Origin of the sequence: Streptococcus sp. VTCC 12886, from assembly GCF_049893425.1 — a bacterium.
Lineage (GTDB): Bacteria > Bacillota > Bacilli > Lactobacillales > Streptococcaceae > Streptococcus > Streptococcus suis_AA.
Genome location: NZ_JBMVJB010000003.1, coordinates 57,457 through 115,127, shown reverse-complemented (window position 1 = coordinate 115,127; position 57,671 = coordinate 57,457). Strand labels below are relative to the sequence as shown.

Genomic DNA, 57,671 nt, shown 5'->3' with positions numbered 1-57,671 from the left:
GGCATTGTCTAAGAAGAGATTGAATGAAATCGCCCGAGAAATAGGCGTCAGCAGCAAGGAAGTTGTTGCTAAGGCTCAAGAATTGGGATTTGATGTAAAAAGCCACGCTTCTAGTGTGGATGATGCAAGTGCAAAACGTCTGGCGGAAAGTTTTGGAGCGAAGCAACCAGTCCAAGCTAATTCTGTAGAAGCAGTTACTCGAGTTGCGGAAGTACCAAAAGTAGAAACTGCAAAAGTAGAAAAAGTCGCTACTTCAGAGCCAGTATCAAAAGAAGTGCCTAAAGTAACAGGTACACAAACTACTGCGCACCGACCACAGAGTCGCAACTTTAAAGCTGAGCGTGAAGCACGTGCCAAAGAACAGGCAGCTAAACGAGCTCAAGGCCAACAAGGAAAAGCTGGTCAACAAGCTAAGAATGGTCAAGAACGTCGTGATAACCGTCAACAGGGTCAAGGACGACCAAATAATGATCGAAATGAACGAAATGATCCCCGCGAACCACGTCACGACAAGCGAACAGAAGATCGGAAGGAAAATCGTTTTGCTGACCGACGTGAAGGACGAGATAACCGTCGTCAGGACAACCGGTCCGGTCAACAGAATGGGTTCGGCCGTAAACAAGAAGTCAAAAAGGTTGAGAAACCTAAGATTGATTTCAAAGCCCGTGCAGCTGCTCTAAAAGCAGAGCAGAATGCAGATTTTGCTCGTACAAGTGAAGAACGATTCCGTCAGGCTCAAGAAGCTAAGAAGCAACCTAAGAAGCCAAAAGAAGTTAAGTTCGAAGAACCGGTTGTAGAAAGCAAACCATTTGTGAAACCTACACCAGTTGCAACAGTATCAGAGCAAGTGGCAGAAACTACTGTAGATACCCGTCCTAAAAAACATGCTCGACCAAATAAAAAACGTGACTTCATTGGTGACGAAGAAGATGGTCCTAGAAAACAACAAAGAAATCGAAATAGTCAAAATCAAGTGAGAAATCAAAGAACAAGTAACTGGAATAACAACAAGAAAAACAAAAAAGGCAAGACAAATCAGCCTATTAAGCCTGTCACAGAACGCAAGTTCCATGAATTGCCAACGGAGTTTGAATATACAGCTGGCATGACCGTTGCTGAGATTGCTAAACGGATCAAACGTGAGCCTGCTGAAATCGTGAAAAAGCTCTTCCTTATGGGCGTAATGGCAACTCAGAACCAATCTCTTGATGGAGATACTATCGAGCTCCTCATGGTTAATTATGGTATTGAACCGAAAGAAAAGGTTGAGGTCGATAACGCAGATATCGAGCGTTTCTTCGTAGAAGAAGGCTATCTTAATGAGGACGCAATGACAGAACGTCCACCGGTTGTGACCATTATGGGACACGTTGACCATGGTAAAACAACCTTGTTGGATACCCTACGTAATTCTCGTGTGGCTACAGGGGAAGCTGGTGGCATCACACAGCATATCGGTGCCTACCAAATTGAGGAAGCTGGTAAGAAAATCACCTTCTTAGATACTCCAGGACACGCGGCCTTTACTTCTATGCGTGCGCGTGGAGCATCTGTTACAGACTTGACTATTCTAGTCGTTGCTGCAGATGATGGTGTTATGCCACAAACGATTGAAGCAATCAATCACTCAAAAGCTGCGAATGTTCCAATTATTGTTGCCATCAACAAGATTGATAAACCAGGTGCTAATCCTGAGCGTGTGATTGGTGAATTGGCAGAACATGGAGTTATCTCAACTGCATGGGGTGGTGAATCTGAATTTGTAGAAATCTCTGCCAAATTCAATCAAAATATTGATGAGTTGTTGGAAACAGTTCTGTTAGTTGCTGAAATTCAAGAACTGAAGGCAGATGCAACTGTACGCGCAATCGGTACAGTTATTGAAGCTCACTTGGATAAAGGAAAAGGTGCGGTTGCTACCCTACTAGTCCAACAAGGAACATTGAATGTGCAGGATCCAATTGTTGCAGGGAATACCTTTGGTCGTGTTCGTGCCATGACCAATGACCTTGGACGTCGTGTGAAGGTTGCTGGTCCATCTACACCTGTCTCTATCACAGGATTGAATGAAGCACCAATGGCTGGTGATCATTTTGCAGTCTATGAAGATGAGAAATCTGCTCGTGCAGCTGGTGAAGAACGTGCAAAACGTGCCCTTCTCAAGCAACGTCAAGCAACACAACGTGTTAGTCTTGAAAACCTTTTTGATACACTTAAAGCAGGTGAAGTTAAGTCTGTTAATGTTATCATTAAAGCTGACGTACAGGGTTCTGTAGAAGCACTCGCATCATCACTTCAAAAAATTGAAGTAGAAGGTGTCAAAGTGAATATCGTCCATTCAGCAGTTGGTGCCATTAATGAATCAGATGTCACTTTGGCTGCGGCATCCAATGCATTAATTATTGGTTTCAACGTTCGTCCAACTGCAGAAGCGCGCAGTCAAGCCGAAACTGACGATGTTGAAGTACGCCTTCATAGCATTATCTACAAGGTCATCGAAGAGATGGAAGATGCGATGAAAGGGATGCTTGATCCTGAATACGAAGAAAAAATCATTGGTGAAGCGATCGTACGTGAAACCTTTAAGGTATCTAAAGTTGGAACAATCGGTGGTTTCATGGTCATTCGTGGTAAAATTACCCGTGATTCAAGTGTTCGTGTTATTCGTGATGGAGTTGTTGTATTCGATGGTCAATTAGCAAGCTTGAAGCATTATAAAGATGATGTGAAAGAAGTCGGTAATGCTCAAGAAGGTGGATTGATGATTGAAAATTACAATGACTTGAGAGTTGATGATACGATTGAAGCCTATATCATGGAAGAAATCAAAAAATAAGATCATTGAAGAACAGTTCATGATTTATTCATCTTGATTTTTGTAAGACTGAGCTTCTGCCTAGTCTCGTCTTACTTGGATTATTCAAGCTGAGGCAACTCAGATTTTCTATCCTGTTAGAAAGGAAAAGAATATGTCAAACCATTTTCGTACAGACCGTGTTGGGATGGAAATCAAGCGTGAAGTCAATGAGATTTTACAAAAGAAAGTCCGTGATCCCCGTGTGCAAGGTGTAACCATCACTGATGTTCAGATGGTTGGTGATTTATCGATGGCCAAAGTGTACTACACAATAATGAGTGATTTGGCTTCCGACAATCAAAAAGCACAGATTGGTTTGGAAAAAGCAACAGGAACGATTAAAAGGGAACTTGGTCGTAAGTTGACACTTTATAAGATTCCTGATTTGGTCTTTGAAAAAGATCAATCAATAGAGTATGGAAACAAAATTGATCAAATGCTCCGTGCTCTCGAACAGAAAGATTAAGAAAGTCGAATGGAAACATTCGACTTTTTTGGGCTCTATTGAAATGATTTCAACGACCTAAAATATTTGAAGAAAATTAAAATAGTTTGCCGACAACCATTTATACTCAATGAATTATACTCAATGAAAATCAAAATATGACTTGCTCCAAAGGTTCGGGGAACCTTCGGAGGTTGGAAATAGGCGAACGTAGTTCGTTTCGGTCTGATGCAGATAGAACCCTGTTACTATTTTGTTTCAAGGTAATAGGCTGAGGCTGGGCAGAAAGTCCAGCCTCGCTTCTCAGAGTTTGTGTCAACATCTCAGCGCAGTGGTTGATTGGCTTTAACAGTCTGGGAGACTGTTAAAGGTAGGAGATAAGATTTGCACAGTAAATCTCAGCAGTTCGTGTTTCACACTCCAAATCTGACCACTACGGCTGATGCGAACGAGTTCGCTTCATTTCCAACCTCCAACAGTCACTACTCTGACTGTTGGAGCTGTGCGGGGGTGGGAGTTTAAAAGGTCTGGGAGACCTTTTAAAGTGGGAGATACAAGCTGACGGCAGTCAGCTCACATAAATTGATGTCTGGGGATTGACTGTTTCAGCTCAACAACTTAAAACGAAAAAATGTTGACAAACTCTTTTTAGACTGGTCGAGTTCTTTCCCACTCTCACTCATCAAATCAAGTCAACAACGCCTGATTTTGATTCTCGAAGGGTATTAGTCGAATTTTATCCACTCTCCTCTCATTCATCAAGGTTTTGTACATTCGGTTTTTTTCGAAGAGTTAAAAATAGTTTATTCGTACAATGGCATCCAACACTTGTTCTAAAAGTTGTCGTTCTAGTTTCTTTATGATTAAGTTATACTAGTAGCAATCAATAAAGGAGGACAACATCATGTCACTAATAGAAGCAAATGAATAAATAGCAGAGAAGGTTGTCGGTACCCATAAAGTGATTGAAAAAGCAGTTATGAATGGGTATAAGGCAACGGAAGATGCTGTGGTTTCTGGTTTTAATAAAGTATCAGATAAAATTATTGAGACCTCTTTTACCAAAGATAATGAAACGATTGAAGAAGCTAAAGCTCGTTTATCTGCCGCAGCTAGTTCAAAAAAATTTTCCTTATCTAAGAGTGATGAAGAATAAACAGAGCACGATGATTGCGATAAAATTCACATCGAAAAATGAATTGTAGAAAGAGGATACAAGATGAAAAAAAGAGATTTTATGAGTCTGATTGCCTATACCGTTAGTTTATTAGTCTTGGCATTAGGAATGTATTTTTATACCTTGCCAGATTGGGGGATGGCTTCTATTGAGATGCCACTGGCTATAGTTGGACTTGTGCTTGTTTCTGCTATCATGGGTTTTGCAAAGACGGTTAGCTGGTAAAGGAGCACCAAATATTGATTTTCGGTTCGTTGCAAAAGTTGTATATAGTGTCGTTGCCTTATTAGTCTTTGGTGGGGGCTTTGCCCTTGTTACAGCTGGAAACTTTGTACTTGGTCTGGCATTGGGGCTAATAGGACTTGTTTTGATAATTGGGATTATTCCAGTAACTGTGGCCTTGAAAAATCAAAAAAGCTGAGGGAGACTCAGTTTTTCTGCGATTTATATCAATGAAAATCAAAAGTAACTTAGCTTCGACTATCTAGGAGATAGGTGAAGGCTGGAAATATAGAGGGCTGTGTTCGAGACATTAGACCAAAGATAGAACTCTGTCACTTTCTCAGTTCAAGGTATCAGGCTGAAATCTTCATTTGATCTTTTCACTCATCAAGGCTGAGACAAGAGATAATTTTAATTTTCCAAGAGTATTATAGTCGAATAAATTAGCTTTCAGACAAGGAACTGAGGTGCAGGTAGCTAGAACAGCTTAGAGGCTGCTCTAGGTTGGAAATAAGACTTGCGAAACAAGTCACTTCGTAGAGTACGGTATGCCGAAAGTGACGATGTATCAAAGCTAATTTAAATGACTATATTTTTTAGTGATACAGGTTTGTATAATATCGGCTATTTCTTCAATGGACTTATCACAATCATTTCTCAACCATTTGGAAATTACTTGCGTGATTCCTACTAAGAAGAAACTAGACATATAGGCAATGCGGGTTTCATCTTGGATACCCTGTGCCTGGTAACGCGGTGTGAAAATCCTACTCACTAAGCTGTCAAAGCGTTCCTGATGATGAAATTCCAATTCATGACTCAGATAAATCTTGTAAATTTTTTGATAATCTTTAACAAATAGCAAGTAAGGAATGAGGTGAGCATTACTCAGCAAATTGCTCTCAAGATACGCAGAAGAATTTTCATGATAAAGTTGAAATTCTGTGAAAAACAGTTGGGTCAGGTATTGATAGGCATCTTCTAATAAATCAAATTGATTATCGTAATAACTATAGAAAGTCGAGCGGTGAACGCTGGCTTCTTTACAAATTTTACTGACAGAAATGCGGTCGAATTCCTCTTCGTCTAAAAGGAGAATCAATGCTTATTGTAGTTTTGTTTTGGCAGAATCATTCATGGGTCAGCTCCTTACTCTTTTCATTATATATTACCTAAAAACGCATTACTTTTTTAGTATCAATATAGTTTTAATTGTACACTTGATAGAGCCTGGTTTCGGCTGATCGAGATGGGATAAAAATGGTGAGCGTTTACAAGCTTTTCTAAAGATGGTATACTAATATAAAAGAGATTGCTTAGGAGGAAGTTATGAAAAAGCTTATTAGTCGTATAATGTTGGTATCCACGGTTGTGTTATTAGCAGCATGTCAATCCACTCAGACCAAGGAAGACGAAACTTCCCATACTAGTTCATCGAGCCAAGTTTCAACTAGCTCGGAACAACAATCTACCTCGGAGTCTTCCTCAGAGCCTACATCTAGTTCAGACTCACAAACAGAAGCCTCTTCTTCAAATACGCAGACGGTACCGACTGTGTACCAGTCCGTTATCGATCGTTACCAAGCCAATTCAGGTCAGGTTTCTGAAGCGATTAATCAGGACGAGGTTAGTAGTTATCTAAGTTTACTGACGAGTCAAGGCCAAGAATACAGCGGAGCATTCTATAGCCTATACGATATTGATCAAGATGGAACAGAGGAATTGCTCTTAGCCTTGAATAAATCTGGTGACTATATCCTCATTGATCTTTACACGCAGCTATCTGGGGAGAGTTTCCGTTTAGTAGATAATTTCCGAAATATTGGTTTTGAAATTGGCCCGGATGCCATTCTTCGTCCTTTACAGGATGGAACCTATTTATTTGAAGGGGGTGGAGTATACCGGATTTATCAGTACAATGCAATGATTCCAGGATTGAAACGGATTTCTGAATCGGATACTAATCCTGAAACATCCCCTTTACTTGATTTATCAAGTTTGAATTGGGTAAAATTATAGTGTAAAATAAGAATGAATTAAAGCTGGAGGTTCCAGCTTTTTTTATTTAAGTAGTACTTTAAGTTTTCTTTTGGTAATCTTTAATCTTTCTTTTAGGTAGGGAAGGTAAACTAGGGGCATATCAGGAAGCCATCCCAAAACTTCCTAAGAAAGAAAAGGAATCTATTTATGAAAACAAATTTTAAAAAACTACTTTATTCAGGTGTCACGTTGATGAGTATCGGTGTCTTGGCGGCATGTTCATCAATTTCTAGTTCAACGACAACTTCAAGTTCTGCAGCTACGAGTCAATCAAGTGCAACAACTACTTCTAGCGATAGCACATCATCTGACTCAAGTTCATCATCATCTTCCATTGACTGGTCAGCCCTTCCTACTACAGAAGTAACACTTTCAAATGACGGATTGAAAATTACGGAAGGTGGAACCTATATTCTAACAGGTTCAACAACTGCAGGTGTGACTGTTGAAACAGATGCCAATGTTCGAATTATTTTAGCAGGTGCCGAGATTTCAAGCTCAGATACTGCCGCAATCAATGTTATTAGTGCGGATAATGTTGAATTGGAACTTCAAGATGGAACGACAAACACTGTGAAAGATACGAGCAATCACACTGATACAAATATTGAAGGTGCCATTCATGTTGAGGCAAATTTAACCATTACGGGGAATGGTAGCCTGACAGTAGAAGGAAACTTCCAAGATGGTATTGTATCAACTGATGATTTGATTATTGATGCAGGAAGTATCACTGTTACAGCAGTAGATGATGGTATCCGTGGTAAGGATTCATTGACAATCAATGGTGGTACAATCAATGTAACAGCGGGTGGTGATGGTATCAAGTCTACAAATGATACAGATACTACCAAAGGTTATACAACTATCACAGGCAGTGAGATTACTGTAAAAGCAGGTGATGATGGTATTAAAGCGGAGACGGCTTTGACAATTGACGGAGGTACCATTACAGTATCAGAATCTGCTGAGGCACTTGAAGGTACCAACATCACGATTAATGGTGGTACATTAGATGTTTACTGTTCAGATGATGCTATTAATGCGGCAAGTACAACGTCATCAGATATCTTTATCAAGGTAACTGGCGGTGACTTGAAAGTCGCTGTAGGTAGTGGGGATACGGATGCCTTTGATGCTAATGGAGATATCTATATCTCCGGAGGTACAATTGATGTAACAGCTCAATCTGCTTTTGACTTCGATGGAACTGCTGAATTGACAGGAGGTACTGTGACAGTTAACGGTGAGCAGATTACTCAAATCACAGCAACAGGACCAGGTGCAGGTGGCCACGGTGGCCGGTAATTGATCGTCAAATTATAATAAAAAGGTCTGAGTTTTGAAAAACTCAGACCTTTCGTTTTGTTTCCATGTTCGGAAGGTTAATTTTATATTTAATGACCAAAAGTCGAATGAGCAAAGCAAGGCTGAAGATGGTAATGAATACGGGAATTTGTGGTAATTTCCAATCCACAACACAGAGATGGTATAAGATACCAGAAAAGAGTGCTAACACAGCGTAGACATCTTCCTTTAGGACAATCGGTGTCTCATTGACTAATAAATCACGAGCAATTCCGCCACCAACTCCTGTTAGTGCTGCTAAAATACCACTCGTTACGGCATTTAGTTGAAGTTCAACTCCTGTACTTGCTCCAATAAGGGCGAAGATGGCTAGACCGATTGCATCAAAGATAAGGTTTGTCTGGGAAAGGAAATGAATCATCTTCTTATCAAGAGGTTTGTCCTGCTTTAGATTGATAACAATCAAGTACATCACAATAGCCACAACAAGAGATAAGTAGATTGCAGTCGGGTCGGTCAAGGCAGTCGGAATCCTATTTGCCATTGTATCACGAATGATGCCACCACCAACAGCAGTAATGATGCTGAGGAGACTAATTCCAAAAATATCTAACTTTTTCTTGAAACCTTTTACTGCACCCGACACAGCAAAGGCAATTGTGCCAATATAGTTGCACATCATAAGAAACAAATCGAATTCCATAAGCACCTCCTTTTCTATATTAACAGAAAGGAAAATGACTGACAAGACTCTTTTTAAGTTTGTGAGAAAAGTTTCAAACGAGACGGTTTGTCATTTCTTGAAATTTGTGAAAAAACGCACGAAATAAAGGTTTTTCACGAAAATTTCTGCAAAAAGAAAACGGTTCAAATACTTGCCATTTGTGAAATATTGGTCTATCATAATACAGAAAGAGAAAAACCTTTGGAGGAAATTATGGTATCTATCTCAAAAGAACAACACTTGGATATGTTCTTGAAAATGCAACTGATTCGTGATGTTGATATGAAATTAAATAAATTGGTGCGTCGTGGCTTTGTACAAGGAATGACCCACTTCTCAGTTGGTGAAGAAGCAGCTGCTGTTGGACCAATCGTTGGTTTGACTGATCAAGATATTATCTTTTCACATCACCGTGGTCATGGTCATGTTATTGCAAAAGGTATTGACATCAACGGTATGATGGCTGAACTTGCTGGTAAGGCAACTGGTACATCCAAAGGCCGTGGTGGCTCCATGCACTTGGCTAATGTTGAAAAAGGAAACTTTGGTTCAAACGGTATCGTCGGTGGTGGTTATGCCCTTGCAGTAGGAGCGGCTCTTACACAACAATACCTTGGGACAGATAATATCGTTATCGCCTTCTCAGGTGACTCAGCAACAAATGAAGGCTCATTCCATGAGTCAATGAACCTGGCGGCTGTCTGGAATTTACCAGTTATTTTCTTTATTACAAATAACCGATATGGTATCTCAACAGACATTTCTTATTCAACAAAAATTCCTCACCTCTACCAACGTGCGGCAGCATACGGTATTCCAGGTCACTATGTTGAAGATGGTAATGACGTCATTGCTGTTTATGAAAAAATGCAAGAAGTAATTGAGTATGTTCGTGCAGGAAATGGCCCAGCGATGGTGGAGGTTGAATCTTATCGCTGGTTTGGACATTCGACAGCTGATGCCGGAGCCTACCGTACAAAAGAAGAAGTTGCAGCTTGGAAAGCAAAGGATCCACTTAAGAAATACCGTACATATTTGACTGAAAACAAGATTGCAACAGATGAAGAATTAGATGCAATTGAAACACAAGTCGCTGAACAAGTTGAGGCTGCTGTGAAATTTGCACAAGAAAGTCCAGATCCAGATATTTCAATCGCATACGAAGACGTGTTTGTGGACTAGGGTGTGAAGACGTTAAAGAGGCACAGAAAAATTAGGGAGTCAGCTAGTGATGCGGACGTCGCTAATGGCTCATCTATTTTTCCAAGCCTCTAGTCTGAACCCAACTATTAACGTCAGAAGTTTGACTGTGCTCTTTAGAGTTTGGTCAAACTAGGCAGGTATGATGATTGATTACAATGTGGTAATTGATTGATTTTCCTTAGTACAGTAAAAGTAAATTGATATAAGTAGGAGAAATTGTAAAAATGGCTGAAACAAAAGTAATGGCCTTGCGTGAAGCGATTAACTTGGCTCAGAGCGAAGAAATGCGTAAGGATGAAAAAGTATTCTTAATGGGGGAAGACGTCGGTATCTACGGCGGTGACTTCGGTACATCGGTTGGTATGTTGGACGAATTCGGGCCAAAACGTGTTCGCGATACGCCTATCTCTGAGGCTGCAATCGCTGGTTCTGCGGTTGGTGCGGCTCAAACAGGTCTTCGTCCAATCGTAGACTTGACTTTCATGGACTTCATCACAATTGCCCTTGATGCGATTGTTAACCAAGCGGCCAAAACCAACTATATGTTTGGTGGTGGTTTGAAAACACCTGTAACCTTCCGTGTGGCATCTGGTTCAGGTATCGGTTCAGCAGCACAGCACTCACAATCTCTTGAAGCTTGGTTGACTCACATTCCAGGTATCAAAGTTGTTGCACCTGGTACTGCTAACGATGCAAAAGGTCTTTTGAAATCATCTATCCTTGACAACAACCCAGTTATCTTCTTGGAACCAAAAGCTCTTTACGGTAAAAAAGAAGAAGTGAACTTGGATCCTGATTTCTACATTCCACTTGGTAAAGGCGAAATCAAACGTGAAGGTACTGATGTAACTATCATTTCATACGGTCGTATGTTGGAACGTGTTTTGAAAGCGGCTGAAGAAGTGGCTGCAGAAGGCATCAGCGTAGAAGTGGTAGATCCACGTACCCTTATCCCATTGGATAAAGAATTAATCATCGAATCTGTGAAGAAAACTGGTAAGGTTATCTTGGTCAACGATGCTTACAAAACAGGTGGATTCATCGGTGAAATCGCATCAATCATCACAGAAAGCGAAGCTTTTGACTACTTGGATGCACCAATCATCCGTATCGCTTCAGACGATGTACCAGTTCCTTACGCTAACATTCTTGAAAATGCAGTATTGCCAAACGTAGAGAAAATCAAAGCGGCAATTTATAAGCAAGTAAACAAGGGCTAAAGAAAAAATGGAAGGACGGGCAACCGTCCTAACCCTGTTTGAAGGAATGTATGAAAAGAATTGACCTGGTTCAATGAATATCATTGGAGTCGGTTCTTTGATAACGTAAGAAATTGAGAGAAAGGAATTGAACCCGTTCGGAAAACTTAAAAATGTATGAATCGATTGAAAATCAATATTTTCTACGATTTCCTATATTCAATTGTTTTCTGTTCGGACTTGGTATCTAAAAAATGGCAGTAGAAATTATTATGCCTAAACTTGGTGTGGACATGCAAGAAGGTGAAATCATCGAGTGGAAAAAACAAGAGGGCGATGTCGTCAACGAAGGCGATGTTCTCTTGGAAATGATGTCTGACAAGACCAGCATGGAGCTGGAAGCAGAAGAGTCAGGCGTCCTATTGAAAATTGTTCATGGCAACGGTGCAACTGTTCCTGTGACAGAGGTCATTGCCTATATCGGTGCAGAAGGTGAAACAGTTGAAGCAGGTAGTGCTCCTGCTGTTGAGCCAGCTGCAGCTATTGAAGAAGTACCAGCAGGTCGCACGTCTGTTATCGTTGTTCCTGCAGTGGCAGCTAAGCCACAAGGTGGCGGCAAGGTGCGTGCAACTCCAGCGGCACGTAAGTTGGCTAGGGAATTGGGCATTGATTTGGGTCTTGTTCCAGGAACTGGTGCAAATGGCCGCGTCCACAAGGTTGACGTAGAAGACTTCAAGGTTGCAGCACCTAAGGCGACACCGCTCGCAGCCCGTATTGCAGCTGACCATGGTGTTGATCTGTCAACAATCACTGGAACTGGTGTCAATGGTAAAATTGTTAAGGAAGATGTACTTGCTGTTCTTGCTCCCGTAGAACCAGAAGTTGTGGCTCCAGCTCCTAAAGTGGAAGAGAAACCAGCTAAAGAATTGCCAGAAGGCGTTGAAATCATTAAGATGAGCCCAATGCGTAAGGCGATTTCAAAAGGTATGGTCAACTCTTACTTGACTGCTCCAACTTTTACGCTTAATTACGATATCGACATGACCAACCTCATGGCGCTTCGTAAGCAAATCCTTGAGCCAATTATGAACAAGACTGGTCTGAAAGTGACCTTTACAGACTTGATTGGTCTCGCGGTTGTTCGTACTTTGATGAAAGAAGAACACCGTTACATGAACGCTTCTTTGATTAACGATGCACAAGAAATCGAATTACACAAGTTTGTCAACCTTGGTATCGCAGTAGGTCTAGATGATGGCTTGGTGGTGCCAGTTGTTCATGGCGCAGATAAGATGAGCTTGTCTGAATTTGTTGTGGCATCAAAAGATGTTATCAAGAAAGCTCAATCTGGTAAGTTGAAGGGAGCTGAAATGTCAGGCTCTACCTTCTCTATCACCAATTTGGGTATGTTTGGTACCAAAACCTTTAACCCAATTATCAACCAACCAAACTCAGCAATCCTTGGTGTAGCAGCAACTGTTCAAACTCCAGTAGTTATTGATGGTGAAATCAAAATCCGTCCAATTATGGCACTTTGCTTGACCATTGACCACCGTATCATTGATGGTATGAATGGTGCTAAGTTCATGGTTGACTTGAAGAACTTGCTGGAAAACCCATTGGAATTGTTGATTTGATAATGATTTTATCGTTGGTTAAAAAATAAAAGAATTAGATTTCTGAATAGAAAATAAAGAAAGGATGTAGAACGAGTTCGTGACATTTGAACACGAACTAAATGCTTCGGAATTTAGATAGTCCGCCTTGGATGTAAGCATCCTGCGTTGGACTCCTAAAATTCTGTCGCATTTGACGTTCTTTGTATCATAACTATGGCAATTGAAATTATTATGCCGAAACTTGGTGTAGACATGCAAGAAGGTGAAATCATCGAATGGAAAAAACAAGAGGGTGATTTTGTCAATGAAGGTGATGTTATCTTAGAGATGATGTCAGATAAAACAAGCATGGAGTTGGAAGCGGAAGAATCAGGTGTTCTTTTGAAAATCGTTCACGGTAACGGTGCAACAGTTCCTGTAACAGAAGTTATTGCTTACCTTGGTGCAGAAGGTGAAACAGTTGAAACTGGTGCTACACCGGCTCCAGCAGAAGTTGCACAAGCAACTGCAGACTTGAAAGCAGCTGGTTTGGAAGTGCCTGCAGCTCCTGCAGTAGCTCCACAAGCTCCTAAGGCTGAATTGGCAGCAGACGAGTACGATATGATTGTTGTCGGTGGTGGTCCTGCTGGCTACTATGCAGCGATTCGTGGTGCCCAACTAGGTGGTAAAATCGCAATCGTTGAAAAATCAGAATTTGGTGGGACTTGCTTGAACAAAGGATGTATCCCAACTAAGACCTACCTCAAAAATGCTGAAATTCTTGATGGATTGAAGATTGCGGCAGAGCGTGGTATCAATCTTGCATCTACAAACTACACAGTAGATATGGATAAAACAGTTGACTTCAAAAACAAGGTTGTGAAGACTTTGACTGGTGGTGTAGCGGGTCTCTTGAAAGCCAACAAGGTAACCATCTTCAATGGTCTTGGACAAGTAAACCCTGATAAGACAGTTGTGATTGGTGATAAAGTGATTAAAGGTCGCAGCATTGTACTTGCAACTGGTTCTAAGGTTTCTCGTATCAACATCCCAGGTATTGATTCTAAATTGGTGTTAACTTCTGATGATATTCTTGACTTGCGTGAAATTCCTAAGTCACTCACTGTTATGGGTGGTGGCGTAGTCGGTGTGGAACTTGGTTTGGTTTACGCGTCTTACGGTACTGAAGTAACAGTTGTTGAAATGGCTGACCGTATCATTCCTGGTATGGACCGCGAAGTGTCTGTCGAATTGCAAAAAGTCCTTTCTAAGAAAGGTATGAAATTCTTGACCTCTGTTGGTGTATCTGAGATTGTTGAAGCCAACAATCAATTGACAATTAAATTGAACGATGGTTCAGAAATTATTTCTGAAAAAGCTCTTCTTTCAATTGGACGTGTACCTCAATTGGCTGGTCTTGAAAATCTTAACCTTGAGTTGGATCGCGGTCGTATCAAGGTTAATGCATACCAAGAAACTTCTATCCCAGGAATTTATGCACCTGGTGACGTTAATGGTACTAAAATGTTGGCACACGCTGCTTATCGTATGGGTGAAGTTGCTGCTGAGAATGCTATCAACGGCAACCACCACAAGGCTAAATTGGACTTCACACCAGCAGCGGTTTACACACACCCTGAAATTGCGATGGTTGGTTTGACTGAAGACCAAGCAATCGAGAAATACGGTAAAGAAAATATCCTGATCGGTCGCAACAGCTTCACTGGTAATGGTCGTGCGATTGCTTCTAACGAAGCACATGGTTTCGTAAAAGTTATCGCTGATAAGAAATACCATGAAATCCTTGGTGTTCATATCATCGGTCCAGTTGCAGCTGAAATGATCAACGAAGCAGCAACTATCATGGAATCTGAATTGACTGTTGACGATGTGGCAGCTTCTATCCATGGTCACCCAACCTTCTCAGAAGTTATGTATGAGGCCTTCCTTGATGTTCTTGGTGTTGCGATCCACAACCCACCAAAACGGAAATAATATAATGAATCAAAAGAAAGTCCGATTGGCTTTCTTTTTTTCAAAAATAATGAAATAGGAAGGGTTTGGAGAACAATACTTGAAATTTGGTCATAAATCAATTTCTGTGCATTTCTATTCCTGGTAATGTTTGCAAGCTTTGTTGCAGATTTTTTCGTAACAAGTCTGTTGGCAAGAAATCCTGTTGATTATCCAAGAGTATTACCTTCTCTACTTGGTAAAGATAATACTCTACAGAAAAATTGGTTATAAAAACCGAATATTCTGAAAATTTATTAAAATATACTTGACAAATTTTGAAAATAGTATAAAATGAATACTAATCAGAAGAAGTAATCTTCAAGTTTGTTTTCAGAAAACTGACGGTTGTTGCGAGTCAGTAGCAAACGAAGATGAAATGGGCTGATGTTTGATATGAGAAGGTAATCAATATCCTTCCGGTTGGCACCCCTTACCGTGCGACTCCTTGTTGGAGGAGTTTGAGATGACAAGGTTTTTTGTGTACCCTTGTTAATGGAGGTGGCACCGCGCTAGCTTTGATTAGACGCCCTCGCACAGATTTTTTCTGTGTGAGGGCTTTTTGTTTTCACAAAAGGAGTTCCCATGCACAACGTACTACCAGCAGATATATTAACCCCTATTCTAGCCTTTATGCGACTAAAAGGTAAGCATAAGATTATCCTAGAATCCATTCCGAGAGAAAAGGGAAACGCTCGTTTTTCCATTATTGCCTATAATCCTGTCTATGAAATCAAATATGACCATGGTGTGTTGACCAACAATGGAGAAGTGGTGGAAGGTGATCCATTGGAATACCTACAATCTGTGGTGGAAAGTTCGAATTTGACTGGAGAGGCTCCCTTTCAAGGAGGGGCAATTGGATTTGTTGGATATGACTTGATTAGTCTCTGTGAACCCATTGGTCATATCCCCAAGGACACCATTGGAACACCGGATATGCATTTCTTTATTTATGAATCGTATTTAGTATTTGATCATAAGAAGGAGATTCTCTCCATTCATGAAGATAATACCTATAGTGGCCGTAGTTCGAGTGAGATGGAGAGAGCTCTAGCAGGTGTTTTAGCCGAATTAAAAAATCCAGCACCCGATGAATTTGCACCCCATGATCTTCAATCATTATCCTTCAAGAGTCATCTTGAAAAAGAAGAATTCGAAAATATGGTTAGGTCAGCAAAACAATTGATTCGGCAAGGCGATATGTTTCAATGTGTCCTCAGTCAACGTTTTTCATCAGATATTTCTGGCAACCCTTTTGATTATTACCGTAATTTACGGGTTACCAATCCATCGAACTATTTATATTTTTATGATTTTGAAGATTATCAAATAATAGGCGCTAGTCCAGAAAGTCTTGTGTCTGTAAAAGATGGAATCGTGACAACTAATCCAATTGCTGGAACTCGGCCTCGTGGAAATGATGAGGAGGAGGACCAACGATTGGCGACTGATTTATCAACAGATACGAAAGAAGTTGCTGAACATAGAATGTTGGTTGATTTGGGACGAAATGATATTGGTCGAATTGCACAAATTGGAACTGTCGAAGTTACTAAGTATATGGAAGTTGAATATTTCCGTTATGTGATGCACTTAACAAGCATTGTCAAAGGACAATTATTGGAGAATTTGACTGCATTAGATGCATTAAAAGCTACCCTACCTGCTGGAACTGTCTCAGGAGCACCGAAAATTAGAGCCATGCAGCGCATCTATGAATTAGAAAAGGAAAAGCGCGGCATTTATGCAGGAGCAATTGGCTATCTATCTGCTACAGGAGACATGGATTTTGCGATTGCTATTCGCACCATGGTAGTGAAAAATGGCAAAGCCTATGTGCAAGCAGGTGCAGGAATTGTATATGATAGTGTACCAGAAAATGAATACCAAGAAACGTTGAACAAGGCAAAGGCGATGACGAAAATAGGAGAGTGCTATGATTCTTTTAATTGATAACTATGATTCATTTACCTATAACTTAGCCCAATATCTAGGACAGTTTTCACCTGTGCAGGTATTGAGAAATGATGCGGAGAATCTATTTGATGAAGCAAATAAAGCGAAAGGTTTGGTTTTTTCTCCAGGACCAGGTTGGCCAGCAGATGCTGGAAAAATGGAAGAAATGATACAGATTTTTGCAGATAAAAAACCAATATTGGGCATTTGTTTGGGACATCAAGCAATCGCTGAAGTTTTTGGAGGGCAGTTGAGATTAGCCAAAACGGTTATGCATGGGAAGCAGAGTCAGATGCGAGTGGAAGGAAACTCTCCAATTTTCAATGGTTTTCAGGGAGATGTAGAAATCATGCGTTATCACTCGATTGTCATTGATGAAATGCCAAAAGATTTTATAGTGACTGCTCGTACAACAGATGATGACGAAATTATGGCTATCCAACATAAGGAATTACCAATTTTTGGTTTGCAATTTCATCCAGAAAGTATAGGGAGTCCGGAAGGCTTACAAATGATTGAACAGTTTGTTAGAGAGGTAGTAAGATGAAAGAAATTTTTGAAAAATTAGCTACAAAACAAGACTTATCTGAGGGAGAAATCGAAGGAGTTTTTAATCGTATTCTGAATGGAGAATTGACAGAAAGTCAGATTGCAGCTCTGTTACTAGGCTTGAAAATGAAGGGTGAAACAGTTGATGAAATTGCAGGTGTCGTAAAGTCTTTGAAAAAACATGCTGTACAATTGCCTCAAACATATTCGGACGCAATGTGCAACTGCGGTACGGGTGGGGATCAATCGTATAGTTTTAATATTTCGACGACGGCTTGCTTTATCTTGGCAGCTGGAGGTATTCGTTTAGCGAAGGCGGGAAATCGATCTATTTCATCGAAGTCAGGTTCTGCAGATGTACTTGAAGAATTAGGGATAAATATTGCAGCGAATCCAGAAGTAGTATCAAAAGCATTGTCAGAGGTTGGATTGGCTTTTGTCTTTGCTCAAACCATGCATCCAGCCATGCGCTTTATTGGTCCAGCCAGACGGGCATTGGGAGTTCCAACAATTATGAATATTGTTGGTCCTTTAGCCAATCCCCTATCATTAGATAGTCAATTGATGGGAGTTTATCGAGAAGACCTCCAGTTGGATCTGGCCCATGTTATGAAAAAATTGGGAAGACGACGCGCGTTACTTATCACAGGACCAAACCATATGGATGAAGCGGCCTTATTTGGAGAGAATCACTACACTTTGCTTACAGATGGGAATATCCATCAGGGCAGATTTACCTTTGCTGATGTGGATCTGAATCCATTAGAACTCGCGGATATTCAAGGTGGAGATGCTGTGGAGAATGCAGAAATTTTGTTGTCAGTTCTACAAAATCAAGCAAGTCCTTACTTAGAAACGACGGTTTTAAATGCAGGTCTAGGCTTTTATGCAAATGGTAAGGTTTCAAGTATCCGTGAAGGAGTTGAATTGGCTCGAAGTCTACTTGCGGACGGTTCTGCTCTGAGAAAATTGGAAGAACTAAGGGAGGTTCAGATATGAGTCAGGATTTTTTACAGACAATTTTAAAGCAAAAGGAGGCAGAGGTTGCTCAGCTGGTAAATGAGCCAGTAGAATCTGTTCGTTCAACCTATTCGTTATTTGATTTTCTTACCAAGCAGAAGGGTCAATTACAACTGATTACTGAGGTAAAAAAAGCTAGCCCTAGTATGGGAGATATCAATCTGACGGTGGATATTACTGAGCAAGCACGCCAATACGAAGCAGCAGGGGCTGCTATGATTTCAGTATTGACTGACCAAATTTTCTTTAAGGGGGATGTACAGTTTCTTCGTCAAATCTCAGATTTGGTTTCAATTCCGACATTAGCGAAAGATTTTATCATTGATGAAAAACAAATTATTCGCAGTCTTAATGCAGGTGCTACAGTGATACTATTGATTGTGGCGGCTTTGTCCGAAGACAGGCTCAAAGAATTGTTTAAATTTGCAACCCGTTTGGGTCTGGAAGTATTGGTTGAGACTCATAATCTTTCAGAATTAGACATTGCTCATCGCATTGGCGCAAAGATAATTGGTGTCAACAATCGGAACCTAACAACATTTGAAGTTTCCCTTCAAACTAGTCTTGACTTAGCACCTCATTTTCTACCGGACAGAGTGTATGTATCAGAATCAGGCATTTTTACAAATGAACAAGCTGAACTCCTTGCTCCCTACTTTCATGCACTCTTAGTCGGAACAGCACTGATGCAGTCGGAAGATGTTGCGCAAAAAGTAAAGGAGTTATCGATTGACAAAGGTTAAAATTTGTGGGCTTTCTACTAAGGAGGCGGTGTATGCTGCAGTTGAAGCAGGAGCGGATTATATTGGATTTGTATTTGCACCAAGTAAGCGGCGAGTGAGCTTTGAAAAAGCACATGAGTTGGCCCAGTTGATTCCTCCTGCAGTAAAAATAGTAGGGGTATTTGTCCAACCAAGTTTGAAAGAACTAGAAACGGCTATTTCGGTGGTTCCATTGGACTTGATTCAGATCCATGGTAACTGGGATGAATGTCTATCGCATCACATTTCAGTTCCAATCATTCGAGCCATTCAACTGGACAATACCCTAGGGGAGTTGAATACAAATGCAGACTACCTTCTCTTTGATGCTCCAAATGCAGGATCGGGTCAACTTTTTGATTGGAAACTATTAGCCCATCATAACTTTGAAAAACCATTTTTCATTGCAGGGGGCTTGACAGTGGATAATGTAGCAGAAGCGCAATCCTTATTTACTCCTTATGCCGTAGATGTCTCCTCGGGTGTTGAGACAAATGGGCAAAAGGATGTTGAAAAAATAAAAGCATTTATAGAAAGAGTGAAACTATGACTTACCAACAACCAAATAAAGACGGATTCTTTGGAGAATACGGCGGTCGATTCGTACCAGAGACATTGATGACTGCTGTATTAGAACTAGAACAGACCTACCGAACTGCCAAAGAAGATCCAGAGTTTCAGGCGGAATTTGAAGAATTGCTTGTCCAGTATGTTGGGCGAGAAAATCCCCTCTACTTTGCCAAACGCCTTACAGATTACTGCGGAGGTGCTAAAATCTATCTAAAACGCGAAGATCTGAATCATACGGGTGCCCATAAAATTAACAATTCGTTGGGGCAGGTATTGCTTGCGAAACGGATGGGAAAGAAAAAAATTATTGCTGAAACTGGCGCGGGGCAACACGGTGTTGCCACAGCTACCGCAGCAGCCCTCTTTGATATGGAATGTACCATTTATATGGGGGAAGAAGATGTTAAACGTCAGGCTCTCAACGTTTTTCGTATGGAATTATTAGGTGCAAAGGTTCATGCCGTAACGGATGGGTCACGCGTGCTAAAAGATGCGGTAAATGCAGCTCTTCGAGCTTGGGTTGCTCAAGTTGAGGATACCCATTATGTTATGGGATCTGTCCTTGGACCAGCACCATTTCCAGAAATTGTCCGTGACTTTCAGAGCGTAATTGGAAAAGAGGCAAAACGTCAATTTGCAGAGATTTCTGGTGGTCAGTTACCAGATGCTCTCTTGGCATGTATTGGTGGAGGATCTAATGCAATGGGCCTTTTCTATCCTTTTGTGGATGATACCTCTGTTGCAATGTATGGTGTTGAGGCTGCAGGACTTGGATTGGAGACAGGCTTCCATGCAGCAACTTTTGCTAAGGGACGACCAGGAGTTCTTCATGGGGCTTTGATGGATGTTCTACAGGATGAAAATGGTCAAATTTTAGAAGCATTCTCTATTTCGGCTGGTCTTGATTATCCTGGCATTGGTCCAGAACATAGTTACTTTAATGCAATTGATCGCGCTACCTACGTTTCAGTAACAGATGAAGAGGCTTTAGAAGGCTTTAAACTCTTATCCCGTTTAGAAGGTATTATTCCTGCCCTAGAGTCCAGTCACGCTATTGCATATTTGCCAACCCTGGCAAAAGAATTAGGGCCAGATAAATCCATCATTGTATGTCTTTCAGGTCGAGGGGATAAAGATGTTGCACAAGTTCGAGAAAGGCTACAAGCAGAAAAAAAGGAGAACTAATATGACCAAAACCTTACAAGTTCGTTTACAGGAAATAAAGAATGCTCAAAAAGGAATTTTTATTCCTTACATTATGGCTGGTGATCATAATCAGGGGTTGGATGGGTTATTCGAAACCATTCAATTCCTTGAACAATCGGGTGTTTCAGCAATCGAAATAGGTGTACCGTTTTCAGACCCTGTAGCTGATGGGCCTGTTATCGAAGCAGCTGGGCAACGAAGCCTAGCAAAGGGTGTGACCTTGACTGAAATTGTCCAAAAATTGAAAGAAGAGACTAGTCAAGTTCCATTGATTATTATGTCCTATTTTAATCCCGTATTCCAATATGGTTTAGAACGATTTATTGATGATTTAGAACATACGAGTGTCAAAGGCTTGATCATTCCAGATTTGCCTTATGAACAGGAATCAATAGTGACAGACTTTTTAAATGATAGGGATATTTGCCTTATTCGATTGGTAAGTTTGACAACAGGTTTGGAAAGACAAAGACAACTGGTCCAAGATGCTCAGGGCTTTGTTTATGCTGTGGCTATTAATGGGGTTACAGGTAAGTCTAACCAATACACTGATCAGTTAGATCATCATTTGCACCAATTAACGGAACTGTCACCTGTACCAGTTCTAACAGGTTTTGGTGTCTCTAGTCAAGAAGATATTCTCCGTTTCAATCGGGTATCAGACGGTGTTATTGTTGGATCAAAAATAGTGGCGGGCTTATTTAACGGACAGCAAAATGATGTTCAAAAGTTAGTAACATTTGGATGTGGAGTTGATAAAACTCATAGTAATTACAAATTTTATTAGTGATATATTTTTCAAATCTGTATTCATTTGCACATTGCTTATAAAGGTGCTGTGCAGTGCATACGAGTTATAATACTTTTTGAACATCAAATATTTCCGTAGTCAAGAGCCTGGATGAGTGGTCCTGGTCTTGAGCCTAGCCTAAGCCTGTTACACTGAAATGAGAAAGTTCAGAGTTCTATCGTCGGCTTAATGACGCGAACTCAGTTCGCAATATTTCCAGCCTCTAACTATCTCCCAGATAGTTGAAGCTAGGCGAAAGTTGATTTTCATTGAGTCTAAGTTAGTTAATCTCCCACATCAGCAACCTTTTTCATACAATAGTATCAATTTTTCGCATTTTTTTGTCTGCTTTTGAGCTTAGAACGAATTATAATAATAGTAATAAGATACAAGGAGAAAACAGATGCGCAAGATTATTTTTTTAGATGTGGATGGGACCTTAGTAGACTACCATAATCGGATTCCTGAATCGGCGATTCGGGCTATTCGAAAAGCTCGTGAAAATGGGCACTTGGTCTATGTCTGTACTGGTCGCAGTCGAGCAGAAATGCAGCCAGAATTGTGGGGAATTGGGCTCGATGGAATGATTGGTGGAAATGGATCCTATGTAGAGCATCAAGGAAAAGTCGTCATGCACCAACTCATTTCTAAGGAAGATGCCAAAGCTGTTGTAGATTGGCTCCATGAACGAGGGCTAGAGTTTTACTTGGAAAGCAACAATGGTCTTTTTGCAAGTGAAAACTTCCGCGAACGAGCTCGCGAAACCATGAAAATTTATGCTATGAATAAGGGGAAAACAGCCGAAGAAGTTGCTCACCAAGAAGCTGAAGATGTCATGCATGGAATGGTTTTTGATGGAGAATTGTATCGAGATGATTTGAATAAAATCAGTTTTGTGCTAGATTCCTATCAGGATCATTTGGACTCCAAAGCTACGTTTCCACAGTTAGTAGCTAATACCTGGGGTGGTCGCGGAGAGACAGCCCTGTTTGGTGATTTAGGTGTGAAAGACATTGACAAGGCACATGCGATCGAAGTACTATTGGAACATTTAGGTGCTAAAAAAGAGGACACCATCGCATTTGGAGATGCCAAAATTGATATTCCAATGCTAGAGTATTGTGCAGTTGGGGTCGCTATGGGAAATGGCGGAGCGGAAATCTTGGCTATGGCTGATATGGTGACAGACGATGTAGAACATGATGGTCTTTATCATGCTTTCGAAAAATTGGGGCTACTATCAATCCAATAGCACTTGAAAAAGCGTTTTCAATCTGATATGATAATGATAAGGATTGTCACTGATTAGCAGGCAAAACCTAAGTGGATAGTAAATGGTCTGGGAACAGTCTTATTTGCTATCTACTTAGGTTCTTTTTATCCATTCAGATTGTGAGGCGGTAAGGCAGATGCAAATTGAAAAAGTGTACAACAATAATGTCATTCAAGCAACAGACCAACAGGGTCGTGAGTTGATTGTCATGGGGAAAGGGTTGGGTTTTCAGAAAAAAGCTGGTGAAGAATTAGACACCAGCAAAATTGAAAAAACCTTTGTATTACAAAATGACTACCAACAATCGGATTTGTCAAGCCTGTATTTACAAATGGAAAGTACTGAGGTGGAAGTAGTAAATGCTATTATCAATAAGGCAGAGGGAGTTTTAGGAGTCCAATTCGACCTGTCTTTGTACTTGGCATTGGCGGATCATTTGCATTTTGTATTTGAACGAAGCCATGAAGGTGTATCAATTGAAAATCCTTTATCTTGGGAAGTTCGTAAATTCTATCCGAATGAATACCAATTTGAAGAAGGTGAAAATGTGGAGCAGGTCAAATACCAGGCTGCCCACCACGAGCTTGTAGCATCTGCCATTGCTACTAAATTAGCCCATGAAATTGACCCAGAAAACAAGGTTGGCTGTATGTTGGCCGCAGGTCAATATTACCCACATACTTGTCATCCTCGTGATGTTTGGGAAGGTCTGCAAGAAGACCGTGAAAATTATTTCTTCATCGATGTTCAGGCACGTGGCTATTATCCAAACTATGCCAAGAAGAAGTGGGAGCGTGCAGGTATTGAGATTGAAATGACCGACGAAGACCTAGCACTCCTGAAAGAGCATACGGTGGACTTTATTTCCTTCTCATACTACTCTAGCCGTGTCGCATCTGGCGATCCTGCAGTCAAGGAAAAGACAGCAGGTAATATCTTTGCTTCTATTAAAAACCCTTACCTAGACGCATCGGAATGGGGCTGGCAGATTGACCCGCTCGGTTTCCGTATTACCCTCAATTCTATCTGGGATCGCTATCAAAAACCACTCTTTGTGGTTGAAAATGGTCTGGGAGCAGTTGACACACCAGATGAAAATGGCTATGTAGAAGATGATTACCGTATCGACTACCTCCGTCAACACGTTCTGGCAATGAGAGATGCTATTGTAGAAGACGGCGTTGAGCTCTTGGGATACACTACTTGGGGCTTTATTGACCTAGTTTCTGCTGGAACTGGCGAAATGAAAAAACGCTACGGTTTCATTTATGTTGACCGTGACGATGAGGGAAATGGTACACTCAAACGCTCTAAGAAAAAATCATTTGATTGGTATAAAAAAGTCATCGCTACAAATGGAGCTGACGTGGAATAATGTTTGAAAGACAGGTCTTCGGACTTGTCTTTTGTTATCGTTTCCACTATAATAAAAATTAGTTAACAATAAAGGAGTTTTGCATGAAATACATCGTAAACAACAGCAATGACCCAGCCTACAACATTGCCCTAGAAGCCTATGCATTCAAAGAATTAACTGATATTGATGAAATTTTTATTCTTTGGATTAATGAACCAGCTATCATCATTGGAAAGCATCAAAATGCTATCCAAGAAATTAACAAGGAATATACAGATGCTCATGGTATCCATGTCGTTCGCCGTTTGTCTGGTGGTGGAGCGGTTTACCATGATTTAAACAATCTCAACTACACCATTATTTCAAATAAATCTGAAGAAGGAGCATTTGACTTTAAAACTTTCTCTAAGCCCGTTATCGATACTCTTGCAACACTCGGCGTAGAGGCTAACTTTACTGGTCGTAATGACCTTGAAATTGACGGCAAGAAAATTTGTGGTAATGCCCAAGCATATGCAAAAGGCCGTATGATGCACCACGGTTGCTTGCTCTTTGATGTTGATATGTCTGTCCTAGCAAGTGCTCTTAAAGTCAGCAAAGACAAAATCGAGTCCAAAGGTGTTAAATCCGTTCGTGCCCGCGTAACCAACATTAACAGTGAGTTACCAGAAAAAATGACTGTTCTGGAATTTAAAGATGCCATTCTCAATCAAATGAAGCAAGAATATCCAGAAATGGATGAATATGTGTTGACTGAGGATGATTTGGCTCGAATCCAAGAAATCCGTGATACGCAGTTTGCAACATGGGATTGGACTTATGGTCAAACACCAGAATACACAGTTGAGCGCAACGTCCGTTACCCAGCTGGTAAAATTACAACCTACATTAAGACTGAAAAATCCATCATTGAATCTATTAAGATTTACGGGGATTTCTTCGGTATTGGTGATGTCTCTGATGTTGAGGAGTTACTTGTTGGTACACGTTATGAATATGCGGATGTACTTGCTAAACTTCAAGAGATTGATACTACTCATTATTTCTCGCGTATGACAACAGAAGAAGTCGCAAAAGCGATTGTTGTATAGATTATTGAGTGTGAAATTGTTTTCAGTAAAGTATTTTTCTTGCACATTTTCTATATTATGGTATAATTATTTTCTGTGAGTATCCCTCACTTACTCGTGGCTAGACCATGAGTCATTAGACCAAAAGGAGGAACATATCAATGGCTAAATACGAAATTCTTTATATTATTCGTCCAAACATTGAAGAAGAAGCTAAAAACGCTTTGGTAGCACGCTTTGACTCTATCTTGACTGACAACGGTGCAACTATCGTTGAATCAAAAGTATGGGAAAAACGTCGCCTTGCATACGAAATCAAAGATTTCCGCGAAGGTTTGTACCACATCGTTAACGTTGAAGCAAACAACGATGTAGCTCTTAAAGAGTTTGACCGTTTGTCAAAAATCAACGGCGATATTCTTCGTCACATGATTATCAAACTTGACGCGTAAGAAGGTATTGTATGATTAATAATGTAGTATTGGTTGGTCGCATGACCCGTGATGCAGAACTTCGTTATACTCCGTCTAACCAGGCTGTTGCGACTTTTACCTTGGCGGTTAACCGCAATTTTAAAAATCAAAATGGTGAACGGGAAGCGGACTTTATTAACGTAGTCATTTGGCGCCAACAAGCTGAAAATTTGGCGAATTGGGCTAAAAAAGGTGCGCTGATTGGTGTTACAGGTCGTATTCAGACTCGTAGCTATGATAACCAACAGGGACAACGTGTCTACGTTACAGAGGTAGTTGCAGAAAGTTTCCAACTTTTGGAAAGCCGTACTGCCCGTGATGGCCAAGGGGGCGGTTATTCAGCTGGTAATTCCTTTACTGGTGGCAATGATTACAACTCGCCTTATCAAGCGCCTGCGCAATCTACACCGAACTTCGCTCGAGAAGAAAGTCCATTCGGAGCAAGTAATCCAATGGATATATCAGACGATGACCTTCCATTCTAGGTCAGAAACTAATAATATAAAGGAGAACACACATGGCTCAACAACGTCGTGGCGGTTTCAAACGCCGTAAAAAAGTTGACTATATCGCAGCTAACAAAATTGAATATGTTGATTACAAAGATACTGAGCTTCTTAGCCGTTTCATTTCTGAACGTGGAAAAATCCTTCCACGCCGTGTAACTGGAACTTCAGCTAAAAACCAACGTAAAGTAACAACAGCTATCAAACGTGCTCGCGTTATGGCTCTTTTGCCATTCGTAAACGAAGATTAGTAAAAAAACAGTCCTTGAATGGACTGTTTTTTCATGAGCTCGGAAATTAGAAGGCGAATCAAGACCCTGACGGGTCTTTTTAGCTTGCGCCATAGAAATGTGAAAAGCGCAATGACAGAATGGACTGTTTTTTCACGAGCATGAAAATGAGAAAGCGAATTGAGACTGGGCTCAAGCACAGCACCGATTCTCAAAGTTTGTGTCAACATCTCAGCACAGTAGTTGATTGCTCATGCTCTTCGAAGATCAAAATCAGACGTTGTTGACTTGGTTTGGGGAACTTCAGTTCTATCTGCATCAGAGCGATACGAACTAGGTTCGCGTATTTCCAACCTCCAAAGGTTCCCCGAACCTTTGGAGCAAGTCTGATTTTGATTTTCATTGAGTATCAGATTATTTGATAGCTGGACTGTATAGATAAACAAAAGCGACTGGGAAATCAAATCGCTTTGTTTTTTATTGAACAGGTGTCATAGCACTTCGGATATTGTATTTCTTTTTCAAAAGATAACGAATACCGAATGCTGCTGCTCCGATAAGGATAGTAACAATAGGGTGTAAAACAGGATTGAGTGATGATGGAATCAATGCAGCTAGAAGGAAGACGACTGACCAAGCCAAGGTAGCGAGTCCAAGGAAAGCGATGGCCTTCAATAATTTAGGGCGTTGACCAGTTTTGATTTGCTCTCTATAAACGAAGTGGTACATAAAGTACATACCAGCGCCGACTCCAAAACCAATAACTAATAAAGTAACTAGACCGTATTGAGCACCTTGACCGAAGAGGTTCATCAATCCATTGACGCCAGCGATAATTGCTAACATAAGCAAACTAGAGTCGACCCACATGAGCCATGGATTTTCATTGTATTTTACTTGGTCGTTCTTCTCTTTAGCAGAAGTAGATTTACTAGCTGCCCATTCACTAGGTGCTCCATACAAGTTACGTGCAGTAATACCATTTTTTTGATTCTCGATGATAGTCGGTAGAATCTCTTCTAATATCTCTTTAATCTCGCTATCCGATTTTCCATCTTTAATCAGTTGGTTAGTAGCAATATGTATAAATTCTTGATTTTTCTTCGTCAATCCGTTGATTTCTGTAAATGACATATTCATCTCCTTAAGTTAAAACCATCTCTTACGAATGAAGTAGAAGGTAAGTGATAAGCTAATAGCAAAGGCAAATAGGATAATCCACCAAAATGCATATGGAATATCATTAAATGGGATAATATTATCCTTGAAGTTCATACCGTAGGCAGAAAATACCATGGTTGGAATAGACATAACAATGGTCATGAGAGCCAATGTCTTCATGATTGTATTCTGGTTATTGGAAATAACGGAAGCAAAGGCATGTGTCATCGAATTCAAGATGGAACCATAGATATCTGCCATCTCAATAGCCTGTTGCGTTTCGACTAGTGTATCTTCCAACAAATCTTCATCTTCTTCATATTTCCGAAGTAAGCGTGTAGAACTTGCCAGTTTTTTAACCAATCGTTCATTGGTTTTTAGGGAAGCTTTGAAGTAGACGATTGTTTTTTCCAATTCCATCAGTACGATTAGTTCTTCATTTCGCGTAGCTTCATGCAGTTGTTTTTCAATTTCTTCGCTCTTTCTGTCAATTGTACGTAGGGCAGAAAGATATAGCTGGGCATTGCGATAAAGAATTTGGAAAACAAAACGAGATTTCATAAAGGTAAAGAAATTTCGTATGCGACGATGAATAAATTGTTCAAATAATGGTAGTTCTTCTAAACAAGTGGTGATAATTGCTTCATCTGTTAAGATGATTCCGAGAGGAATAGTGATATAGTAGGTTTTATTATTCCGTTCTTCCAAAATGGGAACGTCTACGATAATTAATGTATAATCATCTTCAACTGTAATACGAGAAGATTCTTCCGCATCTAGTGGAGCCCGTAAATCGGCGATGTCAATCTTGTAGTGCTCAGCTACTTCCATAGATTCGCTCTGGGAGGGGTTAACCAAATTAATCCAAGCCCCTGGTTCAAAGGTTTGGATTTCTTCTAAATCAGTCATTGTTGATAGAAAAATCTGTTTCATATCTTTGCCCTCCTTTTGATTTGATTCGTTAACGCAACCTCTATTATACCAAAAAAGTACCATAACGGAAAGGTTTTCTGAATAAATGTGATATAATATGAAGACGTTTAATAAGTAAGTTATACGGATTTTTAAGGGGTTGAATGATTGAAAAATATAGTCGAAACCTTTTTCTCTTTCAACAAATGAAAGTTCTTGAAGAAAGGAAATGAACACGGGCTAATAATGTTGGTGTAATGAGGAAAACTGCGTTTTCCCTATTTCCCTATTGCAACAGTCTCCCAGACTGTTACAACGCCCTTTGTATCTTAGAAAGAATTTGAATGCGTGCTAAAAGCGTCGAGAAAAAGACAAAATGTTTTGTCATGAAGTGACATCACATTTTCCTATTTTCTTCTCGCTTTCTTAACACACTTATATCTAGAAAGGAATTGAACACGCCCTAAACGCTGTGTGAAAAATTGCTGGTTTCTTCATGTTTAAGCGTGTGGAACTGGCTTCTGCGTCATAGACATCTGTGCTTTCTTCGGTTTTCGACCTGTGAAAGCACTAGTTGTCTTGACGGGGGTGCGTCTTCGAAATCACAGATTTCGGACTTACCGCCTATTTTCACCGTGCGTTTTACGGGCTCTGTATCTTAAATTATGCAAGAAAATATTGTGATTCATGGGGCGCGTGCCCATAATTTAAAAAACATTGATGTGACCATTCCGCGTGAGAAATTGGTGGTGGTAACTGGTTTATCTGGCTCTGGTAAGTCAAGTTTGGCTTTTGATACTTTGTATGCTGAAGGTCAACGTCGTTATGTTGAGTCCTTGTCTGCCTATGCTCGTCAGTTCTTGGGCAATATGGATAAGCCAGATGTCGATTCTATTGAAGGTCTTAGCCCTGCTATTTCCATAGACCAAAAAACAACCTCGCGTAACCCACGCTCGACAGTGGGGACGGCTACGGAAATCAATGATTATCTCCGTTTGCTTTATGCGCGTGTTGGGGTGCCTTACTGTATCAATGGTCATGGTGCAATTGCGGCATCTTCAGTGGAACAAATTGTTGATGAGGTTTTGGAATTGCCTGAACGCCAGCGGTTACAAATCTTGGCGCCGATTGTACGTAAGAAAAAAGGGCAACATAAGACAATTTTTGAAAAAATTCAGAAGGATGGCTATGTTCGGGTCCGTGTCAATGGAGATGTCTATGATGTGTCGGAAGTTCCTGAGTTGTCAAAGAGTAAGGCACATAATATTGAGGTTGTAGTCGATCGGATTGTCATCAAAGAGGGCATTCGTTCTCGCTTGTTTGATTCGGTTGAGGCAGCGCTTCGAATTGCGGACGGCTATGTTATCATCGATACCATGGACGGCAAGGAAATGCTATTCTCCGAATACTATGCCTGTCCAGTTTGTGGTTTTACGGTGCCAGAGTTAGAACCACGTCTTTTCTCCTTCAATGCGCCTTTTGGGTCTTGTAGTGATTGTGATGGACTTGGCATAAAGCTCGAAGTGGATACAGATTTGATAGTCCCAGATGCCAGCAAGACCTTGCGTGAAGGTGCTTTAGCCCCTTGGAATCCAATTTCATCGAATTATTATCCTCAAATGTTGGAACAGGCCATGAATCACTTTGGGATAGATATGGATACGCCATTCGAGCAGCTAACTGAGGTTGAAAAAAATCTGATTTTCAACGGCTCTGATGGGAAGGAATTCCATTTCCACTATGAAAATGAATTTGGTGGGGTGCGGGATATTGATATTCCATTTGAAGGCTTGATTACTAATATAAACCGCCGCTACCGTGAAACCAATAGTGATTATACACGGACAGTCATGAAGACTTACATGAATGAATTGACCTGTGGGACCTGCCACGGCTATCGCCTCAATGACCAAGCCCTTTCTGTTAAAGTCGGTGGCGAGCAGGGACTTCATATCGGGCAGTTGTCTGACTTGTCCGTAGCGGATCATTTGCAAGTCATTGAAAATCTGACCTTGTCTGAAAATGAAGCGACGATTGCTACTCCTATTGTCAAGGAAATCAAGGATCGCCTGACCTTCCTCAACAACGTTGGTCTTAACTACCTGACGCTGTCCCGAGCAGCTGGAACTCTATCAGGTGGTGAGAGTCAGCGTATTCGTTTGGCGACTCAGATTGGCTCAAACCTGTCTGGTGTCCTTTACATCTTGGATGAGCCGTCAATTGGTCTGCACCAGCGGGACAATGACCGTCTGATTGCTAGTCTTAAGAAAATGCGTGATTTGGGCAATACATTGATTGTGGTGGAGCATGATGAGGACACTATGCGTGAGGCAGATTGGTTAATCGATATTGGACCTGGTGCTGGTGTGTTTGGTGGAGAAGTTGTTGCTTCCGGGACTCCGGATCAAGTTGCTAAAAATAAAAAGTCTATTACAGGCCAGTACCTTTCTGGGAAGCGCCAAATTCCAGTTCCTTTAGAGCGTCGTGTTGGAAATGGTCGTTTCTTAGAGGTGATAGGTGCCAAGGAAAACAACTTGCAAGATGTAACGGTCCGTTTCCCACTTGGAAAATTTGTGGCGGTGACAGGAGTGTCTGGCTCTGGTAAGTCAACTCTGGTCAATTCCATTTTGAAAAAAGCTATTGCACAGAAACTCAATCGCAATTCAGACAAGCCAGGCAAGTTCAAGTCCATTTCTGGAATTGAACATTTGGATCGCCTGATTGACATTGACCAAAGCCCGATTGGACGAACACCGCGTTCCAACCCTGCTACCTACACAGGTGTTTTTGACGATATTCGTGATCTCTTTGCCCAGACCAATGAAGCCAAAATCCGTGGCTACAAGAAGGGACGTTTCTCCTTTAACGTCAAAGGGGGGCGTTGCGAAGCCTGCTCGGGCGACGGAATCATCAAGATCGAAATGCACTTCCTTCCAGACGTATTTGTCCCATGTGAGGTCTGCCATGGTCAACGCTATAATTCTGAAACCTTGGAAGTACACTACAAGGAGAAAAATATTGCTCAGGTCCTTGATATGACGGTCAATGATGCGGTGGAATTCTTTAAACATATTCCAAAAATTGAACGGAAGCTCCGCACCATTCAAGATGTGGGATTGGGTTATGTTACTCTTGGACAGCCTGCGACAACCCTGTCAGGTGGTGAAGCCCAACGGATGAAATTGGCATCTGAGCTTCACAAGCGATCAACTGGTAAATCTCTCTATATTCTGGATGAGCCAACGACTGGCCTACATACCGAGGATATTGCTCAATTGTTAAAGGTTTTAGCTCGTTTTGTTGATGACGGTAATACTGTTCTGGTCATTGAGCACAATCTGGATGTGATCAAAACAGCAGACCACATTATCGACATGGGGCCAGAAGGTGGTGTCGGTGGCGGTACTGTTGTTGCGACAGGAACACCAGAAGAAGTTGCTCAAAATCCAGCCAGCTTTACAGGCCAATACCTGAAAATGAAGTTGAAATAAGCAAGTTTATAAAGTCGCTCTAGCGGCTTTTTGCTTGTCCTCCTAAGAATTTATTGGTATTTATCTTCATTTCTGCTATAATAGTTACAAAATCTTCGGAGGTGTAGAATGCAAAAAAGACTTGGGAAATTTGAAGCAAAATTAGCTCAATCAGAGGTTGACGGAATCTTAGTGACAGGGCAAAATAATATTTATTATTTAACTGGTTTTTGGGGGACAGAGGCGACTGTCTTCATCAGTGGCAAGCGTCGCTTGTTTGTGACTGATTCGCGTTATACCTTGATAGCCAAGGCATCAGTAAAAGGTTTTGACATAATTGAAAGTCGTCAGGCCTTGGAAGAAATTGCTAAAATCATCAAAGAAGATGGTCTTACCAAGATTGGCTTTGACAGTCAGGTGACCTATAGTTTTTACCAAGGATTGTCTGCCCTCTTTGCGGATTACCAATTGGTTGCCATGTCTAATTTTATCGAGGATTTGCGCATGATTAAGGATGAGACGGAGATTGCGACCATTCGCCGTGCATGTCAAATTTCGGATCAGGCTTTTATTGATGTTCTTGACTTTATCAAACCAGGTCAGACGACTGAGATGGACGTCAATCATTTCCTTGACCACCGCATGCGTCAACTCGGTGCAGAAGGGGCATCATTTGAGTTCATCGTGGCATCTGGCTACCGCTCTGCTATGCCTCATGGAAGAGCGTCTGAAAAGGTTATCCAAACTGGTGAGACCTTGACGCTGGATTTTGGTTGCTATTACCAGCATTATGTCAGCGACATGACACGGACCATCCATATCGGTCATGTGACAGATCAAGAACGTGAGATTTACGATGTGGTCTTGCGCGCCAATAAGGCTTTAATTGAGCAGGCCAAAGAAGGCGTTACCTACCGCGAGTTTGACGCTATTCCTCGTGAGATTATCAATGCGGCGGGTTACGGAGCCAACTTTACACATGGCATCGGTCACGGTATCGGTTTGGATATTCATGAATATCCGTATTTTGGAAAATCTGACGAGACTATCAAGGCAGGTATGGTCTTGACGGATGAGCCTGGAATCTATTTGGATGACAAATATGGTGTTCGGATCGAAGATGACTTATTAATCACTGAAACAGGGTGTGAAGTTTTGACGCTAGCTCCAAAAGAATTGATTGTCATTTGAGAAATTTGCTGATTTGTGGTAAAATAAAACGAATAAATTATTTTTAAGAGGTAAACATTCAAATGATTGAAGCAAGTAAACTTAGAGCAGGTATGACCTTTGAAGCCGAAGGTAAGTTGATTAAGGTCTTGGAAGCAAGTCATCACAAGCCTGGTAAAGGCAACACCATCATGCGTATGAAATTGCGCGATGTGCGTACAGGATCTACTTTCGATACAACTTATCGTCCCGATGAAAAATTTGAACAAGCTATTATCGAGACTGTTCCAGCTCAATATCTTTACCAAATGGATGACACTGCTTATTTCATGAACACTGAAACGTATGATCAATATGAAATTCCAGTAGCTACAATCCAAGAAGAATTACTATACATTTTAGAAAACTCAGATGTAAAAATTCAATTCTATGGAACAGAAGTGATTGGTGTCACTGTCCCAACAACTGTTGAATTGGTTGTTGCTGAAACACAACCATCTATCAAAGGTGCAACAGTGACAGGTTCTGGTAAGCCAGCGACTATGGAGACTGGTCTTGTTGTTAACGTACCAGATTTTATTGAAGCAGGTCAAAAACTTGTTATTAATACAGCAGAGGGAACTTACGTTTCACGCGCTTAAGCGTTTCCTCTTAGGAAAGGAGAGCCTATGACAGTAGAATATCAGGGCGAAATTGTTATTGCGCCACGCGTTCTTGAAGTAATTACAGGCATTGCTGCCGCTAAAGTGGATGGGGTACATTCCCTCCAGAACAAAAGAGTAGCGGATAGCTGGTCGAAAACATCTCTAAATAAAGGAATTTACCTTGAGACGGATGAAGAAGGTCGAGTAACTGCAGATATTTATGTTTATTTAGAGTATGGTGTCAATGTACCTGCCGTATCTATGGATATTCAACGTGCTGTTAAAACAGCAGTTCTTAATTATGCAGATGTACAAGTTGATGCTGTCAATATCCATGTCAGTGGCATTGTTCCTGATAAGACACCAAAACCAGCATTGAAAGATTTATTCGGAGATGATTTCCTTGATGAAGAATAATAGACATGCCTTGCGGAAATGTGCGTTGCAGGCAATCGTATCGCTTGAATTTGGACAAGAACCCGTTCAAGCTGCTCAGTTTTCTTACCTTTATGATAAAGAAGATGAGCAAGAAGGAATTGAAATTCCACTTTTCCTTCTTAATCTTGTCAATGGTGTAGCGGATCATCGTGAGGAGTTGGATAAAGAATTATCCACTAGACTAAAATCAGGCTGGACCTTGGATCGTTTGACTTTAATTGATAAGAATATCATGCGATTAGGATTATTTGAAATTTTATATTTTGAAGAAACGCCAGATCGTGTTGCAGTCAATGAAGCAGTTGAACTAGCCAAAGAATTTTCAGATGAAGCATCTGCTAAATTTGTCAACGGTGTACTAAGCCAGTTTATAAAAGAAGAAGCTAAATAAGGTTTCTTCTTTTATTGTAGAATGAAAAGTGAAAAAGACTGTACTTGATGTCAACTCAAGTACAGTCTTTTTTATACACTCGCGCCAGCTAAAAGGGTTATTGGTAAAATATAGTCTGTTTTTGGGAGTTTTTTCCCCTCAATCTTATCAATCAGTAAATCGACTAACAACCGTGCGATCTCGACCAATGGCTGTTTGATGGTTGTTAATTGAGGATAATAACTCTCAATAAAGCTCGTACCGTCATAACCAATTAATTTGATATCCTCTGGTATGGATAATTTTAAAGAACGAGCCACATTCCAAACCAGCATAGCTGTCGCATCGCCGGAAACAAAAATGCCATCTGGTTTGTATTTTTCAAGTAATGAGCGAATCTCCATTTCTTTTCTTACTGGGGATAAGTCGCTTGCGATTTTAAAAACTTTAGCTTCATCTAAAATAGAAGTGAAGCCTACTTGTCGTAGTCCAGTTGGAGAATTAGAGTCGTCATTTCCCGTAATCATTAATGGATTATGGCATCCCGCTTTTTGTAAGGTTTGGGCAGCTAATATCCCGCCAGCAAAATTATCGGAGGAGACAATGGGAATGGAAGGAGAGAGGTTGCGGTCAAAAGCAATAATTGGTGCGACGACACGATCGTAGTCTTGAATTCCCAAATTGTGACTGCCTGAAATAATACCATCAACCTGGTTTGCTTCTAGCATTTCTAGATATTCACGTTCCTTATCGGATTCATGTTGGCTATTACAAATAATGGTTTTATAACCTCGATCAAAAAGTTCTTTTTCCAGATGTCCTATTAGCTCAGAATAGAAAATATTGTTGATGGTTGGAAAGATGAGACCAACTAATTTTGCGGATTTACCTTGTAAGCTACGTGCCAGGTTGTTCGGTTTGTAACCTAGTTCACGCATGGCTTCCTCGACATTGCGAATGGTTTTTTCAGATAGGTATCCTTTTTTATTGATAACGCGTGAGACAGTGGTGGGGCTAACCCCAGCTAACCGTGCTACATCAGTTAGTTTTGCGACCATAATCTAAGTGATAGTAGGTTCCAGTCGGTGCCCCTGTTCGGATGACAATTCCGTTTTGATCGGCATCTGGGAAGACGCGACCAGAAAATACTTTTTCTCCTTTATTAATAAAAATTTCAAAGACTGATTTATCAATGAAGATATTTGCAGTTATTGCTCCAGGCTCAATTTCACATGAACGAGTTGTCCCAAAGTCCAAAGCAAATGGCTGACCGCAGTTGCCACGGTCTAATGTAATCTGGCCCTGTTCAGTGTCTACAGACAAGACCAAGCCTTTTTCTTCTTCATTTGCGAACAATACGATTTCGTGCTTCGTGCCCGCTGAAAAATCAAGTTCCAATTCGTAAACATTATTGGTTTCTTTTTGGGCTGAAAACGGCTGAGCTTCTTTACGAAGACTGGTAATAGCATCGACTGGATATTGGTAGAGCTTACCATCCTTGATAGTTAATTCTTTAACCAATGACAGACAGCCTTGGTAGTCATAATCATCTGTTGGGTATTCCACATCAGGAAGACCCAACCAGCTTACAGAGAGTGTGCGACCGTCCGGTGCATTAAAGACCTGGGTTGCGTAGCACTCAAAACCATAGTCCAAATTGGTCAATTCACCTGGTTCTACAATAGTAGCTGTTTCAGGATCGAAACTCTGACCAATCTTGTACATATTTGGATAGATATTGCCGTAGTCCAACACCTTTTTGTCCAAGCCTTGAGGACAGTAAAGTAGGATGGGTTGCTCACCAACAAAAGCAATATTCGGACATTCCATCATATAAGCCGTCATATCATTGGAAAAATCTAGGTCACCAACATAGGACCAGTTGAGGTAGTCGTTTTTTTCAGCTTTATAAAGTTTGACAATTCCTTTTTTATCCAGATTTTGTCCACCGACGATAGCGTAATATTGCCCTTTATAGTTGAAAATTTGTGGATCGCGGAAATGGTCGGTGGTATCTTCTGGTTGCTCAATCAAGACTTTATCAATCTTTTCAATTTTACCGTCCTTGTCCATCAAGGCACCGATTTGATATGGATGGCGAACCCAATTTTTATCGCGGACATTTCCAGTATAGAAGAGGAAGAGCTTGTCGCCAAATTCCATGGCAGAGCCAGAGTAGGCACCGTGACTGTCTAAAGGAGTATCTGGATAAAGAACAGTACCTGTTTCTTCAAAATGAACCAGATCGGTTGATTCAGCATGTACCCATGATTTTAGGCCGTGGGCTGCACCAAAAGGAAAGTATTGATAAAACAAAGTCCATTTTCCATTGAAATAAGAGAACCCATTGGGATCGTTCAAGAGTCCATGCGGTGTTTCGATATGGAAGTTGGTCCTCCAAGGTGAACTTTCAGTATTCTTTTTAATTTTTTCAATGTATTCGGGTGTCCAGTCAGCGTAAGCTCTGTAACGTTCCTCAGTTGTGAATGCCATAATTTTCTCCAAAATTCTATTTTTTCAATTAATATAGTAAACGTTTTCTTGTAAAAAATCAAGTTTTAACAGTGGTTTTAACAAATTCAAAAAAAAATATGATAAACGTTTGACATGTAGCTAGAAAATGATATAATTAAAGCATCGAAAGTTTGAAAACACTTTCAAAAACAAAAAATATTTATAAGGAGATTTTTGCAAGATGAACAATACAGAAATTGCAAAAAAAGTCATTGACGCTCTTAGCGGACGCGAAAACGTACGTAGCGTTGCCCACTGTGCAACACGTCTTCGTGTAATGGTCGTTGATGAGAATAAAATCGACAAGGATACAGTCGAGAATCTTGAAAAAGTGCAGGGTGCTTTCTTCAACTCAGGTCAATACCAAATTATCTTTGGTACTGGTACAGTGAATAAAATTTACGATGAAGTTGTTGCCCTTGGTTTGCCAACAGCGACTACTGGTGAACAAAAAGCAGAAGCTGCTAAACAAGGGAATGCCTTCCAACGTGCTATCCGTACTTTCGGTGACGTTTTTGTTCCAATCATTCCTGCAATTGTAGCAACAGGTCTTTTCATGGGTCTTCGTGGTCTTTTGACTCAAGAAGCAATCATGACTGCACTTGGAGTTACAGAATGGAATGCTGATTTCATTACTTATACTCAAATCTTAACAGATACAGCCTTTATCATCTTGCCAGCCTTGGTTGTATGGTCAACCTTCCGTGTGTTCGGTGGTAACCAAACAATTGGTCTTGTGCTTGGTATGATGTTGATTTCAGGATCATTGCCTAACGCATGGGCTGTTGCTTCTGGTGGTGATGTAACTCCACAAATTTTCTTTGGTTTCATCCCTGTTGTAGGTTTACAAGGTTCTGTTCTACCAGCCTTTATCATCGGTATTATTGGTGCTCAATTTGAAAAATGGGTTCGTAAGATTGTTCCTGAAGTTCTCGATCTATTGTTGACACCGTTCATTACGCTTCTTGTAATGTCTGTACTTGGTCTCTTTGTGATTGGTCCAGTCTTCCACGTTGTTGAACAATATATTCTTTATGCGACTGAAGCACTCCTTTCATTACCTTTCGGTTTGGGCGGTCTCCTTATTGGTGGGGTACACCAAATTATCGTCGTATCAGGTGTACACCATATCTTCAACTTGCTTGAATCACAATTGGTAGCAAACACTGGTGCTAACCCATTCAACGCTATCATTACTGCAGCTATGACAGCACAAGGTGCTGCAACAGTAGCGGTCGGTGTTAAAACTAAAAATCCAAAATTGAAAGCTCTTGCTTTCCCAGCTGCTCTTTCTGCCTTCCTTGGTATTACTGAGCCTGCTATCTTCGGTGTGAACTTACGTTTCCGTAAACCATTCTTCTTGTCTCTTATTGCAGGAGCAATCGGTGGTGCTGTAGCATCTCTACTTGGTCTTGCTGGTAATGGTTTCGGTATTACTATTATTCCAGGTACACTTCTATATGTTGACGGTCAATTACCACAATACTTCCTTATGGTAGCAGCATCATTTGCAGCAGGTTTCGCTTTGACATACCTCTTTGGTTATGAAGATGAAGAGCCAGTTGCTGGTAAACCTTCTGCTGTTGAAAAGGAAACAGCGGCTCTAGCAAATGAAGCTATAACAGCTATTCTTTCTGAAGAAACTCTTGTTTCTCCACTTTCAGGTAATGTAGTTGCTCTTGAAAATGTTAATGACCCAGTCTTCTCATCAGGAGCTATGGGTAAAGGTTTGGCTGTTAAACCTTCTGAGGGTGTTGTTTATGCACCAGCAGATGCAGAAGTAACAATTGCTTTTGAAACAGGTCATGCTTACGGATTGAAAACAGCTTCTGGTGCTGAAATTCTTATCCACATTGGTATTGACACTGTTTCAATGAACGGTAACGGATTTGAAAAATTAGTAGCAGCTGGCGATAAAGTAAAAGCTGGTACTCCAATCGCTAAATTCGATGTTGCGAAAATTGCTGAAGCAGGTCTAGATGATACTACGATGGTAATCGTAACAAATACAGCAGACTTTGCTGAAGTTTCACCACTTGCTGAAGGAACCATTGCTCACGGAGCAGATTTCTTGAAAGTAGCTAAATAAGATCGTGAACCGATTTTAAGGAATCTTAATTATATTGAACAAAGAGTAGGGAAAAGGTGGAATAGCCTTTTTCCTCTGTTTGTTTCTATGGTATAATACTAGTGATAAAATTATTGGAGAACATCACATGACAAAATTATATGGTAGCTTGGAAGCAGGTGGTACAAAGTTTGTTTGTGCCGTAGGAGATGAACAATTCCAAGTTGTTGAAAAAACGCAATTTCCTACGACAACTCCTTATGAAACGATTGAACGAACAGTCGAATTCTTCAAACGCTATGAGGACCGGTTAGCAGGGATTGCTATTGGTTCATTTGGTCCAATCGATATTGACCCAAACTCTCAGACCTATGGGTACATTACTTCAACCCCAAAACCACATTGGTCAAATATTGACTTGTTAGGTTTAATTGCTAAGGAATTTAACATTCCATTTTATTTCACGACAGATGTGAATTCATCAGCTTTTGGTGAAACCCTGGTTCGTAAAGGGGTAAAGAGCTTAGTTTACTATACAATCGGTACAGGTATTGGGGCAGGTGCTATTCAGAATGGTGAGTTTATAGGGGGCTTGGGTCATACTGAAGCTGGTCATACTTACGTTGCCTTACACCCTTACGATGTTAAAAATGAATTTAAGGGAATGTGCCCATTCCACAATGGGTGTTTGGAAGGCTTAGCAGCAGGTCCTTCACTTGAAGGACGGACAGGTATTCGAGGTGAATTGATAGAGTTGAATTCAGAAGTTTGGGATGTGCAGGCTTACTACATTGCTCAAGCAGCTGTACAGGCAACCTTGCTTTATCGTCCGCAAGTAATTGTATTTGGTGGAGGAGTTATGGCTCAAGAGCACATGCTTAATCGTGTACGTGAGAAGTTTGTCGGTTTGATGAACGATTATCTCCCAACACCAGATGTCAAAGAATATATCGTAACGCCAGCTGTTGCTGAAAATGGTTCTGCAACTCTTGGTAATTTTGCCTTAGCAAGAAAAGTATCTGAAAAATAAAAGTGAGAAAAATTGAAATGGCAACCCTGTTAATGAAAGGGTTGCTTTTTTTCAGAATAACAAGTTATATTGGAAAGATAAATCTTATACTCTTCGAAATTTAAAAAAGAACTTGTTGACCTGATTTTCATTGAGTATTAGTGACTGGATATTCTATATAGAATGTGAAAGTTAGTTTCCCCATTTTAAGGCATGCAAAAAATGTAAGTGACTTTCCCAAGTACAAGTGTTTCAATATTAAAATTTTACACATTTAGATAGGCAGGTGTTGGGACAGTTAAAAAACTTTGAAATGTTGTGTTATGAACTTATTTTTCTTTAATTATTTTTTGGTTTTCATAAACTCTCTTTATTTGATTGACTTTTAGCCGTATTCTTGCCAAAACAGCATATTCAAGGTATAATATATTATTGAACTAAAACGAGAAAATAGGATGAACAGTATGGTAACGAATGTGCTTCGTTCTCTCATTGAAAATGACAAGGGAGAGCAAAGAAAACTTGAAAAAATGGCAGACAGAGTATTTTCTTATGCTGATGAAATGGCTGCGCTCAGTGACGAGCAATTGCAAGCAAAAACTACTGAATTTAAAGAACGTTACAGCAAGGGAGAATCCTTAGATGACCTTTTGTATGAAGCGTATGCAGTTGTTCGAGAAGCAGCTAGACGTGTATTAGGTCTTTATCCATATAAAGTTCAGGTTATGGGGGGGATTGTTCTTCACAATGGTGACGTACCAGAAATGCGTACTGGTGAAGGAAAAACGTTGACTGCGACTATGCCTGTTTATTTGAACGCCCTTTCAGGAAAAGGTGTTCACGTAGTTACGGTAAATGAATATTTGACAACCCGTGATGCGACCGAAATGGGTGAGTTATATTCTTGGCTTGGACTATCAGTCGGAATTAACCTGGCCGCTAAATCACCGTTAGAAAAACGTGAAGCCTATAACTGCGATATTACATACTCTACCAACTCAGAAATCGGTTTTGATTACCTTAGAGATAATATGGTCGTTCGTGCAGAAGATATGGTGCAACGTCCATTAAACTATGCCTTGGTCGATGAAGTGGACTCTATCCTGATTGACGAAGCTCGTACTCCTCTGATTGTTTCTGGTCCTCAAGGTTCTGAAACAAATCAACTATATTTCTTGGCGGATAACTTTGTTAAATCATTGGATAAGGAAGACTATATTATTGACGTTCCTTCAAAAACAATTGGTTTATCTGATACAGGTATTGATAAAGCTGAAAAATTCTTCAAATTAAATAATCTATATGATATTGAAAATGTAGCCATCACTCACTTCTTAGACAATGCCCTTCGTGCTAATTACATCATGACCTATGATGTTGATTATTTGGTAAATGAAGATCAAGAAGTCATGATTATCGATCCATTTACAGGACGTACTATGGAAGGTCGTCGTTATTCTGATGGTCTACACCAAGCAATCGAAGCTAAAGAAGGTGTGCCTGTTCAAAATGAATCGAAGACCAGTGCTTCGATCACTTACCAAAACCTCTTCCGTATGTATAAAAAATTGGCAGGTATGACGGGTACAGGTAAGACAGAAGAAGAAGAGTTTCGTGAAATCTATAATATCCGTGTTGTACCAATTCCAACAAACCGACCTATTGCTCGTGTTGACCATGAAGATTTACTGTATCCAAGCTTAGAGTACAAATTCAACGCCGTTATCGCTGATGTGAAGCGCCGTTATGAAAAAGGTCAACCAGTACTGGTTGGTACAGTTTCGGTTGAAACATCTGATTTGATTTCACAAAAATTAGTTGCTGCAGGCGTTCCGCATGAGGTATTGAATGCTAAAAACCATTATCGCGAGGCCCAAATCATCATGAATGCTGGTCAGCGTGGAGCTGTTACGATTGCAACAAACATGGCTGGACGTGGTACAGATATTAAGTTAGGTCCTGGTGTGCGAGAATTAGGTGGACTATGTGTGATTGGTACAGAACGTCATGAGAGTCGCCGTATTGATAATCAGCTTCGTGGACGTTCAGGTCGTCAGGGTGATCCAGGGGAATCTCAGTTCTACTTATCACTCGAAGATGATTTGATGAAACGTTTTGGTTCAGAACGGATCAAGGTGTTTATGGAACGTATGAACCTTTCAGAAGAAGAGTCTGTAATCAAATCGAAAATGCTTACACGTCAAGTTGAATCAGCACAGAAACGTGTAGAAGGAAATAACTACGATATACGTAAACAAGTTCTACAATATGATGACGTTATGCGTGAACAACGTGAAATCATCTACAAACAACGTCAAGATGTGATTACAGCGGATCGTGATTTGGCACCTGAAATCAAGGCAATGATGAAGCGGACCATTAAGCGTCAAGTGGAAGGTCATTTCTTGGGTTCAAAAGATGAAGCCATTGATGGGATTATTAAGTTTGCTCATACAACATTGGTTGAAGATGGTACATTGGATGCGGAATCCTTTAAATCAATGAATAAAAAAGAAATCATTGATGAATTGTATGAACTAGCTTTGAGAGTCTATGATTCACAAGTGAAGAAGCTTCGTGATGAAGATCGAATTCGCGAATTCCAGAAGGTACTCATTCTACGTGTTGTAGACAATAAATGGACAGATCATATTGATGCGATGGATCAGTTACGCAATGCAGTGAGCTTACGTGGATATGCTCAGAATAATCCAATCGTCGAGTACCAGTCAGAATCATTTAATATGTTTAATGATATGATTGGTGCAATTGAGTTTGAAGTTACACGACTCATGATGAAAGCGCAGATTCATGACAATATTGAACGGGAACGCTCAGTACAAGAATCACGTACAACGGCAGTTAAGAACATTATGCCAAACCAACCTGTCCAAACTAAGGATGCTGTTTCATTTGAAGGTGTTGATCGGAATGATCCATGTCCATGTCAGTCTGGTAAGAAATTTAAAAATTGTCACGGCCGTAAATAAGAACTTGTATTCACAAGTAATCTGCTTTTATTTAAGAAATAGTTTTCGCTCATCAAGGCAGTTTTTTGACTGGAATACTCCTGTATTTTGAAAAACGAACGATGACTGACTTAGAAACTAGGTATAAGATGGAAGTATGACCGGTGAATACAAGGTCTAGGGATGAATGAAGGACTGGACGGCTGTCCAGTCTTTTGAAGTATTTAAAATATTGTATAAAGAAGGAGCACGATTTATGATTGTTGGACATGGGATTGACCTTCAAGATATAAAGGCTATCGAGCGTGCTCGCGAAAAACATCAGGGGTTCCCAAAAAAAGTACTGACTGCAAAAGAATTTGAACGCTATCAGGATTTGCATGGGCGACGACAGTTGGAATATTTGGCTGGACGTTGGGCTGTCAAAGAAGCATTTTCTAAGGCATTAGGAGTCGGTATTGGAATAGTGGGTTTTCAAGATATTGAAGTATTAAATAATCGCCAAGGGGCTCCCTACATTGCGAAGAGTCCGTTTAGTGGAAAAATTTGGCTGAGCATTAGTCATTCTGGAGAATTTGTGCAAGCGAGCGTGATTTTGGAGGAAAATAATGATTGAAAGTGACCATCGACCCAGTTATATTGAGGTTCAATTAGATGCTATAACAGCTAATCTTGAACAAGTGATTGAACCTTTGCCTAGAAAGACACAGGCATTTGCAGTTATTAAAGCAAATGCTTATGGACATGGTGCTGTTGCAGTAGCTCGACGGTTAGCGAGCCAAGTAGCAGGTTTTTGTGTTTCAAACCTGGATGAAGCGTTCGAATTACGTCAGGCTGGAATAGAGCACCCAATCTTGATTTTGGGAGTTATACCTGTTGACGATCTGCATTTAGCATTGAAGTTAAATATCAGTGTCACTCTTGCAAGTTTAGAGTGGTTAGAGCTGGTTAAAGCATCTGGTCAGGATCTAGCTGGCTTAGCTGTTCATGTTAAACTAGATACTGGAATGGGGAGAATTGGATTCAGAGACTGGTCTGAGTTGGAGAAAGTGCTTGATCTTATGAGTGAGATGGATCTTGAATTTGAGGGTATTTTTACTCATTTTGCAACAGCAGATGAAGAAGATGCACATTACTTCCACGAGCAATTGACACGTTTTAAGAAATGGCTAGATAGGTTACCGGAATTGCCTCGTTGGATACATGCAAGTAATTCAGCTACAAGTATCTGGCATGCAGATACGGTGTTTAATATGGTTCGATTAGGGGATGTTCTGTATGGTCTAAATCCTAGTGGACGTACCTTAGACCTACCATTCAAGCTCCAACCTGCATTGGGATTGTACTCTGAACTCGTACATGTTAAGCAAGTCGAGGCTGGTACCTTTCTTGGATATGGGTCAACGTATCAGAGTTCTGAGACTGAGTGGATAGGTACTATTCCTGTTGGATACGCTGATGGTGTAGTGCGAAGACTCCAAGGTTTCCATGTTCTGGTCGATGGTCAATATTGTGAAATTATTGGACGTATTTCCATGGATCAAATGACGATCCGTTTGCCGAAATCATATCAAGTTGGAACAAAAGTAACCTTGATAGGCCGTGAAGAAGACAAGGAAATAACGGTTCAAGAATGGGCTGATTATGTTGGCACGATAAATTATGAGATTGTATGTTTATTGACAGATCGTTTGCCTCGCAAACATCAATAAGATAAATAAATCAACTTTTAATCAAAAATCTATTATTTTCTGCTGGTAAGCGAATCTACCAGAAAATGATAGATTTTTTTGTTCTCTATCTCCTGACTGAGGGAAATGTCACACTCATGGTTCTAAAATGTGTAATAATCTGATGTTACATGAATTAATGACTGGAAGCGGTAAAGGGCAAACGGAGGTCTATTCCAAAGAAAGTACCTATAGTATTTTATGTTAATGATTGAGGTCTAATGAATGCTAGTAATTACTTGACATTTAAAGAGAATCGGTCTACAATACAATCATATATGGTTATTACCAGTTTAAGAAAATATATATGAAATATAAGGGGGCCAATATGGTTAGCTACATCAAAGCAAAATCAATTATTCTTGCAGATAGTGAGAAAGTTGATGCATATTTGGAAATTACTGATGATGGGCAGTTCGGTCACATTATTACCGAAAAACCAGATGGAAATATAATAGATTACTCAGACTATCATATCGCTCCGGGCTTGGTGGATACGCATATCCACGGCTTTGCGTCACATGATGTGATGGATAATGATTTTGAAGGAATTAAAGTTATTTCAGATGGCTTGCTAGCATGTGGTGTTACTTCTTGGTTGCCGACAACACTGACAGATTCGACTGAAAATTTAGATGCAGTCTGTGAAACGATTGGTCAACATGCAGGTGAAGAAACAGGGGCTAAAATTCAAGGTATCTTTTTGGAAGGGCCATTCTTTACAGAAAAATACAAGGGCGCTCAAAATCCTAAGTATATGAGTGATCCTTCTATTGAGAAGTTAGACTGCTGGCATAGTCTATCGAATGGTTTGGTGAATAAGATTGCTATTGCTCCAGAACGAGAAGGAGTTAAAGAATTCATTGAATTTGCAAATAGCAAAGCTATTCATACCGCTTTAGCACACAGTGATGCAACCTTTGCTCAAGCGCAGGCTGCGGTTGAAGCAGGTGCTAATATTTTTGTTCATGTCTATAATGGTATGAGTGGACTACATCATCGTGAACCTGGCATGGTCGGTGCAGCTTTAAGTTTACATGATGTTTATGCAGAAATGATTTGTGACGGACATCATGTTCATCCAGCAGCAGCGGAAATTGTGGTTAAGGCCCGTGGAGCAAAAGAGACAGTTCTAATCACTGACTGTATGAGAGCCGGAGGTATGGGCGAGGGTGAATCAAGACTTGGGGAATTTGAAGTCATTGTTAAAGATGGAACGGCTCGCCTCAAAGAAAGTGGAAGTTTAGCAGGTTCTATTTTGGAATTGATTGAAGCTGTACAAAATGTGGTGAGCTGGGGATTGGTCAGCCTCCCCGATGCATTACGTATGGCTTCATTAGCACCAGCGCGTTCTGTCAATATTGATCATATTTGTGGCCTAATTGCTGAAGGTCGTGCAGCTGATTTTATTGTAGTAGATGATGCAGGTCATCTGAAAGCTACTTATTTAGATGGTGTGAAACGGTTCGGCTAATCAACCGAAAAAATCATCTAAAAAAACTTGGTTAATAATTGTCTATTATGTATTCTTAAGGAGGATTCTAATGACCAAATTGCAACTATAACAAACTAAGTATGAACATATGACTCGCTTGTCAAATGGAAATCAGGTTATCGCAGCACTTGCGATTGACCAACGAGGTGCCTTGAAACGGTTGTTGGCATCAGCCGCTGGTGGTGGAGAATTTGCTAATGATATTTTGGTGGACTTCAAAAAAGTTATTTCTAGCGAACTAACCCCATATGCCAGTTCTATTCTTCTTGATGCAGAGTATGGAGTGACTGCGTCTGAACTGCGTCATGCAGATTGTGGGTTTATCGCTGCCTATGAAAAAACCGAATATGATGCTTCGACACCAGGACGTTTACCAGATCTTCTTCCAATTTGGTCAGCAAAACGTATCAAAGAATTAGGTGCAGATGCGGTTAAAATTTTGATGTACTATGACGTAGACGACAAACCTGAAATTAATGATATTAAACATGCTTTGGTTGAACGGATTGGTAGTGAATGTATTGCGGAAGATATTCCTTATTTTGTAGAAATTCTAACCTATGATGCAAGTGACATGGATGTAACTTCACGGGAGTATGCAAGCTTAAAACCTCATAAGGTAAAAAATGGTGCAATGCGTGAATTCAGCAAACCACGGTATAATGCAGACGTTCTTAAGGTAGAAGTGCCTGTAAATATGAATTTTGTCGAAGACTATACAAGTGAAGAATCTGTTTATACAGCAGATGAAGCAAGAGCCTATTTCAAAGAGCAATCGGAAGCTACTCATTTGCCATTTATATATTTGAGTGCAGGTGTCTCAGCTAAACTTTTCCAAGAAACTCTTGTCTTTGCAAAAGAATCAGGGTCAACCTTTAATGGTGTGCTCTGTGGTTGTGCGACATGGAAAGGTGCAGTGGCTATTTTTGCCAAAGAAGGTGAAGAAGCTGCTAAGGCTTGGTTAGCAGATCAAGGTCGCCGAAATGTTGAAGAATTAAATGACGTCCTTGTAACAAAAGCAAATCCATGGACTGAAAAGGTTGATTTGAACTAACTCATAAACTTTTCTAATGATAGCTTAATAAGAAAAATCCAGAGCTTTTAATAACTCTGGATTTTTTAGGATTCATGACCTGGCACTGAAAAACTTCTAAAGGTATGAAGACGTTTTTAGTTAAAAAAGGCTGCATATAATGCCTGTAAAGCTTTTTCTTTTTCTTCTGTTTTGACTACGAACATGACAGAAACTTCACTAGCACCTTGTGAAATCATAGCTAAATTAACATTTTGGTTGGATAAGGCACTAGTTGCGGTCGCAGTTACACCGACATGGCTCTTCATATTTTCACCGACAATCATGATAATAGACAAGCCGTGTTCGATTTCAGCCTTATCAACTTCCATTTTTGTTTTCAATTGACGTAGAATTTCAGCTTCTTTGATTGGTGTCAATTCTCTATTTCTAAGTACGATGGACAAATCATCAATACCAGTTGGCATATGTTCAAAACGAATGTTTAAATCCTCTAAAATTTGAAGGACTTTGCGCCCGAATCCGACTTCACGGTTCATGAGGTATTTAGAAATATTGATGCTGACAAAACCATCATCTGCAGCAATCCCAACGACAGGGAGAGTTTGATCTGTATGATCAAGAACAATTCTAGTACCTGGGTGGCTAGGGTTATTGGTATTTTTAATAACCAATGGAATACGACCGCGATAAGCAGGAAGAAGGGCCTCATCATGAAGAACGGAGAAACCTGCATATGCTAATTCACGCATCTCACGATAGGTTAGTTCTTTGATAGAGTGTGGGTGTTTGATAATTCCAGGGTGAGCAGCAAAGATCCCATCTACATCTGTAAAATTTTCATACAGATCTGCCTTAACCCCTGCAGCAACGATGGATCCTGTGATATCAGATCCACCCCGTGAGAAGGTACAAATTTGATTGTCAACAGTCACCCCAAAGAATCCAGGGATGACCAAGACTTCCTCTGCATTTTGCAATTCTTCAATTTTATCATAGCTCGAAGGAAGAATTCGTGCATTTCCTGGTTCAGAACTTACAATAATGCCAGCCTTTTTCGGATGAACATAGCGTGCTGGTAACCCTCTAAAAGTAAAGTATTCAGCGATTAACTTTGCATTGTTATCTTCCCCAGCGGATAAAAAAGTATCGTAAAGGAATTCGTTATCATTAATTGGTAAGGTGGCAAGAGAAATGATGTTTTCAGCAATCTTCTTCATGCTATTAGCTGAAAAACCAAGTTCATCGACCATTGCCTGGTAACGGTTGATAATCCACTCTTGGCTTGCCGTTACATCTTTCCCATCAACATATTCTCTGTAATACTTAATTAATGCATCTGTAACCTTTGTATCTTCGGCATTGCGTTTTCCAGGTGCTGAAACAACAACAAAACGGCGTTCAGAATCCGATTGAACAATGTTGAATACTTTTTCTAATTGACCGGCAGAAGCAAGGGAACTTCCACCAAATTTTACCACTTTCATTCTAATCTCCTTGAATATTTTTTTCTATTATAGCAGAATAAGGCGGAATTGTCAGTATGTTCAGAAAAATCTTGGTGAGAAGCCTAATAAAATACGAACAAGGTTTGTTGTTGAAAAATTTCAGAAAATCGAAAATCCTTATTGACTATGATACAATAGAGGAGTTAGGAGGCCAGAATGGTAAAAGCAATTATTTTTGACATGGATGGAGTAATTTTTGATACAGAATCATTTTATTTTCAGCGGCGTATAGATTTCTTGCTGACGAAAGGGTTGTCAGTGAGTCATCTGAAACCATCCTTTTTTATTGGAGGGCGTGCTGGTCAAGTATGGCAACGTATTTTAGGAGATGATTACGAAAAATGGGATGTTCCTGTGCTGGAGGAGGAGTACCGAATTTATAAGGAGAATCGTCCCACACCTTACGCTGAACGAGTATTTCCAGATGTCAAGTCTGTCTTAGAGCGACTCAGTTTACATCCTGTCCCGCTTGTTCTGGCATCAAATACTGATCGAATTGATATTGAGAGAGCCTTGAAAGAAACGGGAATTCGCTCGTATTTCAGTCAAATCTATTCAGCAATGGATTGTGTAGCACCCAAACCAGATCCAGCTGTTTATGAACAAGCTGCAAAAGCAACAGGGGTTCCAAAATCGGACATTTTGGTTTTTGAAGATAGCGCCAAAGGGATTGAGGCCGCAAAAGCAGCTGGTTTAACCGTATGGGCTATTCGTGATCAACAGTTTGGAATGGATCAATCCAAAGCGGATAAGTTGGTTGATAGCCTTGAACAGGCCTTGGAATGGCTACAACTTTAATACCAATTCCTACTTACCCGTCATAACCAAATATCTTTTAAAAGTTGGCTTTGCCAGCTTTTTTTCGGCTGTCACACTTTCGTGGAAAGAAAATAGTAAGTCTGTCAAAAACTATGTTACAATGGAAAACAAGAATTTGAAATTTGATATTCAAACCTTTTAAATATCAAATTATTTTAGAAGGAGGATGGTATGGCCTACCAAACTATTCGCTATGAAGTAATCGATTCAATTGCTATTTTGACTCTCGATAGACCTGATGTGTCAAATGGGTTTAATATTCCCATGTGTGAGGAAATATTAAATGCCATTCAACTTGCAGAAAATGATGAAACTGTAAAAATCTTACAAATTCAAGCAGAGGGCTCCGTTTTCTCAGTAGGGGGAGATCTGGTGGAGATGAAGCGTGCCGTAGATGAAGATGATATTGGTTCGCTCGTCAAAATTGCTGAGCTCGTCAATGATATTTCGTTTGCGCTGAAGAAAATACCTAAAATTGTTTTAATGGTAACAGATGGTGCGGTTGCTGGAGCAGCTGCCAATATGGCAGTAGCGGCAGACTTTGTTATTGCATCAAGTAAAACAAAGTTCATTCAAGCCTTTGTAGGTGTTGGGCTAGCCCCAGATGCGGGTGGCATCTTCTTGCTTAGTCGGGCGATTGGTAGCAATCGTGCTAGTCAATTAGCCATTACTGGAGAAGGGTTATCCGCTGATAAGGCCCTGGAATATGGTATTGTTTATAAACTGGCTGAGCCAGAAAAATTAGAGAAGGTAGTTGCCCAAGTGTTAAAAAAACTCTTGCGTGGCTCTGTTAACTCCTATGCTGCCATTAAACAATTGGTTTGGGAAAGTCAGTTTAAGGACTGGGAGTCATATCGTCAATTGGAGTTAGCCATGCAAGAATCTCTAGCCTATAAAGAGGATTTTAAAGAAGGTGTTCGGGCACATACTGAACGTCGGAGACCGATATTTATCGGGAAATAATGACAGATTGTTCAAAAAAATGTTTGACATTCAAAATTTTATGGTTTATACTTTGGCTATCAAAGTAAAGGAGGCCTGTTTTGAAAGATCCAAAAGTGAATGACTATTTAACGGCCATTTTTAATAATGTGTTAGTGATTGAAGAAACAAGTCTGCGTAGTAGCCGATTTAATGACATTTCCATAAAAGAAATGCACACGATTGATGTGATTGGAAATATTGATGGGGCTACACCGAGTGATGTAGCTCGGACTTTGATGGTTACTTTGGGAACCGTGACAACCAGCCTGAATAATTTGGAACGAAAAGGATACGTGGAACGGATTCGTTCGACCAAAGACAGGCGTGTGGTGCATATCTATTTAACAAAGAAGGGCCGATTAGTCTATCGATTGCATCAAAGATTTCATAATGAAATGGTGAAACAAATCACGGATGGAATGGATGATACGGAATACCAAGTAATGAAGAAAGGACTCATGAAACTCTATCACTTCTTGGAGGATTTGAAATGAGAACCTATGCTAAAATCAGTCAGGTAGCCCACTACCTTCCGAAGAAGATTGTGACCAATGATGATTTAGCCCAGCAAATGGATACCAGTGATGAATGGATTCGTAGCCGTACAGGTATCAGACAACGACATGTTGCTAAGGACGAGACAACTAGTGAATTAGCTAGTCAGGTAGCAAAGAAATTATTAGAAAAGTCTCAACTAGATGCTTCTGATATTGATTTCATCATCGTCGCAACGATTACTCCAGATGCATCCATGCCATCAACGGCAGCTATGGTTCAAGCAGCAATTGGTGCGAAAAAGGCTTTTGCCTATGATCTCGTTGCAGCTTGTTCAGGATTTGTTTTTGCGCTATCAACAGCGGAAAAAATGCTTGCTTCAGGAGTCTATAAGAGAGGACTTGTCATTGGAGCAGAGACCCTATCAAGGTCTGTCGACTGGTCAGATCGATCAACGGCAGTTTTATTTGGAGATGGTGCTGGAGGAGTTTTGCTGGAAGCGTGTGAACAACCGAGCTTTTTAGCAGAAATCTTGCGAACAGATGGCGGTCGAGGTGCTAGTCTGACAGCAGGGATAGACCAGAAAGAGACGCCATTCTCTACACAAAGCCGTCAGCAACCCTTTATCCAAATGGAGGGCAGAGCTATATTTGAATTTGCTACGAGGGATGTTACGGCAACCATGGCAGAGCTGCTAGAACAAGCTGATATGACTGTGGATTGCGTTGATTATTTCTTGCTACATCAAGCCAATATACGTATCCTAGATAAGATGGCTCGTAAATTGGGAGTGGCGCGTGAGAAATTTCCAGTAAATATGGATAAATATGGCAATACCAGCGCAGCAAGTCTTCCTATTCTCTTATCAGAATGTGTAGAGAGCGGAATGTTGCGATTGGATGGAAGCCAGACTGTTCTCATGGCTGGTTTCGGTGGAGGCCTCACATGGGGAACTCTACTCTTACAACTTTAGTTAATTCCTTGCCCTAGGCAAGATTAAAATATTTTATTTTCCAAAAGGAGACACATATCATGGCAGTATTTGAAAAAGTACAGGAAATCATCGTTGAAGAATTGGGTAAGGATGCTGAAGAAGTGACCCTTACAACAACCTTTGAAGATTTGGATGCAGATTCATTGGATCTTTTCCAAGTCATCTCTGAAATCGAAGATGCATTCGATATTCAAATCGATACTGAAGAAGGTTTGACAACTGTAGGCGATTTGGTTGCTTATGTTGAAGAAAAAACAAAATAATGACTGTTAAGGAAAATGCTGTTTAGCATTTTTCTTTGAATAATTAGTTTGATGTTCAAAACATTGAAGTATCAAACTAATTTTTAGTGAGGGTTTGGCCCTCGCTTGTTTAGCTAATGGTTTGATATTCAAATGATTAGGTAAGCAAGAAAAAAGAAGAGGAAATTATGAAGACGAAAATAACAGAATTGCTCGATATTCAGTATCCTATTTTTCAAGGTGGTATGGCTTGGGTGGCTGATGGAGATTTGGCTGGTGCCGTATCTAATGCAGGTGGTCTAGGAATCATCGGTGGAGGGAATGCTCCCAAAGAGGTGGTCAAGGCTAACATAGACAAGGTTAAATCTATCACGGACAGGCCTTTCGGTGTCAATATCATGCTTTTGTCTCCTTTTGCGGATGACATTGTTGACTTGGTCATCGAAGAAGGTGTGAAAGTTGTCACTACAGGAGCTGGAAATCCAGGGAAGTATATGGAGCGTCTCCATGCTGCAGGGATTACGGTTATTCCTGTTGTACCGAGTGTAGCCCTTGCTAAACGCATGGAAAAATTAGGGGTAGATGCTGTTATTGCTGAAGGAATGGAAGCCGGAGGCCATATTGGTAAATTGACCACCATGACCTTGGTTCGTCAGGTTGTTGAAGCTGTATCTATTCCTGTTATTGCTGCTGGAGGTATTGCAGATGGTGCAGGTGCAGCAGCAGCATTCATGTTGGGTGCAGAAGCGGTGCAAGTTGGAACTCGTTTTGTAGTAGCTACAGAGTCTAATGCCCATCAGTCTTATAAGGAAAAAGTTTTAAAAGCTAAGGATATTGATACAACAGTATCTGCATCTATTGTTGGACATCCTGTGAGGGCCATCAAGAATAAGTTGTCATCTGCCTATGCAGCTGCAGAGAAAGATTTCTTGGCAGGTAAAATTTCGGCAGATGCTATTGAAGAACTTGGTGCAGGAGCGCTCCGCAATGCAGTTGTTGATGGTGATGTAACAAATGGCTCAGTAATGGCTGGTCAAATTGCTGGTCTAGTTTCTAAAGAAGAATCTTGTGAAGATATTTTGAAAGATATCTATTATGGAGCAGCCAAAGTGATTAAAGAAGAGGCAAGCCGTTGGGCTTCGGTTGGAGAATAGGATGACAAAGACAGCTTTTCTTTTTGCAGGTCAAGGGTCTCAGACAGTGGGTATGGTTCGCGACCTTTACGAATATTACCCGATAGTTAGAGAAACGTTTGACCAGGCTAGTCAGATTCTGGGGTATGACATTCGTGCCCTAATTGACAATCAAGAGGATAAATTACATCAGACTCGCTATACCCAACCTGCTATTTTGACCACTTCTGTGGCTATTTTTCGACTACTGGAAGAAGAGGGAGTACAACCTGATATGGTAGCTGGACTATCCTTGGGAGAATATTCAGCTCTGGTGGCATCGGGAGCTTTGGCCTTTGAAGATGCGATTGCCCTGATCGCTAAGCGTGGTGAATATATGGAAACGGCTGCGCCAGCGGGTACTGGTAAAATGGTTGCTGTTCTCAACACAGATGTCAACTTGATTGAAGAAATTTGCTCAACAGTTACCTCTGGTATCGTTTCCCCAGCCAACTACAACACACCGGCCCAAATCGTCATCGGTGGCGAGGTGGTTGCTGTGGATGAGGCAGTTGAATTGCTGAAGGAAGCAGGTGTCAAACGGATGATTCCGCTCAATGTATCTGGCCCCTTTCATACAGCACTTTTAAAACCAGCATCAGATCAGTTAGCCTTAGCTTTGGAACAGGTAGATTTCGCAGATTTTCGAGTACCATTGGTGGGAAATACCCAAGCTACAGTGATGAAAAAAGATGAGATAAGATTTCTTCTAACCCGTCAAGTGATGGAACCAGTTCGTTTCTATGAGTCAATCGCAACCATGCAGGAAGCTGGCGTGACTAACTTTATTGAAATCGGTCCAGGTAAAATATTATCAGGATTTGTCAAGAAAATCGATAAGACAGCGCATGTTGTAGCCATTGAAGATATAGAGGGGTTACAAATAGTATTGAATAAATCATGAGGAGGAATCATGGAATTAACAAATAAAAATGTTTTTGTAACAGGTTCAAGTCGAGGAATTGGGTTGGCCATTGCCCATAAGTTTGCTAGTCTTGGCGCTAATGTGGTGCTGAACGGTCGTGGTCAGCTAGGCCAGGAGTTGCTGGATAACTTTGCAGGTTATGGTGTGAAAGTCATAGCTATTTCAGGAGATATTTCAAGCGCCCAAGATGCCAAACGAATGGTAGCAGAAGCCATCGAAACACTCGGTAGCGTCGATATTTTGGTCAACAATGCAGGGATTACCAAAGATGGAATGGCTCTTCGTATGACAGAAGAGGATTTTGATAGGGTTCTGAAGGTAAATCTTACTGGAACTTTTAATATGACGCAGGCTGTTTTGAAACCAATGACAAAGGCTCGTGAAGGTGCTATTATCAATCTATCAAGTGTATCTGGCTTGATTGGAAATGCTGGACAGGCCAATTATGCTGCATCAAAGGCAGGTGTGATTGGATTTACCAAAGCCATTGCCCGTGAGGTTGCTGGGCGAAATGTTCGTGTCAATGCGATTGCGCCGGGTTTTATCCAGTCTGATATGACAGACGTACTATCTGACAAGATTAAAGAAGCTATGATTGCACAAATTCCTATGAAACGGTTTGGGGCACCAGAAGAAGTAGCTGATGTTGCTGTATTCCTTGCCAAGCAAGAATATCTAACAGGACAGGTGATTGCTGTTGACGGTGGCTTGACAATGCAGTAAACCAGTCTTCCGGTTTATCTTTTATTACTTCGAAGAGCGAGGAAACTTGGTTTCCAGTTTTCCAGCTTCAAACAATTTATTGGATTGTTTGAACTCGCTTTGCCGTACTAATGGAGCGTTACTTACTTTCGTAAGTACGATTTCCAATCTTCAATAGTCCACTGGACTATTGAAGCTGTCTGTAACTTGTTGAAATAAACTTTGTTCGTAGAACTAAAAGCAAACGGAAAGACTGCAATAACGCACTGTGAATTTAATATTGCTTTGTGTGTTGTTTTAAGAGAGGTTTGAAAATGAAAAAATTAAATCGTGTAGTAGTAACAGGCTACGGTCTGACATCTCCAATCGGAAATACGCCAGAGGAATTCTGGGATAGCTTGGTCAATGGTAAGATTGGTATCGGAAAGATTACCAAGTTTGATACTAGTGAATACTCTGTTCATAATGCGGCCGAAATTAAGGATTTTCCTTTTGATAAATACTTTGTAAAAAAAGATACAAATCGCTATGATAACTACTCACTCTATGCTCTTTATGCGGCTCGAGAGGCCGTAGCCAATGCCAATCTCGATACAGAAGCGGTTGACAGTGACCGTTTTGGCGTTATCTTATCAACAGGTATCGGTGGTATTTTGGAAATTGAAGAGCAAGTGGCTCGTATGAACGAAAAGGGGCCAAAACGAATTCGTCCTATGGCTCTTCCAAAGGCCTTACCAAACATGGCGGCTGGTAATATTGCCATGCAGGTCGGTGCAAATGGTGTCTGCAAGTGTGTCATCACAGCCTGTGCTTCGTCAAATGATGCCTTAGGAGAGGCCTTCCGTGAAATCAAGTTTGGTTTCCAAGATGTCATGTTGGCTGGTGGAGCAGAGGCAGCCATTACTCCGTTTGCAATCGGTGGTTTCCAAGCTTTGACAGCTATGTCGACTACTGAGGATCCAGAACGTGCGTCTATTCCATTTGACAAGGAACGCAATGGTTTTGTCATGGGAGAGGGTTCCGCGGTTTTAGTATTGGAAAGTTTGGAACATGCAGAGGCGCGTGGGGCGACGATTTTGGCTGAAATCGTTGGTTATGGAAATACCTGCGATGCTTACCACATGACTTCTCCACATCCAGAAGGTTTGGGTGCTATTAAGGCCATGAAGTTGGCCATTTCAGAAGCAGGTTTAGAGCCAGCTGATATTGACTACATCAATGCTCATGGCACTTCGACACCGGCTAATGAAAAAGGGGAAAGCCAAGCTATCGTATCCGTCTTCGGCAAGAATACGCCAGTTTCTTCCACCAAGTCCTTCACAGGCCACTTGTTGGGGGCAGCGGGTGCAGTTGAGGCGGCAGCTGTCATTGAGGCTATGCGGCACTCTTACGCACCAAAGACAGCTGGTACGACAGAATTGTCTGACTACATCGAGGCGGATGTCATCTTTGGTCAAGGCCGTGATATGGAAATCCGTCATGCCATTTCAAATACATTCGGCTTTGGAGGTCACAACTCGGTGATTGCTTTCAAACGTTGGGAGGCTTAAGTGAATATTACAGAAATAAAGGACTTGATGAGTCAGTTTGACCAGTCAAGTCTGCGAGAATTTTCATATAGCAATGCTGGGGAAACCTTGCATTTCAGTAAAAATCAGCAGGCGATAGCGGCTCCGAGTCCAAAGGTAGAAGCTCCGCTTGCTCCAGTAGCTTCTGCAAGCCCAGCCGTGCCAGCAGCTGAAACCAGTGAGCCAGCTCCAACAGAAGCAAGTGTAAGCCCTGTGGCAGAAGGTGCAGTGGTGGAAAGTCCTTTAGTTGGTGTAGCTTATTTGTCTCCATCGCCTGACAAGCCAGCCTTCGTAGCAGTTGGCGATACGGTCAAAAAAGGGCAGACCCTCATGATTATTGAAGCCATGAAGGTCATGAATGAAGTGCCTGCTGACCGTGACGGTGTTGTCACAGAGATTTTGGTGGCCAACCAAGACGTTGTAGAATATGGACAAGGATTGGTACGTATCAAATGATTGATATTTTGAAAATTAAAGAGGCGCTTCCTCATCGCTATCCTATGCTCTTGGTCGATCGTGTCCTTGAAGTATCGGAAGATGAGATTGTGGCCCTCAAAAATGTGACCATTAACGAGCCCTTCTTCAACGGGCATTTTCCAGACTATCCTGTCATGCCAGGTGTTCTCATCATGGAGGCTTTGGCACAAACCGCAGGTGTCTTGGAATTGTCCAAGGAAGAAAACAAGGGCAACCTGGTCTTTTATGCCGGCATGGACAAAGTTAAATTTA

General features: G+C 40.8%; 51 protein-coding genes and 4 pseudogenes (1 of these 55 running past the window's edge). 48 read left to right on the top strand and 7 right to left on the bottom strand.

What is annotated here, in order from left to right; genetic code table 11:
- Window positions 1–4 precede the first annotated feature (4 nt).
- The 6 genes and pseudogenes from ACPC57_RS01830 to ACPC57_RS01805 form a co-directional block, all read left to right on the top strand.
- Window positions 5–122 (top strand): annotated as a pseudogene (locus tag ACPC57_RS01830) (translation initiation factor IF-2 N-terminal domain-containing protein); the annotation flags it as partial.
- A 521-nt stretch (window positions 123–643) separates the two neighbouring features.
- Window positions 644–2,836 (top strand): annotated as a pseudogene (gene infB / locus ACPC57_RS01825) (translation initiation factor IF-2); the annotation flags it as partial.
- Between the two features lie 133 nt (window positions 2,837–2,969).
- A complete protein-coding gene (gene rbfA, locus ACPC57_RS01820) occupies window positions 2,970–3,323 on the top strand; it encodes a 30S ribosome-binding factor RbfA (RefSeq protein WP_130555594.1) in 354 nt (117 codons plus the stop codon).
- Window positions 3,324–4,281: 958 nt separating this feature from the next.
- Window positions 4,282–4,458 carry a hypothetical protein gene (locus ACPC57_RS01815; protein WP_418127014.1) on the top strand — a complete coding sequence of 59 codons (177 nt, stop codon included), beginning with the start codon at window positions 4,282–4,284 and terminating at the stop codon, window positions 4,456–4,458.
- A gap of 63 nt (window positions 4,459–4,521) precedes the next feature.
- A complete protein-coding gene (locus ACPC57_RS01810; RefSeq protein WP_434066175.1) occupies window positions 4,522–4,704 on the top strand; it encodes a hypothetical protein in 183 nt (60 codons plus the stop codon).
- On the top strand, window positions 4,682–4,900 hold the full coding sequence (locus ACPC57_RS01805; protein ID WP_289649244.1) for a hypothetical protein: 219 nt from the start codon (window positions 4,682–4,684) through the stop codon (window positions 4,898–4,900). Before ACPC57_RS01810 ends, ACPC57_RS01805 begins: the two co-directional genes overlap by 23 nt.
- 375 nt (window positions 4,901–5,275) lie before the next feature.
- Here the strand turns inward: ACPC57_RS01805 and ACPC57_RS01800 are convergent, their stop codons facing one another.
- Complete coding sequence (locus ACPC57_RS01800; RefSeq protein ID WP_434065990.1) at window positions 5,276–5,803, bottom strand: TetR/AcrR family transcriptional regulator; 528 nt, start codon at window positions 5,801–5,803, stop codon at window positions 5,276–5,278.
- Window positions 5,804–6,030: 227 nt separating this feature from the next.
- Here ACPC57_RS01800 and ACPC57_RS01795 point away from each other — a divergent pair, with 227 nt between their 5' ends.
- Both ACPC57_RS01795 and ACPC57_RS01790 read left to right on the top strand, forming a co-directional pair.
- Window positions 6,031–6,720, top strand: coding sequence for a colicin lysis protein (locus ACPC57_RS01795; protein ID WP_274504544.1), 690 nt, complete (start codon window positions 6,031–6,033; stop codon window positions 6,718–6,720).
- A 168-nt stretch (window positions 6,721–6,888) separates the two neighbouring features.
- On the top strand, window positions 6,889–8,049 hold the full coding sequence (locus ACPC57_RS01790; RefSeq protein WP_434066174.1) for a carbohydrate-binding domain-containing protein: 1,161 nt from the start codon (window positions 6,889–6,891) through the stop codon (window positions 8,047–8,049).
- A gap of 43 nt (window positions 8,050–8,092) precedes the next feature.
- On the opposite strand, the gene ACPC57_RS01785 is transcribed toward ACPC57_RS01790, so the two are convergent.
- Window positions 8,093–8,752, bottom strand: coding sequence for a trimeric intracellular cation channel family protein (locus ACPC57_RS01785; RefSeq protein ID WP_434065918.1), 660 nt, complete (start codon window positions 8,750–8,752; stop codon window positions 8,093–8,095).
- Window positions 8,753–8,986: 234 nt separating this feature from the next.
- Here ACPC57_RS01785 and ACPC57_RS01780 point away from each other — a divergent pair, with 234 nt between their 5' ends.
- The 17 genes and pseudogenes from ACPC57_RS01780 (at window position 8,987) to rpsR (ending at window position 26,571) form a co-directional block, all read left to right on the top strand.
- Window positions 8,987–9,955: a thiamine pyrophosphate-dependent dehydrogenase E1 component subunit alpha gene (locus ACPC57_RS01780; RefSeq protein ID WP_172036223.1), complete on the top strand. Its 969-nt coding sequence runs from the start codon at window positions 8,987–8,989 to the stop codon at window positions 9,953–9,955.
- Window positions 9,956–10,200: 245 nt separating this feature from the next.
- Window positions 10,201–11,196: an alpha-ketoacid dehydrogenase subunit beta gene (locus ACPC57_RS01775; protein ID WP_024391509.1), complete on the top strand. Its 996-nt coding sequence runs from the start codon at window positions 10,201–10,203 to the stop codon at window positions 11,194–11,196.
- A 233-nt stretch (window positions 11,197–11,429) separates the two neighbouring features.
- Complete coding sequence (locus ACPC57_RS01770; protein ID WP_434065919.1) at window positions 11,430–12,812, top strand: dihydrolipoamide acetyltransferase; 1,383 nt, start codon at window positions 11,430–11,432, stop codon at window positions 12,810–12,812.
- A 195-nt stretch (window positions 12,813–13,007) separates the two neighbouring features.
- Window positions 13,008–14,768, top strand: a complete 1,761-nt coding sequence (gene lpdA, locus ACPC57_RS01765) for a dihydrolipoyl dehydrogenase (protein WP_332427585.1) — start codon at window positions 13,008–13,010, stop codon at window positions 14,766–14,768.
- 603 nt (window positions 14,769–15,371) lie between these two features.
- Entirely contained in the window at window positions 15,372–16,742 is a 1,371-nt protein-coding gene (gene trpE, locus ACPC57_RS01760; RefSeq protein ID WP_434066173.1) for an anthranilate synthase component I, read from the top strand.
- The gene (locus ACPC57_RS01755) at window positions 16,726–17,292 is read left to right on the top strand and encodes an aminodeoxychorismate/anthranilate synthase component II (RefSeq protein WP_130554647.1); all 567 of its coding nucleotides are present in this window, start codon (window positions 16,726–16,728) and stop codon (window positions 17,290–17,292) included. The genes trpE and ACPC57_RS01755 overlap by 17 nt, the downstream gene beginning before the upstream one ends.
- Complete coding sequence (gene trpD / locus ACPC57_RS01750; RefSeq protein WP_434066172.1) at window positions 17,289–18,293, top strand: anthranilate phosphoribosyltransferase; 1,005 nt, start codon at window positions 17,289–17,291, stop codon at window positions 18,291–18,293. The genes ACPC57_RS01755 and trpD overlap by 4 nt, the downstream gene beginning before the upstream one ends.
- Window positions 18,290–19,057 (top strand): indole-3-glycerol phosphate synthase TrpC, encoded by a 768-nt coding sequence (gene trpC / locus ACPC57_RS01745; RefSeq protein WP_171989328.1) that lies wholly within the window; start codon window positions 18,290–18,292, stop codon window positions 19,055–19,057. Before trpD ends, trpC begins: the two co-directional genes overlap by 4 nt.
- Complete coding sequence (locus tag ACPC57_RS01740; RefSeq protein WP_434066171.1) at window positions 19,044–19,625, top strand: phosphoribosylanthranilate isomerase; 582 nt, start codon at window positions 19,044–19,046, stop codon at window positions 19,623–19,625. The genes trpC and ACPC57_RS01740 overlap by 14 nt, the downstream gene beginning before the upstream one ends.
- Complete coding sequence (trpB, locus tag ACPC57_RS01735; protein WP_434066170.1) at window positions 19,622–20,830, top strand: tryptophan synthase subunit beta; 1,209 nt, start codon at window positions 19,622–19,624, stop codon at window positions 20,828–20,830. Before ACPC57_RS01740 ends, trpB begins: the two co-directional genes overlap by 4 nt.
- A gap of 1 nt (window position 20,831) precedes the next feature.
- On the top strand, window positions 20,832–21,638 hold the full coding sequence (gene trpA, locus ACPC57_RS01730) for a tryptophan synthase subunit alpha (protein WP_434065925.1): 807 nt from the start codon (window positions 20,832–20,834) through the stop codon (window positions 21,636–21,638).
- 406 nt (window positions 21,639–22,044) lie between these two features.
- The gene (locus ACPC57_RS01725) at window positions 22,045–22,893 is read left to right on the top strand and encodes an HAD family hydrolase (protein WP_217374665.1); all 849 of its coding nucleotides are present in this window, start codon (window positions 22,045–22,047) and stop codon (window positions 22,891–22,893) included.
- 169 nt (window positions 22,894–23,062) lie between these two features.
- A pseudogene (locus ACPC57_RS01720) lies at window positions 23,063–24,289 on the top strand (family 1 glycosylhydrolase); the annotation flags it as partial.
- 83 nt (window positions 24,290–24,372) lie between these two features.
- Window positions 24,373–25,362 (top strand): lipoate--protein ligase, encoded by a 990-nt coding sequence (locus tag ACPC57_RS01715; RefSeq protein ID WP_277836864.1) that lies wholly within the window; start codon window positions 24,373–24,375, stop codon window positions 25,360–25,362.
- Window positions 25,363–25,502: 140 nt separating this feature from the next.
- Window positions 25,503–25,793 carry a 30S ribosomal protein S6 gene (gene rpsF, locus ACPC57_RS01710; RefSeq protein WP_277836863.1) on the top strand — a complete coding sequence of 97 codons (291 nt, stop codon included), beginning with the start codon at window positions 25,503–25,505 and terminating at the stop codon, window positions 25,791–25,793.
- Window positions 25,794–25,804: 11 nt separating this feature from the next.
- Window positions 25,805–26,299 (top strand): single-stranded DNA-binding protein, encoded by a 495-nt coding sequence (locus tag ACPC57_RS01705; protein ID WP_434065927.1) that lies wholly within the window; start codon window positions 25,805–25,807, stop codon window positions 26,297–26,299.
- A gap of 32 nt (window positions 26,300–26,331) precedes the next feature.
- Window positions 26,332–26,571, top strand: coding sequence for a 30S ribosomal protein S18 (gene rpsR / locus ACPC57_RS01700; RefSeq protein ID WP_002939250.1), 240 nt, complete (start codon window positions 26,332–26,334; stop codon window positions 26,569–26,571).
- A gap of 456 nt (window positions 26,572–27,027) precedes the next feature.
- On the opposite strand, the gene ACPC57_RS01695 is transcribed toward rpsR, so the two are convergent.
- Both ACPC57_RS01695 and ACPC57_RS01690 read right to left on the bottom strand, forming a co-directional pair.
- Entirely contained in the window at window positions 27,028–27,684 is a 657-nt protein-coding gene (locus tag ACPC57_RS01695; RefSeq protein WP_434065351.1) for a DUF1129 domain-containing protein, read from the bottom strand.
- A 15-nt stretch (window positions 27,685–27,699) separates the two neighbouring features.
- Window positions 27,700–28,644, bottom strand: coding sequence for a magnesium transporter CorA family protein (locus tag ACPC57_RS01690; RefSeq protein ID WP_024391538.1), 945 nt, complete (start codon window positions 28,642–28,644; stop codon window positions 27,700–27,702).
- A gap of 644 nt (window positions 28,645–29,288) precedes the next feature.
- Here ACPC57_RS01690 and uvrA point away from each other — a divergent pair.
- The 5 genes from uvrA to nusB all read left to right on the top strand — a co-directional run bounded on the left by uvrA (window position 29,289) and on the right by nusB (window position 34,736).
- Window positions 29,289–32,114, top strand: coding sequence for an excinuclease ABC subunit UvrA (gene uvrA, locus ACPC57_RS01685; RefSeq protein WP_277837986.1), 2,826 nt, complete (start codon window positions 29,289–29,291; stop codon window positions 32,112–32,114).
- A gap of 108 nt (window positions 32,115–32,222) precedes the next feature.
- Window positions 32,223–33,284, top strand: a complete 1,062-nt coding sequence (locus ACPC57_RS01680) for a M24 family metallopeptidase (RefSeq protein WP_434066169.1) — start codon at window positions 32,223–32,225, stop codon at window positions 33,282–33,284.
- Window positions 33,285–33,346: 62 nt separating this feature from the next.
- Window positions 33,347–33,904 (top strand): elongation factor P, encoded by a 558-nt coding sequence (gene efp / locus ACPC57_RS01675; protein WP_024391541.1) that lies wholly within the window; start codon window positions 33,347–33,349, stop codon window positions 33,902–33,904.
- 27 nt (window positions 33,905–33,931) lie between these two features.
- Window positions 33,932–34,324 (top strand): Asp23/Gls24 family envelope stress response protein, encoded by a 393-nt coding sequence (locus tag ACPC57_RS01670; RefSeq protein WP_434065353.1) that lies wholly within the window; start codon window positions 33,932–33,934, stop codon window positions 34,322–34,324.
- On the top strand, window positions 34,302–34,736 hold the full coding sequence (nusB, locus tag ACPC57_RS01665) for a transcription antitermination factor NusB (RefSeq protein ID WP_434065354.1): 435 nt from the start codon (window positions 34,302–34,304) through the stop codon (window positions 34,734–34,736). Before ACPC57_RS01670 ends, nusB begins: the two co-directional genes overlap by 23 nt.
- A 71-nt stretch (window positions 34,737–34,807) precedes the next feature.
- Here nusB and ACPC57_RS01660 read toward each other — a convergent pair whose 3' ends face one another.
- Together ACPC57_RS01660 and ACPC57_RS01655 are read right to left on the bottom strand one after the other, a co-directional pair.
- Entirely contained in the window at window positions 34,808–35,773 is a 966-nt protein-coding gene (locus ACPC57_RS01660) for a LacI family DNA-binding transcriptional regulator (RefSeq protein WP_434065355.1), read from the bottom strand.
- Window positions 35,754–37,208, bottom strand: a complete 1,455-nt coding sequence (locus ACPC57_RS01655) for a sucrose-6-phosphate hydrolase (protein ID WP_289649228.1) — start codon at window positions 37,206–37,208, stop codon at window positions 35,754–35,756. Before ACPC57_RS01655 ends, ACPC57_RS01660 begins: the two co-directional genes overlap by 20 nt.
- A 202-nt stretch (window positions 37,209–37,410) precedes the next feature.
- Here ACPC57_RS01655 and ACPC57_RS01650 point away from each other — a divergent pair, with 202 nt between their 5' ends.
- From ACPC57_RS01650 to ACPC57_RS01620, 7 genes and pseudogenes are all read left to right on the top strand, one after another.
- The gene (locus ACPC57_RS01650) at window positions 37,411–39,318 is read left to right on the top strand and encodes a sucrose-specific PTS transporter subunit IIBC (RefSeq protein ID WP_434066168.1); all 1,908 of its coding nucleotides are present in this window, start codon (window positions 37,411–37,413) and stop codon (window positions 39,316–39,318) included.
- Window positions 39,319–39,445: 127 nt separating this feature from the next.
- Window positions 39,446–40,327 carry a fructokinase ScrK gene (gene scrK / locus ACPC57_RS01645; protein ID WP_274504570.1) on the top strand — a complete coding sequence of 294 codons (882 nt, stop codon included), beginning with the start codon at window positions 39,446–39,448 and terminating at the stop codon, window positions 40,325–40,327.
- 443 nt (window positions 40,328–40,770) lie between these two features.
- Window positions 40,771–43,296, top strand: a complete 2,526-nt coding sequence (gene secA / locus ACPC57_RS01640) for a preprotein translocase subunit SecA (RefSeq protein ID WP_434066167.1) — start codon at window positions 40,771–40,773, stop codon at window positions 43,294–43,296.
- A 235-nt stretch (window positions 43,297–43,531) separates the two neighbouring features.
- Window positions 43,532–43,891: a holo-ACP synthase gene (gene acpS / locus ACPC57_RS01635; protein ID WP_130554654.1), complete on the top strand. Its 360-nt coding sequence runs from the start codon at window positions 43,532–43,534 to the stop codon at window positions 43,889–43,891.
- Window positions 43,884–44,987: an alanine racemase gene (gene alr, locus ACPC57_RS01630; RefSeq protein ID WP_434065358.1), complete on the top strand. Its 1,104-nt coding sequence runs from the start codon at window positions 43,884–43,886 to the stop codon at window positions 44,985–44,987. Before acpS ends, alr begins: the two co-directional genes overlap by 8 nt.
- 346 nt (window positions 44,988–45,333) lie before the next feature.
- Window positions 45,334–46,479 carry an N-acetylglucosamine-6-phosphate deacetylase gene (nagA, locus tag ACPC57_RS01625; RefSeq protein WP_289649224.1) on the top strand — a complete coding sequence of 382 codons (1,146 nt, stop codon included), beginning with the start codon at window positions 45,334–45,336 and terminating at the stop codon, window positions 46,477–46,479.
- Window positions 46,480–46,549: 70 nt separating this feature from the next.
- Window positions 46,550–47,554, top strand: a pseudogene (locus tag ACPC57_RS01620) (tagatose 1,6-diphosphate aldolase).
- A 116-nt stretch (window positions 47,555–47,670) separates the two neighbouring features.
- On the opposite strand, the gene ACPC57_RS01615 reads toward ACPC57_RS01620, so the two are convergent.
- Entirely contained in the window at window positions 47,671–49,020 is a 1,350-nt protein-coding gene (locus ACPC57_RS01615; protein ID WP_274504574.1) for an aspartate kinase, read from the bottom strand.
- A 177-nt stretch (window positions 49,021–49,197) separates the two neighbouring features.
- Here ACPC57_RS01615 and ACPC57_RS01610 point away from each other — a divergent pair, with 177 nt between their 5' ends.
- From ACPC57_RS01610 to fabZ, 11 genes are all read left to right on the top strand, one after another.
- Window positions 49,198–49,839, top strand: coding sequence for an HAD family hydrolase (locus ACPC57_RS01610; protein ID WP_171989353.1), 642 nt, complete (start codon window positions 49,198–49,200; stop codon window positions 49,837–49,839).
- A gap of 192 nt (window positions 49,840–50,031) precedes the next feature.
- The gene (locus ACPC57_RS01605; protein WP_217374680.1) at window positions 50,032–50,823 is read left to right on the top strand and encodes an enoyl-CoA hydratase; all 792 of its coding nucleotides are present in this window, start codon (window positions 50,032–50,034) and stop codon (window positions 50,821–50,823) included.
- Window positions 50,824–50,903: 80 nt separating this feature from the next.
- Window positions 50,904–51,338 carry a fatty acid biosynthesis transcriptional regulator FabT gene (gene fabT / locus ACPC57_RS01600; RefSeq protein ID WP_024392560.1) on the top strand — a complete coding sequence of 145 codons (435 nt, stop codon included), beginning with the start codon at window positions 50,904–50,906 and terminating at the stop codon, window positions 51,336–51,338.
- Window positions 51,335–52,312, top strand: coding sequence for a beta-ketoacyl-ACP synthase III (locus ACPC57_RS01595; protein WP_434066166.1), 978 nt, complete (start codon window positions 51,335–51,337; stop codon window positions 52,310–52,312). The genes fabT and ACPC57_RS01595 overlap by 4 nt, the downstream gene beginning before the upstream one ends.
- A 59-nt stretch (window positions 52,313–52,371) precedes the next feature.
- Window positions 52,372–52,596, top strand: a complete 225-nt coding sequence (locus ACPC57_RS01590) for an acyl carrier protein (protein ID WP_002938891.1) — start codon at window positions 52,372–52,374, stop codon at window positions 52,594–52,596.
- Window positions 52,597–52,763: 167 nt separating this feature from the next.
- On the top strand, window positions 52,764–53,729 hold the full coding sequence (gene fabK, locus ACPC57_RS01585) for an enoyl-[acyl-carrier-protein] reductase FabK (protein WP_434065362.1): 966 nt from the start codon (window positions 52,764–52,766) through the stop codon (window positions 53,727–53,729).
- 1 nt (window position 53,730) lies between these two features.
- Window positions 53,731–54,651 carry an ACP S-malonyltransferase gene (fabD, locus tag ACPC57_RS01580; protein ID WP_434066165.1) on the top strand — a complete coding sequence of 307 codons (921 nt, stop codon included), beginning with the start codon at window positions 53,731–53,733 and terminating at the stop codon, window positions 54,649–54,651.
- A 9-nt stretch (window positions 54,652–54,660) separates the two neighbouring features.
- Window positions 54,661–55,395: a 3-oxoacyl-[acyl-carrier-protein] reductase gene (fabG, locus tag ACPC57_RS01575; protein WP_277836852.1), complete on the top strand. Its 735-nt coding sequence runs from the start codon at window positions 54,661–54,663 to the stop codon at window positions 55,393–55,395.
- 293 nt (window positions 55,396–55,688) lie between these two features.
- On the top strand, window positions 55,689–56,924 hold the full coding sequence (gene fabF / locus ACPC57_RS01570) for a beta-ketoacyl-ACP synthase II (RefSeq protein WP_239604541.1): 1,236 nt from the start codon (window positions 55,689–55,691) through the stop codon (window positions 56,922–56,924).
- On the top strand, window positions 56,925–57,398 hold the full coding sequence (accB, locus tag ACPC57_RS01565) for an acetyl-CoA carboxylase biotin carboxyl carrier protein (RefSeq protein ID WP_130555233.1): 474 nt from the start codon (window positions 56,925–56,927) through the stop codon (window positions 57,396–57,398).
- Window positions 57,395–57,671, top strand: partial view of a 3-hydroxyacyl-ACP dehydratase FabZ gene (gene fabZ, locus ACPC57_RS01560; RefSeq protein WP_130555232.1) — the 5' portion only. It continues 146 nt past the right edge of the window; 277 of the gene's 423 nt are visible here — the first part of the coding sequence; the start codon lies at window positions 57,395–57,397; its stop codon lies off the right edge, out of view. Before accB ends, fabZ begins: the two co-directional genes overlap by 4 nt.

Bases quoted from the DNA above. Each gene is read 5' to 3' on its own strand.
- rbfA (WP_130555594.1), top strand. From the start codon at position 2,970: ATGTCAAACCATTTTCGTACAGACCGTGTTGGGATGGAAATCAAGCGT.
- ACPC57_RS01815 (WP_418127014.1), top strand. From the start codon at position 4,282: ATGAATGGGTATAAGGCAACGGAAGATGCTGTGGTTTCTGGTTTTAAT.
- ACPC57_RS01810 (WP_434066175.1), top strand. From the start codon at position 4,522: ATGAAAAAAAGAGATTTTATGAGTCTGATTGCCTATACCGTTAGTTTA.
- ACPC57_RS01795 (WP_274504544.1), top strand. From the start codon at position 6,031: ATGAAAAAGCTTATTAGTCGTATAATGTTGGTATCCACGGTTGTGTTA.
- ACPC57_RS01790 (WP_434066174.1), top strand. From the start codon at position 6,889: ATGAAAACAAATTTTAAAAAACTACTTTATTCAGGTGTCACGTTGATG.
- ACPC57_RS01785 (WP_434065918.1), bottom strand. From the start codon at position 8,752: ATGGAATTCGATTTGTTTCTTATGATGTGCAACTATATTGGCACAATT.
- ACPC57_RS01780 (WP_172036223.1), top strand. From the start codon at position 8,987: ATGGTATCTATCTCAAAAGAACAACACTTGGATATGTTCTTGAAAATG.
- ACPC57_RS01775 (WP_024391509.1), top strand. From the start codon at position 10,201: ATGGCTGAAACAAAAGTAATGGCCTTGCGTGAAGCGATTAACTTGGCT.
- ACPC57_RS01770 (WP_434065919.1), top strand. From the start codon at position 11,430: ATGGCAGTAGAAATTATTATGCCTAAACTTGGTGTGGACATGCAAGAA.
- lpdA (WP_332427585.1), top strand. From the start codon at position 13,008: ATGGCAATTGAAATTATTATGCCGAAACTTGGTGTAGACATGCAAGAA.
- trpE (WP_434066173.1), top strand. From the start codon at position 15,372: ATGCACAACGTACTACCAGCAGATATATTAACCCCTATTCTAGCCTTT.
- ACPC57_RS01755 (WP_130554647.1), top strand. From the start codon at position 16,726: ATGATTCTTTTAATTGATAACTATGATTCATTTACCTATAACTTAGCC.
- trpD (WP_434066172.1), top strand. From the start codon at position 17,289: ATGAAAGAAATTTTTGAAAAATTAGCTACAAAACAAGACTTATCTGAG.
- trpC (WP_171989328.1), top strand. From the start codon at position 18,290: ATGAGTCAGGATTTTTTACAGACAATTTTAAAGCAAAAGGAGGCAGAG.
- trpB (WP_434066170.1), top strand. From the start codon at position 19,622: ATGACTTACCAACAACCAAATAAAGACGGATTCTTTGGAGAATACGGC.
- trpA (WP_434065925.1), top strand. From the start codon at position 20,832: ATGACCAAAACCTTACAAGTTCGTTTACAGGAAATAAAGAATGCTCAA.
- ACPC57_RS01725 (WP_217374665.1), top strand. From the start codon at position 22,045: ATGCGCAAGATTATTTTTTTAGATGTGGATGGGACCTTAGTAGACTAC.
- ACPC57_RS01715 (WP_277836864.1), top strand. From the start codon at position 24,373: ATGAAATACATCGTAAACAACAGCAATGACCCAGCCTACAACATTGCC.
- rpsF (WP_277836863.1), top strand. From the start codon at position 25,503: ATGGCTAAATACGAAATTCTTTATATTATTCGTCCAAACATTGAAGAA.
- ACPC57_RS01705 (WP_434065927.1), top strand. From the start codon at position 25,805: ATGATTAATAATGTAGTATTGGTTGGTCGCATGACCCGTGATGCAGAA.
- rpsR (WP_002939250.1), top strand. From the start codon at position 26,332: ATGGCTCAACAACGTCGTGGCGGTTTCAAACGCCGTAAAAAAGTTGAC.
- ACPC57_RS01695 (WP_434065351.1), bottom strand. From the start codon at position 27,684: ATGTCATTTACAGAAATCAACGGATTGACGAAGAAAAATCAAGAATTT.
- ACPC57_RS01690 (WP_024391538.1), bottom strand. From the start codon at position 28,644: ATGAAACAGATTTTTCTATCAACAATGACTGATTTAGAAGAAATCCAA.
- uvrA (WP_277837986.1), top strand. From the start codon at position 29,289: ATGCAAGAAAATATTGTGATTCATGGGGCGCGTGCCCATAATTTAAAA.
- ACPC57_RS01680 (WP_434066169.1), top strand. From the start codon at position 32,223: ATGCAAAAAAGACTTGGGAAATTTGAAGCAAAATTAGCTCAATCAGAG.
- efp (WP_024391541.1), top strand. From the start codon at position 33,347: ATGATTGAAGCAAGTAAACTTAGAGCAGGTATGACCTTTGAAGCCGAA.
- ACPC57_RS01670 (WP_434065353.1), top strand. From the start codon at position 33,932: ATGACAGTAGAATATCAGGGCGAAATTGTTATTGCGCCACGCGTTCTT.
- nusB (WP_434065354.1), top strand. From the start codon at position 34,302: ATGATTTCCTTGATGAAGAATAATAGACATGCCTTGCGGAAATGTGCG.
- ACPC57_RS01660 (WP_434065355.1), bottom strand. From the start codon at position 35,773: ATGGTCGCAAAACTAACTGATGTAGCACGGTTAGCTGGGGTTAGCCCC.
- ACPC57_RS01655 (WP_289649228.1), bottom strand. From the start codon at position 37,208: ATGGCATTCACAACTGAGGAACGTTACAGAGCTTACGCTGACTGGACA.
- ACPC57_RS01650 (WP_434066168.1), top strand. From the start codon at position 37,411: ATGAACAATACAGAAATTGCAAAAAAAGTCATTGACGCTCTTAGCGGA.
- scrK (WP_274504570.1), top strand. From the start codon at position 39,446: ATGACAAAATTATATGGTAGCTTGGAAGCAGGTGGTACAAAGTTTGTT.
- secA (WP_434066167.1), top strand. From the start codon at position 40,771: ATGGTAACGAATGTGCTTCGTTCTCTCATTGAAAATGACAAGGGAGAG.
- acpS (WP_130554654.1), top strand. From the start codon at position 43,532: ATGATTGTTGGACATGGGATTGACCTTCAAGATATAAAGGCTATCGAG.
- alr (WP_434065358.1), top strand. From the start codon at position 43,884: ATGATTGAAAGTGACCATCGACCCAGTTATATTGAGGTTCAATTAGAT.
- nagA (WP_289649224.1), top strand. From the start codon at position 45,334: ATGGTTAGCTACATCAAAGCAAAATCAATTATTCTTGCAGATAGTGAG.
- ACPC57_RS01615 (WP_274504574.1), bottom strand. From the start codon at position 49,020: ATGAAAGTGGTAAAATTTGGTGGAAGTTCCCTTGCTTCTGCCGGTCAA.
- ACPC57_RS01610 (WP_171989353.1), top strand. From the start codon at position 49,198: ATGGTAAAAGCAATTATTTTTGACATGGATGGAGTAATTTTTGATACA.
- ACPC57_RS01605 (WP_217374680.1), top strand. From the start codon at position 50,032: ATGGCCTACCAAACTATTCGCTATGAAGTAATCGATTCAATTGCTATT.
- ACPC57_RS01595 (WP_434066166.1), top strand. From the start codon at position 51,335: ATGAGAACCTATGCTAAAATCAGTCAGGTAGCCCACTACCTTCCGAAG.
- ACPC57_RS01590 (WP_002938891.1), top strand. From the start codon at position 52,372: ATGGCAGTATTTGAAAAAGTACAGGAAATCATCGTTGAAGAATTGGGT.
- fabK (WP_434065362.1), top strand. From the start codon at position 52,764: ATGAAGACGAAAATAACAGAATTGCTCGATATTCAGTATCCTATTTTT.
- fabD (WP_434066165.1), top strand. From the start codon at position 53,731: ATGACAAAGACAGCTTTTCTTTTTGCAGGTCAAGGGTCTCAGACAGTG.
- fabG (WP_277836852.1), top strand. From the start codon at position 54,661: ATGGAATTAACAAATAAAAATGTTTTTGTAACAGGTTCAAGTCGAGGA.
- fabF (WP_239604541.1), top strand. From the start codon at position 55,689: ATGAAAAAATTAAATCGTGTAGTAGTAACAGGCTACGGTCTGACATCT.